The 57,332-nt window shown below is 69.0% G+C and carries 54 protein-coding genes (2 of these 54 only partly in view); 20 read left to right on the top strand and 34 right to left on the bottom strand.

Going from position 1 to position 57,332, the window contains the following annotated elements:
- Positions 1-850: the end of a leucine--tRNA ligase gene (gene leuS / locus ABFX45_RS00840; RefSeq protein ID WP_346126875.1), read on the top strand. The gene continues 1,928 nt to the left of window position 1, outside the view; the window shows 850 of its 2,778 coding nt (coding positions 1,929-2,778); the start codon falls outside the window, past its left edge; its stop codon occupies positions 848-850.
- A 45-nt stretch (positions 851-895) separates the two neighbouring features.
- On the opposite strand, the gene ABFX45_RS00835 is transcribed toward leuS, so the two are convergent.
- Positions 896-1,300, bottom strand: coding sequence for a hypothetical protein (locus tag ABFX45_RS00835; RefSeq protein ID WP_346126873.1), 405 nt, complete (start codon positions 1,298-1,300; stop codon positions 896-898).
- 737 nt (positions 1,301-2,037) lie between these two features.
- On the bottom strand, positions 2,038-2,763 hold the full coding sequence (locus tag ABFX45_RS00830; RefSeq protein ID WP_109630046.1) for a TetR/AcrR family transcriptional regulator: 726 nt from the start codon (positions 2,761-2,763) through the stop codon (positions 2,038-2,040).
- Positions 2,764-2,874: 111 nt separating this feature from the next.
- Here ABFX45_RS00830 and ABFX45_RS00825 point away from each other — a divergent pair, with 111 nt between their 5' ends.
- Positions 2,875-4,992 carry an MMPL family transporter gene (locus ABFX45_RS00825; protein WP_346126870.1) on the top strand — a complete coding sequence of 706 codons (2,118 nt, stop codon included), beginning with the start codon at positions 2,875-2,877 and terminating at the stop codon, positions 4,990-4,992.
- On the opposite strand, the gene ABFX45_RS00820 is transcribed toward ABFX45_RS00825, so the two are convergent.
- Together ABFX45_RS00820 and ABFX45_RS00815 are read right to left on the bottom strand one after the other, a co-directional pair.
- Positions 4,929-6,002: a beta-propeller fold lactonase family protein gene (locus ABFX45_RS00820; protein ID WP_109630036.1), complete on the bottom strand. Its 1,074-nt coding sequence runs from the start codon at positions 6,000-6,002 to the stop codon at positions 4,929-4,931. The two genes, ABFX45_RS00825 and ABFX45_RS00820, sit on opposite strands and share 64 nt — an antisense overlap.
- A 122-nt stretch (positions 6,003-6,124) precedes the next feature.
- Positions 6,125-7,996: a DUF2339 domain-containing protein gene (locus ABFX45_RS00815; RefSeq protein WP_346126868.1), complete on the bottom strand. Its 1,872-nt coding sequence runs from the start codon at positions 7,994-7,996 to the stop codon at positions 6,125-6,127.
- Between the two features lie 103 nt (positions 7,997-8,099).
- Here ABFX45_RS00815 and ABFX45_RS00810 point away from each other — a divergent pair, with 103 nt between their 5' ends.
- Genes ABFX45_RS00810 through ABFX45_RS00790 form a run of 5 tightly spaced genes read left to right on the top strand, consistent with a single transcriptional unit; the run spans position 8,100 to position 13,210 of the window.
- The gene (locus ABFX45_RS00810; protein WP_346127316.1) at positions 8,100-9,065 is read left to right on the top strand and encodes a LacI family DNA-binding transcriptional regulator; all 966 of its coding nucleotides are present in this window, start codon (positions 8,100-8,102) and stop codon (positions 9,063-9,065) included.
- A complete protein-coding gene (locus ABFX45_RS00805; protein ID WP_346126866.1) occupies positions 9,062-10,471 on the top strand; it encodes a sugar ABC transporter ATP-binding protein in 1,410 nt (469 codons plus the stop codon). Before ABFX45_RS00810 ends, ABFX45_RS00805 begins: the two co-directional genes overlap by 4 nt.
- The gene (locus ABFX45_RS00800) at positions 10,468-11,388 is read left to right on the top strand and encodes an ABC transporter permease (protein ID WP_346126864.1); all 921 of its coding nucleotides are present in this window, start codon (positions 10,468-10,470) and stop codon (positions 11,386-11,388) included. The genes ABFX45_RS00805 and ABFX45_RS00800 overlap by 4 nt, the downstream gene beginning before the upstream one ends.
- Before the next feature lie 29 nt (positions 11,389-11,417).
- Entirely contained in the window at positions 11,418-12,335 is a 918-nt protein-coding gene (locus ABFX45_RS00795) for a substrate-binding domain-containing protein (protein ID WP_109630017.1), read from the top strand.
- Positions 12,332-13,210, top strand: a complete 879-nt coding sequence (locus ABFX45_RS00790) for a ribokinase (RefSeq protein WP_346126862.1) — start codon at positions 12,332-12,334, stop codon at positions 13,208-13,210. Before ABFX45_RS00795 ends, ABFX45_RS00790 begins: the two co-directional genes overlap by 4 nt.
- On the opposite strand, the gene ABFX45_RS00785 is transcribed toward ABFX45_RS00790, so the two are convergent.
- Both ABFX45_RS00785 and ABFX45_RS00780 read right to left on the bottom strand, forming a co-directional pair.
- Complete coding sequence (locus tag ABFX45_RS00785) at positions 13,188-13,865, bottom strand: hypothetical protein (RefSeq protein ID WP_109630008.1); 678 nt, start codon at positions 13,863-13,865, stop codon at positions 13,188-13,190. The genes ABFX45_RS00790 and ABFX45_RS00785 overlap by 23 nt on opposite strands.
- The gene (locus ABFX45_RS00780) at positions 13,862-15,076 is read right to left on the bottom strand and encodes a right-handed parallel beta-helix repeat-containing protein (protein WP_346126859.1); all 1,215 of its coding nucleotides are present in this window, start codon (positions 15,074-15,076) and stop codon (positions 13,862-13,864) included. Before ABFX45_RS00780 ends, ABFX45_RS00785 begins: the two co-directional genes overlap by 4 nt.
- 47 nt (positions 15,077-15,123) lie before the next feature.
- Here ABFX45_RS00780 and ABFX45_RS00775 point away from each other — a divergent pair, with 47 nt between their 5' ends.
- The 3 genes from ABFX45_RS00775 to ABFX45_RS00765 are packed head-to-tail and all read left to right on the top strand — an operon-like array spanning position 15,124 to position 18,628.
- Complete coding sequence (locus tag ABFX45_RS00775) at positions 15,124-15,969, top strand: Dyp-type peroxidase (protein ID WP_346126857.1); 846 nt, start codon at positions 15,124-15,126, stop codon at positions 15,967-15,969.
- Positions 15,970-16,017: 48 nt separating this feature from the next.
- Positions 16,018-17,649, top strand: a complete 1,632-nt coding sequence (gene ptsP / locus ABFX45_RS00770) for a phosphoenolpyruvate--protein phosphotransferase (protein ID WP_109630001.1) — start codon at positions 16,018-16,020, stop codon at positions 17,647-17,649.
- A 10-nt stretch (positions 17,650-17,659) separates the two neighbouring features.
- Positions 17,660-18,628, top strand: a complete 969-nt coding sequence (locus ABFX45_RS00765) for a phosphotransferase family protein (RefSeq protein WP_346126854.1) — start codon at positions 17,660-17,662, stop codon at positions 18,626-18,628.
- A 7-nt stretch (positions 18,629-18,635) separates the two neighbouring features.
- Here the strand turns inward: ABFX45_RS00765 and ABFX45_RS00760 are convergent, their stop codons facing one another.
- The 10 genes from ABFX45_RS00760 to macS form a co-directional block, all read right to left on the bottom strand.
- The gene (locus ABFX45_RS00760) at positions 18,636-19,508 is read right to left on the bottom strand and encodes a LysR family transcriptional regulator (protein ID WP_109629996.1); all 873 of its coding nucleotides are present in this window, start codon (positions 19,506-19,508) and stop codon (positions 18,636-18,638) included.
- Positions 19,505-20,566: an alpha/beta hydrolase gene (locus ABFX45_RS00755; RefSeq protein ID WP_346126852.1), complete on the bottom strand. Its 1,062-nt coding sequence runs from the start codon at positions 20,564-20,566 to the stop codon at positions 19,505-19,507. The genes ABFX45_RS00760 and ABFX45_RS00755 overlap by 4 nt, the downstream gene beginning before the upstream one ends.
- 71 nt (positions 20,567-20,637) lie before the next feature.
- A complete protein-coding gene (locus ABFX45_RS00750; protein WP_346126850.1) occupies positions 20,638-21,612 on the bottom strand; it encodes a hypothetical protein in 975 nt (324 codons plus the stop codon).
- Positions 21,597-22,070: an RNA polymerase sigma factor gene (locus tag ABFX45_RS00745; protein WP_346126848.1), complete on the bottom strand. Its 474-nt coding sequence runs from the start codon at positions 22,068-22,070 to the stop codon at positions 21,597-21,599. Before ABFX45_RS00745 ends, ABFX45_RS00750 begins: the two co-directional genes overlap by 16 nt.
- 67 nt (positions 22,071-22,137) lie before the next feature.
- The gene (locus tag ABFX45_RS00740; protein ID WP_109629981.1) at positions 22,138-23,316 is read right to left on the bottom strand and encodes a glycine C-acetyltransferase; all 1,179 of its coding nucleotides are present in this window, start codon (positions 23,314-23,316) and stop codon (positions 22,138-22,140) included.
- Positions 23,316-24,347, bottom strand: coding sequence for an L-threonine 3-dehydrogenase (gene tdh, locus ABFX45_RS00735; protein ID WP_109629977.1), 1,032 nt, complete (start codon positions 24,345-24,347; stop codon positions 23,316-23,318). The genes ABFX45_RS00740 and tdh overlap by 1 nt, the downstream gene beginning before the upstream one ends.
- A gap of 36 nt (positions 24,348-24,383) precedes the next feature.
- Entirely contained in the window at positions 24,384-25,835 is a 1,452-nt protein-coding gene (locus ABFX45_RS00730) for an SDR family oxidoreductase (protein WP_346126845.1), read from the bottom strand.
- A 36-nt stretch (positions 25,836-25,871) separates the two neighbouring features.
- The gene (locus tag ABFX45_RS00725; protein WP_325051013.1) at positions 25,872-26,381 is read right to left on the bottom strand and encodes a DUF1707 SHOCT-like domain-containing protein; all 510 of its coding nucleotides are present in this window, start codon (positions 26,379-26,381) and stop codon (positions 25,872-25,874) included.
- A 20-nt stretch (positions 26,382-26,401) separates the two neighbouring features.
- Positions 26,402-27,064 (bottom strand): response regulator, encoded by a 663-nt coding sequence (locus ABFX45_RS00720; protein WP_109629966.1) that lies wholly within the window; start codon positions 27,062-27,064, stop codon positions 26,402-26,404.
- A complete protein-coding gene (gene macS, locus ABFX45_RS00715) occupies positions 27,061-28,221 on the bottom strand; it encodes a MacS family sensor histidine kinase (protein ID WP_233439121.1) in 1,161 nt (386 codons plus the stop codon). Before macS ends, ABFX45_RS00720 begins: the two co-directional genes overlap by 4 nt.
- Positions 28,222-28,362: 141 nt before the next feature.
- Here macS and ABFX45_RS00710 point away from each other — a divergent pair, with 141 nt between their 5' ends.
- Complete coding sequence (locus tag ABFX45_RS00710) at positions 28,363-29,559, top strand: GGDEF domain-containing protein (protein WP_109629962.1); 1,197 nt, start codon at positions 28,363-28,365, stop codon at positions 29,557-29,559.
- 75 nt (positions 29,560-29,634) lie between these two features.
- Here ABFX45_RS00710 and ABFX45_RS00705 read toward each other — a convergent pair whose 3' ends face one another.
- Complete coding sequence (locus ABFX45_RS00705; RefSeq protein ID WP_109629958.1) at positions 29,635-30,786, bottom strand: AI-2E family transporter; 1,152 nt, start codon at positions 30,784-30,786, stop codon at positions 29,635-29,637.
- A gap of 78 nt (positions 30,787-30,864) precedes the next feature.
- Between ABFX45_RS00705 and ABFX45_RS00700 the strand changes: the two genes are divergently transcribed.
- The 3 genes from ABFX45_RS00700 to ABFX45_RS00690 all read left to right on the top strand — a co-directional run bounded on the left by ABFX45_RS00700 (position 30,865) and on the right by ABFX45_RS00690 (position 37,147).
- Positions 30,865-33,042 (top strand): translocation/assembly module TamB domain-containing protein, encoded by a 2,178-nt coding sequence (locus ABFX45_RS00700; RefSeq protein ID WP_109629955.1) that lies wholly within the window; start codon positions 30,865-30,867, stop codon positions 33,040-33,042.
- A gap of 150 nt (positions 33,043-33,192) precedes the next feature.
- Positions 33,193-33,948: a hypothetical protein gene (locus tag ABFX45_RS00695; protein WP_109629950.1), complete on the top strand. Its 756-nt coding sequence runs from the start codon at positions 33,193-33,195 to the stop codon at positions 33,946-33,948.
- 187 nt (positions 33,949-34,135) lie between these two features.
- Complete coding sequence (locus ABFX45_RS00690; protein ID WP_346126840.1) at positions 34,136-37,147, top strand: chaplin family protein; 3,012 nt, start codon at positions 34,136-34,138, stop codon at positions 37,145-37,147.
- A 97-nt stretch (positions 37,148-37,244) separates the two neighbouring features.
- On the opposite strand, the gene ABFX45_RS00685 is transcribed toward ABFX45_RS00690, so the two are convergent.
- The 6 genes from ABFX45_RS00685 to ABFX45_RS00660 are packed head-to-tail and all read right to left on the bottom strand — an operon-like array spanning position 37,245 to position 40,067.
- Entirely contained in the window at positions 37,245-37,601 is a 357-nt protein-coding gene (locus ABFX45_RS00685) for a nucleotidyl cyclase domain-containing protein (protein WP_109629942.1), read from the bottom strand.
- Positions 37,602-37,610: 9 nt separating this feature from the next.
- Positions 37,611-38,204 carry a DUF998 domain-containing protein gene (locus tag ABFX45_RS00680; RefSeq protein ID WP_346126837.1) on the bottom strand — a complete coding sequence of 198 codons (594 nt, stop codon included), beginning with the start codon at positions 38,202-38,204 and terminating at the stop codon, positions 37,611-37,613.
- Positions 38,201-38,632: a Clp protease N-terminal domain-containing protein gene (locus ABFX45_RS00675; protein ID WP_346126835.1), complete on the bottom strand. Its 432-nt coding sequence runs from the start codon at positions 38,630-38,632 to the stop codon at positions 38,201-38,203. The genes ABFX45_RS00680 and ABFX45_RS00675 overlap by 4 nt, the downstream gene beginning before the upstream one ends.
- Before the next feature lie 5 nt (positions 38,633-38,637).
- The gene (locus ABFX45_RS00670; protein ID WP_211337179.1) at positions 38,638-38,850 is read right to left on the bottom strand and encodes a helix-turn-helix domain-containing protein; all 213 of its coding nucleotides are present in this window, start codon (positions 38,848-38,850) and stop codon (positions 38,638-38,640) included.
- Between the two features lie 39 nt (positions 38,851-38,889).
- Positions 38,890-39,606 (bottom strand): MBL fold metallo-hydrolase, encoded by a 717-nt coding sequence (locus ABFX45_RS00665; RefSeq protein WP_346126833.1) that lies wholly within the window; start codon positions 39,604-39,606, stop codon positions 38,890-38,892.
- The gene (locus tag ABFX45_RS00660; RefSeq protein ID WP_346126831.1) at positions 39,597-40,067 is read right to left on the bottom strand and encodes a GNAT family N-acetyltransferase; all 471 of its coding nucleotides are present in this window, start codon (positions 40,065-40,067) and stop codon (positions 39,597-39,599) included. The genes ABFX45_RS00665 and ABFX45_RS00660 overlap by 10 nt, the downstream gene beginning before the upstream one ends.
- A 47-nt stretch (positions 40,068-40,114) precedes the next feature.
- On the opposite strand from ABFX45_RS00660, the gene ABFX45_RS00655 reads away from it, so the two are divergent.
- Complete coding sequence (locus ABFX45_RS00655) at positions 40,115-40,873, top strand: PIG-L deacetylase family protein (protein ID WP_109629922.1); 759 nt, start codon at positions 40,115-40,117, stop codon at positions 40,871-40,873.
- A gap of 211 nt (positions 40,874-41,084) precedes the next feature.
- Here the strand turns inward: ABFX45_RS00655 and dnaB are convergent, their stop codons facing one another.
- The 6 genes from dnaB to ABFX45_RS00625 all read right to left on the bottom strand — a co-directional run bounded on the left by dnaB (position 41,085) and on the right by ABFX45_RS00625 (position 46,304).
- Positions 41,085-43,043: a replicative DNA helicase gene (gene dnaB, locus ABFX45_RS00650; protein WP_407656867.1), complete on the bottom strand. Its 1,959-nt coding sequence runs from the start codon at positions 43,041-43,043 to the stop codon at positions 41,085-41,087.
- Positions 43,044-43,652: 609 nt separating this feature from the next.
- The gene (gene rplI / locus ABFX45_RS00645; protein ID WP_109629914.1) at positions 43,653-44,111 is read right to left on the bottom strand and encodes a 50S ribosomal protein L9; all 459 of its coding nucleotides are present in this window, start codon (positions 44,109-44,111) and stop codon (positions 43,653-43,655) included.
- Positions 44,112-44,128: 17 nt separating this feature from the next.
- On the bottom strand, positions 44,129-44,368 hold the full coding sequence (gene rpsR, locus ABFX45_RS00640) for a 30S ribosomal protein S18 (RefSeq protein WP_030480165.1): 240 nt from the start codon (positions 44,366-44,368) through the stop codon (positions 44,129-44,131).
- A 57-nt stretch (positions 44,369-44,425) separates the two neighbouring features.
- Complete coding sequence (locus tag ABFX45_RS00635) at positions 44,426-44,929, bottom strand: single-stranded DNA-binding protein (RefSeq protein ID WP_109629911.1); 504 nt, start codon at positions 44,927-44,929, stop codon at positions 44,426-44,428.
- 29 nt (positions 44,930-44,958) lie between these two features.
- On the bottom strand, positions 44,959-45,267 hold the full coding sequence (gene rpsF / locus ABFX45_RS00630) for a 30S ribosomal protein S6 (protein ID WP_081901884.1): 309 nt from the start codon (positions 45,265-45,267) through the stop codon (positions 44,959-44,961).
- 101 nt (positions 45,268-45,368) lie between these two features.
- Complete coding sequence (locus ABFX45_RS00625) at positions 45,369-46,304, bottom strand: hypothetical protein (protein WP_346126826.1); 936 nt, start codon at positions 46,302-46,304, stop codon at positions 45,369-45,371.
- Between the two features lie 135 nt (positions 46,305-46,439).
- Between ABFX45_RS00625 and ABFX45_RS00620 the strand changes: the two genes are divergently transcribed.
- From ABFX45_RS00620 to ABFX45_RS00610, 3 genes are read left to right on the top strand one after another with little or no spacing between them, the layout of a single operon-like run.
- Entirely contained in the window at positions 46,440-47,210 is a 771-nt protein-coding gene (locus tag ABFX45_RS00620; protein WP_346126825.1) for a deoxyribonuclease IV, read from the top strand.
- Between the two features lie 23 nt (positions 47,211-47,233).
- Complete coding sequence (locus tag ABFX45_RS00615; protein ID WP_346126823.1) at positions 47,234-48,610, top strand: glycosyltransferase family 87 protein; 1,377 nt, start codon at positions 47,234-47,236, stop codon at positions 48,608-48,610.
- Positions 48,611-48,629: 19 nt separating this feature from the next.
- Complete coding sequence (locus ABFX45_RS00610) at positions 48,630-49,637, top strand: GDSL-type esterase/lipase family protein (RefSeq protein WP_346126821.1); 1,008 nt, start codon at positions 48,630-48,632, stop codon at positions 49,635-49,637.
- Here the strand turns inward: ABFX45_RS00610 and ABFX45_RS00605 are convergent.
- The 4 genes from ABFX45_RS00605 to ABFX45_RS00590 all read right to left on the bottom strand — a co-directional run bounded on the left by ABFX45_RS00605 (position 49,549) and on the right by ABFX45_RS00590 (position 54,874).
- Positions 49,549-51,141 (bottom strand): glycosyltransferase family 87 protein, encoded by a 1,593-nt coding sequence (locus ABFX45_RS00605; RefSeq protein WP_346126819.1) that lies wholly within the window; start codon positions 51,139-51,141, stop codon positions 49,549-49,551. The genes ABFX45_RS00610 and ABFX45_RS00605 overlap by 89 nt on opposite strands.
- 64 nt (positions 51,142-51,205) lie before the next feature.
- A complete protein-coding gene (locus tag ABFX45_RS00600) occupies positions 51,206-51,529 on the bottom strand; it encodes a hypothetical protein (protein ID WP_346126816.1) in 324 nt (107 codons plus the stop codon).
- A 73-nt stretch (positions 51,530-51,602) separates the two neighbouring features.
- Positions 51,603-54,080: a transglycosylase domain-containing protein gene (locus tag ABFX45_RS00595; RefSeq protein ID WP_346126814.1), complete on the bottom strand. Its 2,478-nt coding sequence runs from the start codon at positions 54,078-54,080 to the stop codon at positions 51,603-51,605.
- Positions 54,081-54,475: 395 nt separating this feature from the next.
- A complete protein-coding gene (locus ABFX45_RS00590) occupies positions 54,476-54,874 on the bottom strand; it encodes a DUF5318 domain-containing protein (protein WP_170154698.1) in 399 nt (132 codons plus the stop codon).
- A gap of 164 nt (positions 54,875-55,038) precedes the next feature.
- Here ABFX45_RS00590 and ABFX45_RS00585 point away from each other — a divergent pair, with 164 nt between their 5' ends.
- Positions 55,039-55,575, top strand: a complete 537-nt coding sequence (locus tag ABFX45_RS00585) for a PadR family transcriptional regulator (RefSeq protein ID WP_109629886.1) — start codon at positions 55,039-55,041, stop codon at positions 55,573-55,575.
- Between the two features lie 30 nt (positions 55,576-55,605).
- Positions 55,606-56,691, top strand: a complete 1,086-nt coding sequence (locus ABFX45_RS00580; RefSeq protein WP_346126811.1) for an inositol-3-phosphate synthase — start codon at positions 55,606-55,608, stop codon at positions 56,689-56,691.
- A gap of 44 nt (positions 56,692-56,735) precedes the next feature.
- Here ABFX45_RS00580 and ABFX45_RS00575 read toward each other — a convergent pair whose 3' ends face one another.
- Positions 56,736-57,332, bottom strand: partial view of an SDR family NAD(P)-dependent oxidoreductase gene (locus ABFX45_RS00575; protein WP_346126809.1) — the 3' portion only. It continues 138 nt past the right edge of the window; 597 of the gene's 735 nt are visible here — the last part of the coding sequence; the start codon falls outside the window, past its right edge — the gene reads right to left on this strand; its stop codon occupies positions 56,736-56,738.

Below are 57,332 nucleotides of genomic sequence, written 5' to 3'. Positions count from 1 at the left end.
GACCGGTGACGAGCCGTACCGCCGCCTGTTCAACCAGGGCTACATCCAGGCGTACGCGTACACCGACGACCGCGGCGTCTACGTGCCCGCGGCCGAGGTCGTCGAGGAGAACGGCAAGTTCTTCTACAACGGCCAGGAGGTCAACCGCGAGTACGGCAAGATGGGCAAGAGCCTGAACAACGTCGTCACGCCGGACCAGATGTGCGAGACCTACGGCGCTGACACCTTCCGGTTCTACGAGATGTCCATGGGCCCGATGGACGTCTCCCGCCCGTGGGCGACCAAGGACGTCGTAGGCGCACAACGGTTCCTGCAGCGTCTGTGGCGCAACCTGGTCAACGAGGCCGACGGCTCCCTGCGCGTCACCGACGAGGAGCCTTCGGTCGAGGCACTGCGGTTGCTGCACAAGACCATCGCCGGCGTCCACGACGACTACGCCAACCTGCGCTACAACACGGCGGGCGCGAAGCTGATCGAGCTGAACAACTACGTCACCAAGCACTACGCGTCCGGCACGCCGCGGGCGCTGGCCGAGCCGCTGGTGCTGATGCTGGCTCCGCAGGCCCCGCACGTGGCCGAGGAGCTGTGGGCGAAGCTGGGCAAGACCGACTCGCTGGCGCACGGGCCGTTCCCGGTCGCAGACGAGCAGTACCTGGTCGAGGACACCGTCGAGTACCCGATCCAGGTCAACGGCAAGGTCCGCTCGCGGGTCGTCGTCGCGGCGTCCGCGTCGCAGGACGAGATCAAGGCGGCGGCGCTGGCCGAGGAGAAGATCGCCGAGCTGGTCGCGGGTGGCGAGCCGCGCAAGGTGATCGTCGTCCCCGGTCGCCTGGTGAACGTCGTTCTGTAGCAACGGAAGGGCCGGCGCGGCTACGGCTGCGCCGGCTCTCTCGTGCTATGCCGTGGTGCTTGCGACCCGCAACGCGCCTTCGGCGAGCACGTTTCCTGCCTTCAGCGCGCCGGTGACATCGGGTACGTCGAGCCAGTCGCACCGCAGGTCTTCCCAGCCGGAAATCTGCTCGGCGATCGTCAGCGCGCGCGTGTCGTCGGCACGCAGGAGTGCTTCGGCGAGTCGCAGGTACTCCCCTGGTCGCCGACCGGCGTGCTCGGTCGCCATCGCGGCGACGTCCTCGACGATCTGCTGTCCGTGCTGCGGGTGGAGCGCGGCCAGGCAGGCGAGCACGTACCGGATGGCAGGGGGCTCGGTGTTCCACCGCGTCAGGCGTGCGGGCAGTCGCTCGCCGACGGCGAGGTGCACCTCCTGTGTCCAGGGCGCAGCGTTGGGGAGCAGGCCTCGCACGGCAGCGCGTTCGGCATCGCCCAGGAGGCTGGCCGGCCGGCAATCAGCCGCGACGACCAGCCATGTGCAGAGCTCGAGCCGTCGTAACGCGGGCAGTCCGCCAGTGAGGATCAACCGGCTGACGAACGGCAGCGCCGGACCGGTCGCGGAGTAGCAGGTGCCCTGGTGGAGCAGGTCGTCGCTGAAGAGCTCGTCGAGGATGTCGGCCCAGCGGTCGTCGTTCTGCGCGAGTGCCCGGATCAGCTCGGGGATGTCATCGGCCGGGCCGTGGGCGTGACTGAGCCGGGACCAGTCGACATCGTCGAGCCGGTCAGGTCGACGTTCGCATCGGAGCCGGGATCCGGGGTCAGCTCAAGGGCGTGCGGGTGTGACGAGGACGGTGGGGACAGGCGGACGCGTGCCGGGGTTGGTGCGCACGATCGGTGCGTTCTGGTGGGTGAGCATGCCGGGGTCACAACGGATGCCCCCGTTCCGGTATCCGCCGTGCGCACGCGCCACAACAGCGGCGGCCTTGCCCACCGCGTCGATGGTGTGGTGTCCCTGAGCGCTGACCGGATACGGCCCTCGTCGAGCGCACTGACGATCCAGCCCTCAGGTCCGCCCGGACGAGCGGCAACCATCGCGAAGCCGTGTTCGGCCAGTGCCTTGGCGAGCGCCGCGGCGCTCGTCCTGTCTGGTACCGCGAAGTCGTGCGTACCTGCTACTGCCGACCAGCCTGCCATTTCCGTCCCCTCGACTCAGCGAACCGCCGAGTCGTCCTCCTGGAATCCGATGTCCGACAGCATCTGGTCCAGCATGCTGTCGAACATCGGCTCCGGGTTGCTCACCGCGAACGGGAACCTCCCGAACACCTCCAGCGCCACGTGCCCGTACAGCCGCACCCACGACTGCACGACGTGGTAGATCTTGCCCAGGTTGAGCACGTCGTCCTCGACCGTGACGCCGTGCACCGACACCGCGTCCATCAGTACCTGTTGGAACCTGGCCAGGTCCTCGTGCAGCACCTCGGGCACCTCGTCGTCCGCGTGCTTGACGACCAGGTTCGAGGCGATCAGCCGTCCGGCCAGCTGCAGGAACACCGCGCCGAACTGGTCGGCGCCCAGCGGATCCCGTGGCGAGGCGAAGACGAGCGCGAACTCCTGCGGGTGGGCCAGTGCCCAGCGCCGGAAGCCCCGGCACACCGCCCTGACCTGGCATCCCACCTGTCCTGACGTGTCCGCGGCGAGGTCTGCGTACAGGACGGCGGCCATGTCGGCGCAGATGTCGTCGCAGAGCTGCCGCAACAGCGCGTCGTGGGAGTCGTAGTAGCGGTACAGGGCTGGCGCGGTGATGCCCAGCTCGCGTGCGATCGCACGCAGGGTCACTGCGTCGCGGCCGCGTTCCACCAAAAGGGCGCGGGCCGCCTGCCGAATCTCACGCTCGGTTTCTGCGCGGAGCCGTTCTCGGCGAGTGGCCTCGGTCATATGTCACTCCATCGGGTTGTAGACCTCGTCCACCGCCCGTACGGTTTTGGTGAACGGTGTTTACAAGAGTTCACGGGATTAACAGCACGGTAACCCAGGAGGCCGTCGTCGATGTTCGCGAAGTGGGGATCTGTCGCATATCGCCGCCGGTGGGTGGTGTTGATCGCGACCGTACTGCTCGCCGTGGTCGGCGGCGTGTGGGGCATCGGCGTGTTCGACAAGCTCAGCCAGGGTGGTTACGAGGCTCCTTCCAGCGAGGCGGCGCGGGCCGACAAGGTAGCCGAGGAGGCGTTCGGGCGGCAGAACGGTGATGTGATCGTCATTTATCGGGGCGATTTCGCGAACCAGCTCGAGCTCAAGAAGATCGCCGACCACATCAGCGGCTTTCCCAAGGACGACGTGCTCAAGACCGTCGGGCCGGTGCCGTCCGACGACAAGCGGCAGGCCCTGGTCGCCATCACGCTGACCAGCGGGGACTCGAACGAGCAGATCAAGCAGTTCGAGGACATCCAGAAGCAGCTCGCGGTGGACGGCTTCAGCCAGCAGGTCGGTGGGCTCGTGCCCACCCAGAAGGCCATCAACGACATGTCGCAGGCAGACCTGACGCGCGCGGAGATGTTCTCGCTGCCGCTGGTCCTGCTGCTGCTCGTGATCATCTTCGGCGGTCTGGTGGCGGCGTCGCTCCCCGTTGTCGTCGGCGGGCTCGCGATCATGGGCGCGCTCGGTGTGCTGCACGGTGTCGCGATCTTCACCGAGGTCAACTCGTTCGCGGTCAACGTCGCGTCGCTGCTCGGCCTGGGCATGGCGATCGACTACGGGCTGTTCATGGTCGGACGGTTCCGCGAGGAGCTCGCGGCTGGGCGGACGACCGAGCAGGCGGTGGGACGCACGGTCGCGAGCGCCGGCCGTACCGTCATGTTCAGCGCGACGCTGCTGGTCATCGCACTGGCCGGGCTGCTGCTCTTCCCGCACGGCTTCCTGAAGTCCCTCGCGTACGGCGGCATGTCGTCGGTCGCGATCGCCGCACTGGTCTCGCTGACGCTGCTGCCCGCGCTGCTCGGCGTGCTCGGTCACCGGGTCGACAAGCTCGCCATGCCGTGGCGCAAGAAGGAGCCCAGCGAGCGCGGCTGGCGCAGGCTGAGCGGCAAGGTCATGAAGCGCCCCGTCCTGGTCGCGGTGCCGATCATCGGTGTCCTGGTCGCGCTCGGCGCGCCGTTCCTCGGTGTTCAGTTCGGCCAGGTGACCGAGAAGGTGCTGCCGGAGGGCAACACCGTGCGCGTGGCCACCGAGAACATCAACCAGAACTTCTCCGCGCTCTCCAACACCGGCTTCAAGATCGTCGTCAAGGGTGGTGACCAGGCTGCGGTCCAGGACTACCTGGGCAGGGTCAAGGACATCAAGGGTGTCGGCGACGTCCAGCCGCTCGGCTCGGACAAGGGCGTCACCTCCGCTTCCGCCGGGCTGGAGCAGGACGCACTGAGCGACGAGTCGAAGCAGGCGCTCAAGGACGTCAGGGCGCTCGCCCCGCCGGCCGGCGCCGAGGTGCTGGTCGGCGGCAACACCGCCATGGTCAGCGACTCGCTGGACGCCATCGCGGACAAGCTGCCGTTGATGATCGCGCTGCTGGTCGGCGCGACGCTGATCCTGATGTTCCTGGCGTTCGGCTCGGTCCTGCTGCCGATCAAGGCCGTCGTCATGAGCGCGCTGTCGTTGTCCGCGACGTTCGGCGTGCTGGTCTGGGTCTTCCAGGAGGGCCACGGTGCCGACCTGCTCGGCATCACACCGGGTCCGCTCGAGTCAGGCATCGTCGTGCTGATGGCCGCCATCGTGTTCGGCCTTTCTACGGACTACGAGGTCTTCCTGCTCTCGCGCATGGTCGAGGCACGTGGTCAGGGCGCCACGACCGAAGAGGCGGTGACCATCGGCCTGGCCAAGACCGGCCGGGTGATCACCTCGGCGGCTCTGCTGCTGGTCGTGGTGACAGGTGCGTTCGCGTTCTCACAGGTAGCGATGATGCGGTTCGTCGGTGTCGGGATGATCCTCGCGCTGGTGCTCGACGCCACCGTGGTCCGGATGCTGCTCGTGCCGGCCGTGCTCAAGCTGCTCGGCAACGCCGCGTGGTGGTCACCCGGTCCGCTCAAGCGGATCCAGGAACGCCTCGCACTTCACGACGAGCCGGTGGACGACGACTTCGACGACGAGGTCCGCGAGCCCGCGGCGGTCGGCTGACCGGGAGGGAAGGCGATCATGGCCGCGTCGAACAGGCGCGGCCTCGTGTCCCGCAGCTCGCCCAGCTTCATCCGGTACGTGGCGAGCACCGCGTTCGAGCTGTCCAGCACCGTCGTCGTCGTGCCGGTCGCGAGGAAGACCCTCGGGTCCCCCGGCGCGATGGCGACGCTCGGTGCGTTGATGGGCAAGCGTTCGCGCAACGTCATGGTCGCCGCGTCGATGACCGCGACCGACTCTTCCTTCGTCAGCGCGAGGTACACGGTGGCGCCGTCCGGGGTGACGGCGAGACTGCCCGCTCCCCTGCCGACGCTCATCGTGCCGACGACCCGGTTCGTGGTCGTGTCGATCACCGACAGCGTGCCCGGCGTCTGCTCGCCCAGCCGCATGCTGCTCACGTAGAGGCGCTTGCCGTCCGGTGAGATCGCCAGGTGCTGCGGCATGCCGCCGACCTGCACCGTCGAGGTCTGGAACGCGGTCGCCGTGTCGACCAGGCCGACGGTGCCGTCCTGCGCGTTGGCGACGTAGAGGACCTGGTTGTTCGGGTGGACGGCGAGGCCCTGCGGCTGGCCGGGCACCTTGACCGCGGCGACCAGCCGGAAGTTCTCCGGGTCCACCACGGCCACGCCACCGCTGGCGGAGACGTACAGACGTTTGCCGTCCGGGCGCATCGCCGCATGCGTGAGCTGGACCTGGGTGAAGAGCCGGTCGACGACCGCGCCGGTGTTCGGGTCGACTTCGGTGATCGCGCCCGTCCACCCGTTGACCACGTAGACGCGCTGCCCGTCCGGCGACACGGCGACACCCGTCGCGCGACCCGCCGTGTCGGCGTGCGCGAGCACCGTGCCGGTTCTGGTGTCGACGACCTGGACGAGACCGGTTTTGCCCACCACGTACGCACGCGGAACCGCTGCTGCTGAGGTGGTCGTGTAGTCGTGCCGTTGCTCGACACCCATCGCCGCGATGGCCGCTGAGAGCGCTAGAACCGCGGCCACGAGGCGTGGCTTTGCCATACGCCCGATGGGACCACTTCTGGGTGCTTTCGATCTACTTCTGTCACCCGTCAGAGGGAAATCTTTGCCCGGTCGTAGTACGACCGTCGCCCGCGACGGCGGCGCGGGCGACAGCCGTGTACCTAGTAAGACGGAGGAGCAGCTGGTTTGGATTCATATGAATCCGGGTTTTTCGCGCTCGCCACCAGTTTGGCGTAGCGGGTGCCGGCCGTCAGCAGCACCAGGCCGGCGCCGAGGAACGCCAGCACGCGGGCGACACCGTCGAGCGCGGCCAGGTCGAACGTCACCAGCTTGACCACCGCCGCGCCGACCAGGATCAGCCCGGAGATCCGCAGCGCCTTGTTGTTGATTCCCCTGACCAGCAAGAACAACGCGGCGACCGTCCACGACACGGTGACCACCGAGTGTCCGAAGAGGAATCCGCTCTCGTCCGGCGACACCAGCAGCGCCGCGCACAACACCGCACCCGCCGCGCCGTAGAGCAGCACGAGCCCGGCGATGATCCACGGGAACGGGTGCTTCGCCGGCTCGCGCAGCACCTGCATCTTCAACGCGGCCCACGGTGCGGTGGCCGCGAAGACACCCAGCACCACCGCCGTGACGAGGCCCGCCGCGTAGTCGCCGGAGCCGGCGATGACGTACCGCGGTTCCTCCAGCAGCCACGTGATCGGCACGGCCTGGCTGACCGTCATCAGGAATCCGACGGCGCCGAACACGATCGACCCCACCAGTGCGCTCTTCTTGTTGAGCCGCGCCGCGAGGAACGCCAGCAGCACCGCCTCGGCCAGCACGATCGCCGTGCGGACGTTGCCGTCGAGCGCGATCACCGTCGTCTGGAACAACGCGAGCATGCCCGTCGCACCGGCCGCCGTCGTGAACGAGCGCGGCAGGTCCGGCACCATCCAGATCGCCAGCAGCACCGCGGCGCCCGCACCCGCCAGCACGGAGTTGGCCGGGTCGCTCAGGAGCGTGGTGGCGAACATCGCCGGCAGCGCGGAGCCCGCCACCAGCGCGACCGCGACGATGTCGTCCGGCCGCTTCCGGGTGGTCAGCAGCGCGACCACGATGCCGACCACGGTCGTGGCGGCGGCGACCCCGACAACGGTCCACTCGTAGTCGCGAGGGATGGCGTTCGCCGTGGTGAGCAGCGAGGCGATGATCGGCGGGAAGCCGCCGGCGATGGCGAGTCCAGGCCAGTTGCGCTGGATCTGCACCGGCGTGCTGGCCATCTTCAGCACCAGCAGGAACCCGACCAGCAGGACCGTGAAGCCCTCGGTCAAGACCGGCGAGCAGATGGCGCACGCTGCGACGACGCCGACCGCGAGCGTTTGCGAGTCCCAGCGCAGCGCGAGCACGACACCGGTCGCCGCGACGCCGAGCCCGACGACGAGGCCCACCGGCGGTGGCAGGTACTCGTACAGGCTCGTGGCGGCGATGACGTCGAGGTACAGGCCCGCGAAACCGGTCGCGGCCAGCGCGAACGCCCCCGTGCGGCCGGTGGGATTGCGGTGCAGCCAGATGCCGATGCCCACGAGCGCGCCGCTGAAGACCGCGCCGCCGATGACGCGCGGCATCGGGCCGAGCCAGCCCCGCTGGATGGCGAGGACCAGCAGCAGGACGAAGCCGAGCACGGTGATCGCGCCACCGACCCAGGCCAGCAGCTTCGAGCCTGCGCCGTCCTTGCCGAGCTTCTCGAACAGGGACTCGCGCGGTTGCGGAGCGGGCCACTGCTGCGGTGGCTGCGGCCACTGCTGCTGCGGCACCGGCGGCGGCACCGGCATGGCGCCCTGCTGCGACCACGGGTCGGGCGGCAGCGGCACCGAGACCGGTGCCTGAGGAGTCGGCGGCGGCGCGACGACCTCGGCCACGGCAGTGGCGGCAGAGGCCACGGAGGCCGACCGCATCTCCGAGCTGATCGTCACCAGCCGCTGCCCGATGGCCGCGAGCTCCAGCGCGAGGCGCTGCTCGTACCCGAGGCGGTCATGTCCGTTCATGGCATCAGGGTGAGGCAGGACACGGCCGGTGACATCCGTACACCTACTCATCCGGCTTGACTGGACAGCCGTGTAATCGATTAACTTCTCGTCCGTGACGACCATGAAGGACGTCGCGCAGCACGCAGGCGTCTCCACGGCCACCGTGTCGCGCGTGCTCAACGGCCATGCCGCGCCGACCCCCGAGACCCGCGAGCGGGTGCTCGCCGCGATCGAGGAACTCGGCTACCGGCCCAACGCCCTCGCGCGATCCCTCAGGACCACCAGCACCCAGACCCTGGGTCTGGTCATCAGCGACCTGCTGAACCCGTTCTTCGCCGAGATCGCCAGAGCGGTCGAGGACGAAGCCCGGTCACACGGCTACTGCGTCGTGATCGGGAACGCCGACGAGAGCGCCGAGCAGGAGGCCACCTACGTGCGCACCCTGCTCGACCGCCGGGTGGACGGCCTCCTGCTGTGCCCCGCGACCGACGACCCGAGCCTGGTTCGCGAAGTGAGCGCAGGCGGCGTACCGCTCGTCCTGCTCGACCGGACGGTAAGGGGCGCCACATGCCCCGTCGTCCGCGCCGACGGCAGCGAGGCATTGACCGCGCTCGCCCGGCGGCTCGTCGGCGCCGGCCACTCCCGCATCGGCGTGATCGCGGGCCCGCCGGACACCTCCACCGGGAGAGAACGCAGCGACGTGTTCACCGGAGCGCTCGGTGGCGCGGCGCAGATCGTGCACGGCGACTTCCGGCAGGAGAGCGGCAGCCAGGCCGCCGCGAAGCTGATCGACGACGGCGTCACCGCGCTGGTCGCGATGGACAACCTCATGGGCCTCGGCGCACTGGGCGAGATCAAGGCCCGCGGCTTGCGGATTCCGCACGACATCGCGATCGCGGTGTTCGACGACCAGCCGTGGTTCCCGCTGCTCGACCCGCCGATCACGGTCATCGCCCAGCCGACCGTTGAGATGGGCCGCGCGGCCGCCCGCAGCCTGCTGGCGCTGATCGATGGTCAGCAACCCGACGACGTCCGCCTCTCCGCGAAGCTCGTGCTGCGCGGTTCGTGCGGGGAGGCCGAGCTGTGAAAGCGCTCATCACCGCCCGCGGCATCACCAAGCAGTTCGGTGCCACCAGGGCGTTGGACGGCGTCGACCTCGACATCAACGCCGGAGAGGTGCACGTCCTGCTCGGCGAGAACGGCGCCGGCAAGTCCACCCTGGTCAAGGTCCTCGCGGGCATCCACAGCCACGACGAGGGCACGATCGAGGGCGAGGCCAGCCTCGCCGTCATCCACCAGGAGCTCGCGCTCGTCCCGGAGCTGAGCGTCGCGGAGAACCTGTTCCTCAACCGGTTGCCCAGGAAGTTCGGCTTCGTCGACCGCGCCGAGATGCGCCGCCGTGCACCCGAGCTGCTCGACCGGGTCGCTCTGAACGTCGACCCGAACGCCAAGGTCAAGGACCTGGGCATCGCCCAGCAGCAGATGATCGAGATCGCCCGCGCGCTCGACAAGGACGCCGGCGTGCTGATCCTCGACGAGCCGACCGCGGTCCTCACCGACACCGAGACCGACCGGCTGCTGCAGATCATGGCTCAGCTGCGCGACAACGGCGTCGGCCTCGTCTTCATCACCCACCACCTGGACGAGATCCAGCGCATCGCCGACCGCATCACGGTCCTGCGCGACGGGCGCAGCGTCGGAGTCCTCGGCCCGCGCGCCACCACCCAGCACATGATCGAGCTGATGGTCGGCCGCCCGATCGAGGAGCAGTACCCGCGCGCCCGGCAGCGTCGCGGCAAGCCGCTCCTGCGCATCTCGAACTTCACCAGGCGAGGCGTCTTCCGCGACATCAACATCGAGGTCCACGCGGGTGAGGTCGTCGGCATCGCCGGCCTGGTCGGCGCCGGACGCACCGAGGTCGCACGGGCGGCGTTCGGCGTGGACGACTACGACTACGGCAGTGTCGAGGTCGACGGGAAGCCGTTGCCCCGCAACAACGTCCAGGCCGCGATCAAGGCAGGCCTCGGCCTCGTCCCCGAGGACCGCAAGGGCCAGGGCCTCGTGCTCACCGCGACCGTCGGCCAGAACCTCGAACTGGCGACGCTGGCGAACCGCGACGAGAAGCGCCTGCACGACATCGCGGGCAAGCTCCGGATCAAGGGCCGCGTCGAGCAGCCGGTGAAGGAGCTCTCCGGCGGCAACCAGCAGAAGGTCGTCATCGGCAAGTGGCTGCTGGCCGACCCCAAGGTGCTGATCCTCGACGAGCCAACGCGCGGCGTCGACGTCGGCGCCAAGGTCGAGATCTACGAGCTCATCAACCGCATGACCGCGCAGGGCCGGGCCGTGCTGCTCGTGTCCAGCGACCTGCCCGAGGTGATCGGGATGAGTGACCGCGTCGTCGTGATGGCACACGGCCGGGTGGCCGGTGAGCTGCCGAAGGACGCGACCCAAGACCAGGTGATGGCACTCGCCGTGCAGGAGATCTCCGCATGACCACGATCAGCAGCAATCGCCGTACGCCCCAAAAATTCATCGCTGAGAACGGAGCGTTGGCCGGGCTTCTGCTGCTCGCGCTGGTGATCGCGATCATGCAGCCGACGTTCCTCTCCGCGCAGAACCTGGTCAACGTCGGCGTCCAGGCCGCGGTCATCGCGATCATGGCGTTCGGCATGACGTTCGTGGTCGTCGCCGGTGGCATCGACCTGTCCGTCGGCAGCATCGCCGCACTGGCCGCCATGGTCGGCGCACTCACGGCCGGCCCGGTCGGCCTCGTCGTCGGCGCTCTGTGCGGTCTCGTCAACGGCGCGTTGATCAGCTACGGCAAGCTGCCGCCGTTCATCGCGACGCTGGCCATGCTCAGCGTCGCGCGCGGTCTCACGCTGGTGATCTCCGAAGGTCAGCCGCACGAGACCGACGCCGTGGTGACGTTCCTCGGCTCGAACCTCGCGCCGATGGTGCCGTTGCCGCTGCTGCTGATGCTGCTGTTCTTCGGCATCACCGGCCTGATCCTCACCCGCACGAACCTCGGCCGCCGCATGTACGCGATCGGCGGCAACGAGGAAGCCGCGAAGCTCAGCGGCATCGACGTGCGCAAGCAGAAGCTCTGGATCTACGCCCTCTCCGGCCTGTTCGCCGCCGCCGCGGGCCTCGTGCTCGCGGGACGGCTCGGGTCCGCCGGTCCGCAGGCAGCGACCGGCTACGAGCTCGACGCCATCGCCGCGGTTGTCATCGGTGGTGCGTCGCTGTCCGGTGGCGTTGGCCGCGCCACCGGGACGTTGGTCGGCGCACTTGTGCTCGCCGTCCTGCGCAACGGCCTCAACCTGCTGCAAGTGCCGCCGTTCTGGCAGCAGGTCGTCATCGGCGCGGTGATCGCTCTTGCCGCGTTGCTCGACTCACTTCGCCGTCGCTGAGATATCCCGAACACGTAAGGAAGACACCAATGAAGGTGACCCGACGGATCGCGCTGACCCTCGGCGCCGCCGCTCTGCTGGCGACCGGGTGCAGCGGTACTGGGGCGTCCGGAGGTAGCGGCATCACGATCGGCCTCGCGGTGTCCACTTTGAACAACCCGTTCTTCGTGGAACTGCAGCAGGGTGCGCAGGCGATGGCGGACCAGCTCGGCGCCAAGCTGACCGTGATGGACGCGCAGAACGACGCGACGAACCAGGTCAACCAGGTGCAGACGCTGGTGACCCAGGGCGTCAAGGCGATCATCCTGAACCCGGTCGACTCCAAGCAGTCGGCGCCGGCCGCCAAGGCCGCCGAGATGGCGAACATCCCGCTGATCTCGGTCGACCGCTCGGTCGAGGGCAAGGTCGCCGCCGAGGTCGCCTCGAACAACGTGTCGGGCGGCAGCCTCGCGGCCATCGAGCTCGGCCGCGCCACCTCCGGCGAGGTCGCGCACCTGCGGGGCATCTCCGGCGCGTCGGCGTCGCGTGACCGCGGCCAGGGCTTCGAGCAGGGTCTGAACAGCGGAAACATCAAGGTCGTCGCCACCGCCGTCGCGGACTTCGACCGCGCCAAGGGCCTCAACGAGACCACGAACCTGCTGCAGGGTCACCCGAACATCAAGGGCATCTTCGCCGAGAACGACGAGATGGCGCTCGGTGCGATCAAGGCCCTCGGCGCCCGTGCGGGCAAGGACGTCATGGTCGTCGGCTTCGACGGCACGCCGGACGGCCTGAAGGCGATCCAGGACGGCACGCTCGTCGCGACCATCGCGCAGCAGCCGAAGCAGCTCGGCTCCAAGGCCGTCGAGCAGGCGGTCAAGGCCGCCAAGGGCGAGCCCGTTCAGCAGGTCGTGGACGTCGAGGTGAAGGTCATCACGAAGCAGAACGTGGCAGAGTTCATCAAGTGACGAATCCTCTGCTTGTCCTCGGGTCCGCCAACGCCGACCTCGTGGTCGAGGTCGGCAGGCGGCCCGCCGGCGGTGAGACCGTGCTCGGCGGCGACACCGTAGTGCTGCCCGGCGGCAAAGGCGCGAACACCGCCGTTGCCGCCGCTCGCGTCGGTGCTTCCGTCGCGCTGATCGGTGCTGTCGGTGGCGACGGGTACGGCTCGCTGCTGCGCGAGTCGCTGGAGTCGTCCGGTGTCGACACGAAACTGGTGAAGACCTCCGCGCGGCCGACCGGCATCGCCTACATCACCGTGACTCCGGACGGTGAGAACTCCATCGTCGTCTCGCCCGGTGCCAACGCCGACGTCTCATCGTCCGATGTGGACGCCGTGTCGTTCGACGGTGCGCAGGTTCTGACGTGCTCGCTGGAAGTGCCGCTGGAGACGGTGGTCCACGCGATCGGCGTGGCCTCGAAGGCCGGTGTGTGGACCGTGCTGAACCTGTCGCCGGTCGCCGAGCTGCCCGCGGAGACGTTGCGGCAGCTCACCGTGCTGATCGTGAACGAGCACGAGGCCGCGCAGCTCGCCCCCGGCTTCGACGGCCTGCTGCAGCTCGGTCCGAAGTCCGCGGTCGTCACGCTCGGCGCGCGCGGTGCCGCCGTGGTGACAGAGGAAGGCATCACCGAAGTGCCGTCGATCGAGGTCGCCGAGGTCGTGGACACGACCGGCGCCGGTGACGCGTTCGCGGGCGCGCTGTCCGCCCGGCTCGCTGAGGGCGACACGCTCGTCGACGCCGCGAAGTACGCCGCGAAGGTCGCCGCCCTGTCCGTCACGAAGGCCGGTGCGCAGCCGTCCTATCCGACGGCCGCCGAGGTCAGCTCGCCAGCGATGGGATGACCTTCACCGGCTCACCCGATCCGGTGAAGTCGAAGACGGCGAGCTCCTGCTGGTTGCCCAGCTTGGCTTCCAGCCGGCGGAGCTTGCCATCCGCGTCGAGCCAGTAGCGCAGCCGTGCGTCCGCCGCGTTCTTCTGCTTCGGTCCCTCGAAGACGTCCACGGCCGTGTCGCCGATCTTGTCCGATCGCAGCCAGCGCGCCGAGCTCTGCAGCAGCAGCTGGGCGTTCTCCGGCCGGTCCGAGCCGAGGTTCACCAGCAGCCTGAGCGCGCCGTCCAGTTCGGAGCCGCGTTCCCGCAGTTCTCTCACCTGCCAGTCGATCGCCGGCACCGGGTCGACCGGCTTGGTGGACGGCGTCGTCCCGAACGCCATGCGGCCGAGGTTCCACTGCACCAGGCCCTTGGAGAACTCGTCGTCGCGGCCGTCCGTGCGCATGCCCGCGTAGCCGAGGTGGTTCACGAAGTCGACCCGGCCGTCCAGCACGAGCTTTCCGCCGGGCGACGGGACGGACGCGGTGAACGTGCTGACGCCGGTCGTGTAGTTGGAGAACCGGACCAGTGCCAGGCGTTCCGCCTCGGGGATCGAGAGCGGCCGCGGGTGTGGCGCCGTGCTGCAGGCGGTCATCAGGAGCGCGAGGGCGAGGACGGTCTTCTTCACGACCGCACCGTCGCCCGGTCGACGAACAGGTCCTCGGTCGGCACGCCGTACTTCTCGACGTTCGGTACCTTGTCCGGCAACGGGCCGCTAGGCATGTCCGGCTGGTTCGGCGGCGCGGCGACCTGGTTGAACGGGATTCCGCGCGGCGCGGCGGGTTTCGGCAACGGGGCGCCGACACCGCCGTAGCAGTGGCCGTCGTCGAAGCAGTTGTTCCTGCCGGGCGCCCGTTGCGTGGCCACGTACAGCACGTCCTGGCCGTTGCGGGTCAGCACGTTGTCGTCGAACCGGTTGTCCAGCGGCGCCAGGTCCTCACTGGACCCGATCGCGACGCCGGTCCCGGGGTTGCCGGTGATCAGGTTGCGGGACACCAGGTTCTTCGTGCCGCCCGCGATGCCCATGCCGAGCCCGAACGCGCCGTCGGCCTGCGCGGGTGAGAGCGCCTCGGCGTTCTCCGACACGAGGTTGCCGACGAACGTGGCGTCCTCCTGGGGCACGAACGCCTCCTGGTAGTCGGCGTTCGAGGTCATGCCGACGCGGTTGCCGCTGAACCTGTTGCCCAGCACGTACATCTGGCCGGACGCGTTCGTGCCCTCGTAACCGACGGCGTTGCGCTCGGCCACGTTGTCGCGCACGACGATGTCGCACGGCTTGCACTGCCCGACGTAGAAGCCGGAGTCGGCGCTGCCGCTCGCGTAGCTCTGCTCGATCACGCCGTGCTGGGCGTCGAACGCGTAGATGCCGTACAGCGCGTTGTTGCTGGCCGTCACGTACGAGACGCGGAAGCCCTGCAGCGGCGGGAACTTCTGCGTGTCCAGCTTGGTGTAGCCGTTGCTGCCGCGGCCCATCCCGCCGTTCTCACTCAATCCGGTGATGAGGACGCCGTTCAGCGTGTGGTTGCGGACCGTCAGGTTCTGCACCGAGACGTCCGGTGCGGTGACCACGATCCCGTTGGCGCGCTTGACCTCCCCGTCGATGATCACGCTGCTGCGCTGGGTTCCCCTGATCGTGAGGCCCTTGGTTCTGACCTGCACGGACTCCTTGTAGACGCCGGGTGCGACGACGATGGTGGCGCCTTCCTGTGCTGCGTCCACCGCAGCCTGGATGGTGTTCAGCTGCGCCGGGACGTTGATCTCGGGGCCGAGCTTCGGTTGCGCCGCCGGTGAGCACCCGGCGACCAGGAGCAGTGCAACAAACGTGTACGGAGCGCGCACAGCCGGTCACCGTACTGCGCCGTTCAGCCTAGTGCCACACTGGCCCTGTGGGTCAACTATCGCGCCGCTGTCTGCTGTACGGTGCTGCTGCTATTGGACTACTGGGTGGCTGTGGCACGCCCGAACGACAGCCAGGTGTCGTCACGCCGCAGCAGCTGCACGCCGACATCTCCGTGTGGGACGCGCACGCATTGCCGTCTGTGCAGGTCAGCTCGTCGGTCACGGTGACGTGGGGGCACGGGATCGACGGGCTGCCGGAGTTCCCCGGTGACGCGGTCCGGCCGCAGGACCTGGGCGGGAAGCTGTTCCTGCAGATCTGCGGGGACGACGCCGGCGCTGTGCGGGACGCGGCCGCCCGGCTGCGGCCGGAGGGTCGGTTGCGCTGGCGTGAGCAGGGGTTCTGCAACTCCGACCGCACCAACGTGCTGGGGTTCAGGGACGGCATCGTCGTGCCGAAGACCCCGGCGGAGTTCGAGCAGGAGGTCTGGCGGCCGGACGGGTCGACCATCGCGGTCGTGCGCCGGATCAAGCTCGACGTCGCCGGGTTCGCCGCTCTGCCGGTGGGTGAGCAGGAGCGGATCTTCGGGCGGCGGAAGCGCGACGCGGTGCCGTTGTCCGGCGGCGACGAGGTCGATTTGTCGGCAAAGACCCCCGACGGCGAGTACGTCATCCCGGCCGACGCGCACGTCCGGCGGGCACACCCGTTGACGGCGGGTGCGGGCCTGATGCTGCGGCGCTCCTACAACTACGCCGAGGGTCTGCTCTTCATCTCCTACCAGCGCGAGCTGAAGACGTTTGTGAACACGATGTATCGGATGACCGAGGGCGACGCACTTTTGCGTTACGCCACGACGACCAGCTCAGCGGCCTTCCGCATCCCGCCCTTGAATTAGTCACACTGAGCTGTCGTCGGTTCCCGGTGGAAGGGTATGGTCTAGACCATGTCGAGCGCGCGGCTGAGCGGTGTCGGTGTCAGCAGCGGCCGGGCTTCCGGCCCAGTGGTCAGGGTCGCCGAGACCCTGCCAGAACCTCCGCTGGGTCCGCGACCTGCGGATACGAAGGAAGAGGCGTCCCGCATCCGCCCGGCGACCGAGGTCGTGGCGCAGCGCCTGATGGAGCGCGCGAAGACCGTCGAGGGCGAGGCCCGCGCCGTGCTGGAAACGACGGCGGCGATGGCGGGCGACCCGTCCCTGATCAAGTCCGCCGAGAAGCTCGTCGTCGAGGAGTCGCTGCCGGCGGCCCGCGCGGTGCACCAGGCCGCGCAGAAGTTCGTCACGGCCCTGCAGGCGGCCGGTGGCTACATGGCCGAACGCGCCCGCGACGTCCAGGACGTCCGCGACCGGGTGGTCGCCGAGCTCCTGGGCCTGCCCGCACCCGGCGTCCCCGACCTCGTGGCGCCGTCGGTGCTCGTGGCGCGCGACCTCGCGCCGGCCGACACCGCGGGCCTCGACCCGTCGAAGGTCCTCGCGCTGGTCACCGAGGAGGGTGGCCCCACCTCGCACACCGCGATCCTGGCTCGTTCGCTGGGCATCCCGGCTGTCGTCGCGTGCCGTGGCGTGCTCGCTCTGGAGGTCCCCGCTCTGGAGGTCGACGGCGACACCGGTCAGGTCCGCGAGTCGGACGGCAAGGTCCGAGCCGCGGGTGCGGGCAGGAAGGCCTCGTGGAACGGCGTGGGTGTGCTGAAGGACGGCCACCGCGTGAAGGTCCTCGGCAACGTGGGTTCTCCCGCGGACGCCGCCGCTGCAGCCGCCGCCGGAGCAGAGGGTGTGGGCCTCTTCCGCACCGAGTTCTGCTTCCTCGACGCCGCGGAGGAGCCGACCGTTGCTGAGCAGACTGCTGCATATGAGGCTGTGCTGGCGCCGTTCAAGGGCAAGCCGGTTGTGGTGCGCACCCTCGACGCGGGTGCGGACAAGCCGCTGGCGTTTCTGAGCCCGGACCCCGAGCCCAACCCGGCGCTGGGCGTCCGCGGCCTGCGTGTCGCCTTCGACCGTCCGGACGTGCTGGACCGCCAGCTCGAAGCCATCGCCGCCGCGGCCGCGTCGTCCGGCGCCGAGGTCTCGGTCATGGCCCCGATGGTCGCCACCGCCGCCGAGGCCTCGTGGTTCGTCGCGCGTGCCCGTCAGGCGGGGATCCAGCGGGCCGGCGTGATGGTCGAGGTACCGTCCGCCGCCCTGTCGGCGCGGGAGATCCTGCAGGTCGTCGACTTCATCTCCATCGGCACCAACGACCTGGCCCAGTACGTCTTCGCCGCCGACCGCCAGCTCGGTGGCGTGGCCGCGCTGAACGACCCGTGGCAGCCGGCGTTGCTGCGCCTGATCGCGCAGGTCGGTGAGGCGGCCACGGCCGCAGGCAAGCCGATCGGCGTGTGCGGTGAGGCCGCGGCAGACCCGTTGCTCGCGTGCGTGTTGATCGGCATGGGCGTGACGTCGCTGTCGATGAACCACACGGCGCTGGCCGACGTGGGCGCCAAGCTCGCCACCTCGAGCATGGACATCTGCCAGCTCGCCGCCCGTGGCGCGCTGGCTGCGGGCGACCCGGCGACGGCGAAGCTCGCGGCACGCGCACCGCACTAACCTGGGGCTGGTGCAGAGTCAGACCAAGCGCCGCCTGTCTCCAGGAGAACTCGACGCCCTGATGTCCGGCTCTGCCGGCATCGGGTGCCGGGTGGAAGCCGAGCTGACCGACGGCTGGTTCAACACGGCCTACCGCGTCCGGCTGGACGACGGCCGGGCCGCCGTCGTCAAGCTCGCACCACCGGCCGAGGTCCCGGTCCTGCGGTACGAGCGCGGCATCATGGCGACGGAGGCCATGGTCTACCGGCGGCTCGCGACCCTGCCGGGCGTACCGGCACCCGAACTCCTCCACGCGGGCGAGGACTTCCTCGCCGTCTCCGTCCTCGAGGGCACCACGTGGGACAAGGCGGGCGACCTGCCGGAGGCCACCCAGCGGGCGTTGCGGCGCGAACTCGGCGCGATCACCGCGCGTCTGCACACCCTGACCTCGGAGGACGGGCGGTTCGGCTACCCGGCCGAGGAGGCGGCGCTGTCCGCTCCGGACTGGCGGACGGCCTTCACCGCCATGGTGGACGCGCTGCTGGAAGACGCCGCACGATGGCAGTCCGAACTGGGCGTGACACCCGGTGAGATCCGGACCCTGGTCGCCGACGGCGGTTACGCCCTCGACGAGGTCACCAAGCCCGCCCTGATCCACTTCGACCTCTGGCCGGGCAACATCTTCATCGACGGGTCCCGCATCGTCGGGCTCATCGACCACGAGCGGGCGTTCTGGGGTGACCCGGCGGCCGAACTGGTCTCGCTGGTGTTCGGCGGCGACACCGGCCCGGACAGCGACCTGGTCCGCGGCTACACCGAAGCCGGCGGCGTTCTCGACTTCACGCCCGCCTTCCAGCACCGCCTGGCCCTGTACCAGCTCTACCTGAGCCTGCTGCTCATCATCGAGTTCGGGCCCCGCGGCTACGACAACGCGGAACACCTCGCGTTCTGCCGCAGCTATCTCGCCGACAACCTCGCCCGGTTACGGGCGCTGCGGTAGGCGTTGGTCAGAGGTGCGCAGTACACAGCTCATCAATCACGACGCGAATCAACGGATGGTCTTCTGACCCTCTGCGCACAGCCGCCACCACTCGCCGCAATGGCGCCACACCGGCCACCACCTGACGCACGGCTGCCATGCGCACCCCACCGACGGCGTTCCGCGGCGCCAACGCCACCCCGCCCCCGGCCGCCACCAACGCCTCGATGGCCCGGAAGTCGTCAGACGTGTGGCGGATCCGCGGCGCGAACCCGGCTTGCGCACACGCCATCTCCACGACGTCCCGCAGCGGGTTCCCCGGCAGCGTCACGACCCAGTCCTCGTCGGCCAGCGCCGCCAGTTCGACCGGCCCGCCCCCGAGCGGGTGGTCCGGCGGCAGCACCACGTCGAAAGGCTCGGTGTAGAGCGGAAACGTGGTGAAGCGGTCCGTCGAGCGGTGTTCCTCGGTGATCGCCACGTCGATCTCGCCGTCCAGCAACAACCGAACACTCTCGTGTCCCTCGGCATCCCGCACGGACAGCTCGATCGACCGTTCCTTCAACGTCGCCAGCGCGGGAGCGACCACCTGCGTGATCGCCGACGCGAACGCGGCCACCGCCACCCGTCCGGCGGTTCCGGAGGTGAGAGCGTCCAAAGTGGCCTGTGCGCGTTCCAGTTCTGCCGCAACGACATGTGCGTGTGCGACGAGCAACTCACCGGCGGGCGTGAGCGAGACCCGTCGTCCTTTCCGGAGCAGCAACGGATGTCCTGCCTCGGACTCCAGTGCCGCGAGCTGCTGCGACACCGCTGACGGCGTGAGATGCAATGCGGAAGCTGCAGCCGTCACGGTGCCGTGGTCGGCGAGTGCGCGCAGCACGCGGAGCCGTCGTGGGTCGATCACCCGCTCATGATGGCCGCCGCAGCCATGCAACGCAGTTCCGCCGCGACTTTCAGCATCGCGCGCCGAGCGTGCCGGTCGCAGGACAGGAACGAAGCGAACCCGTGCACCAACCCGTCGCAGTGCAGGTGTGTCACCGGCACCGCGGCGGCCCTCAGCCGTTCCACGTACTCGGTTCCCTCGTCCCGCAGCGGGTCGAAGCCCGCCGTGACCACACAGGTCCGCGGCAGCCCGCCGAAACCGGGAGCGCGCAACGGTGAGGCGTACGGCTCGAACAGCCGCTCGAGATCCGGTGAGTAGCAGGACCGGTACCAGTCGATCATGTCGGTCTCGATGAAGTAACCGCGCCCGAAGAGCTGACGCGCCGGATGCTCCCCCATCCCGTCGACGGCCGGGTAGAGCATCAGGTTGAAGGCCGGCACCGCGACCCCGTCATCGACACACCGTTGCGCCACAACGGCCGAGAGCGCTCCGCCTGCGCTGTCACCCCCGACGCCCACCGTGCCGCAGGCAACGCCGAAGTGGTTCAAGTTCGCGACGACGTGCAGGTACGCGGCATAAGCGTCGTCGACCGCGGCCGGATACGGGTGTTCCGGCGCGAGTGCGTACTCGACGGACACGATCCGCACGCCGCCATGCCGGCTGAGGAAGCGGCAGATGCCGTCGTGGCTGGCCACACTGCCGACCACGAAACCGCCGCCGTGGAAGAACACCAGCAGGGGAAGCGGACCGGAGGCGTCGGCAGGGCTGTACACCCGCGCCGGAACCGGTCCCCGTGCGCCGACCACGACGGTGTCGCGCACCTGCACGTCACGCGTGACGCCGGCGTGCATCACGGAAGACACGATGTCGTAGTCCCTGCGCGCCGCCTCCAGATCCGGAACCGCCTGAGGTTCTTTCCTCGGCACGAACCGTTCCAGCGCGATCAGCAGCTGAGCCGTGGGACTCAGCTGCGCACCCTCGACCTCGACGGGTGCGCCGAGGATCGCGCGGATGACCGGGTCGGGCAGGCTCAACGCGGCCCTTGCAGCGAGGGTGGCCATGCGGAGCGACAGTCTCACGAGCGGCAAGCTATAGGCGGCACGAGCACGACGATCGGGTAGCAGCAAGACTTTCCGCAGATCTCGGAAGCTCACCGCTTCACGATGGGGGGCACCGGCTCGCCGATCGCGTTCACGTCGGGCGGGCCTGTCGCGCCGTCGGCCAGGCCGAGGTGGAGGTACTCCTCGGACCAGATCGGTGTGCCCGCGGGGAGCCCGTGCCTGGAGGTGGTCAGCACCTGCTGGTGGACGATCGGTTGCGCGGTCCGCTCGTCGACGACCAGTTGTTCCTCCACGGTGCCGAACTGCGACTCCACAGGTGCCAGTGCCACGCCCACTCCCACCCGGCCGTCCGGCAGGGTCACCCTGCCGAGGTCCCTCGCCGAGGTCCTGAGCAGTGCGAGCAGCGCCTGTCGCTGGTCGTCGCGCAGCGGGGCGATCGCGAGCCGCATCATCTGGCCGGGTTCCCGAGGAGGCCTGACCCCGGAGCCCGAGGCGCTGACGTCCGTGAAGAGGTTGCCGATCTCCTCGTAGGGGATGGTCCCGAACGTCGAGATGTCGTCTTTCCACGCACCCGGCCGCATCTGGCCGACGCGCAAGTTGTGGTTCATGCCCACGATCGGCACCACCATCGGTGCACCGGCCGTCACCCACCGGGCGTCGTCGTTTGCCGACTTCGGGGCGACCAGGCCGCTCAGCTGGCTGACCTTCACGTGCCGGCCCGGCGCGAACCACTCGTCGGTGTCGGAAACCATCCGCATGACGTACGGGTTCGCCGGGTCACCGACGAGCAGCAACGAGGTGTTCCGCGTCAGCACGTGCCACCACGGCTGCGGATCGGCGAACTGCCTGGTGCGGTCGGACGGCAGGATCGCGAGCACGAGCAACACCACCGCGGCGAACGCGACCAGCACCGGCCCGAACCGTCGCGTGAAGGAAGGCGCCCACGCCCAGTCGCGTGGACTGGGCAGTGAGGTGATCCGGGCGAGGTCTCGTTCCATGCGCTCCGGGTCGACGTCCGGTGTGGACGGACGGGTCCGGGCGAGGTCCTTCAGCAAGTCCCCCATGACTCCCTCACTCGGTCGGTGGTCGATGAGGAGAGAGAACGCCGCAGTCGTCGCCGTGCGCGATGCGGCCGCACGAAGAACGTCGCGGTGGAGCAGCCCAGGACCTGCGCCGCCTCGGCCGCGGACAGCCCGTGCCACGCGATGAGCGTGAGCACCTCCTGGTCCGCCGGTGCCAACCCGGTGAGAGCCTCACGCAGCTCGACCACCGCGTAGTCGTCCCCGGCCGGAGCGTCGACGAGCTCGGCGTGCCGCGCCTGCCTGCGGGCCTCGCGCACCAGGTTGCGGGCGATGCCGAGCAGCCACGGCAACGCGTTGGCGGGCATCTGGTCGAGTTTGCGCCAGGCGATCGTGAAGGTCTCGCTGGTGATGTCCTCCGCGAGCCGCGCACCCGCGTGACTCGCCGCATAGGTGAGCACGCGTGGGTAGCACTCGCGGTACACCGCGCAGAAGTCCTCCACGATCGCCCCTCCCTCTTCACGAGGTAGTGCGCGAATCGTCAGGATTCTTACAGCACTCTGTCCCGGATCACATCTTCGCTCGTGCGGCGACGAACGCGTCGACCGCCCGGTTCACGTCCTCCGTGGTGTGCGCGGCCGACATCTGCGTGCGAATGCGCGCCTTGCCGTGCGGCACCACCGGGTACGAGAAGCCGATCACGTAGATGCCCTGCTCCAGCAGCAGGTCGGCCAGCCTGGCCGCCTCGGCCGCGTCACCGATCATCACCGGGATGATCGGGTGCTCACCGGGCAGCAGGTCGAAGCCCTCCTCGGTCATGCGCCGGCGGAAGAGCTCGGTGTTCGACCGCAGCTGGGTGAGCAGCTCGGACGAGCTGGAGAGCATGTCCAGCGCGGCGATCGCGGCCGCGGTGATCGACGGCGCGAGCGAGTTCGAGAACAGGTACGGGCGTGAGCGCTGCCGCAGCAGTTCGACGATCTCCGCGCGACCGGACGTGTAGCCGCCGGACGCACCGCCCAGCGCCTTGCCTAGCGTGCCGGTCACGATGTCGACGCGGTCCTGCACGCCGAAGAGCTCCGGGGTGCCGCGGCCGGTCGGGCCGGTGAAGCCGACGGCGTGCGAGTCGTCGACCATGACCAGCGCGTTGTACCGCTCGGCCAGGTCGCAGATCTCGTCCAGCGGCGCGAGGTAGCCGTCCATCGAGAAGACGCCGTCGGTCGCGATCAGCCGGTAGCGGGCGTCGGCGGAGTCCTTGAGCTGGCGCTCCAGGTCGTCCATGTCGCGGTTCTTGTAGCGGTAGCGGCGAGCCTTGGACAGCCGCACGCCGTCGATGATCGACGCGTGGTTCAGCTCGTCGGAGATGATCGCGTCCTCGGCGCCGAGCAGCGTCTCGAACAGGCCGCCGTTCGCGTCGAAGCACGAGCTGTAGAGGATCGTGTCGTCGGTCGCGAGGAACTCGGAGATCTTGCGCTCCAGTTCCTTGTGCGGCTCCTGGGTGCCGCAGATGAACCGCACGGACGCCATGCCGAAGCCCCACTCGTCGAGCGCGGTCTTCGCGGCCTCGATCAGGCGCGGGTGGTCGGCGAGACCGAGGTAGTTGTTGGCGCAGAAGTTCAGCACCTCGTCGCCCTGCCCGACCCGGACGGCGGCGTTCTGCGGGGTGCCGATCACGCGCTCGGCCTTGTAGAGCCCGGCCTCCCTGATCTCGTCGATCGTCTTGCGGAGGTCGTTCTTCAGCTCGCCGTACATCAGGCTCCCGTCCAGTCGAGGATGACCTTGCCGCACTTGCCTTCGCGCGCGGTGGCGAACGCCTCCGCGTGCTGCGTGTGGTCGTACCGGTGCGTGATGACCGGTGCGAGGTCGAGGCCGCGCTGCAGCAGCACGGTCATCGAGTACCAGGTCTCGAACATCTCGCGGCCGTAGATCCCCTTGATGTGCAGCATCTTCAGCACGACGCTGCTCCAGTCGACGGGGAACTCCTCCGCGGGCAGCCCCAGCATCGCGATGCGACCGCCGTGCGCCATGTTCGCGATCATGTCCCGCAGAGCCGTGGGCTTGCCGGACATCTCCATGCCGACGTCGAAGCCCTCGGCCATGCCGAGCTCCCGCTGAGCGTCTTCGATCGTCTTCTCGGCGACGTTCACCGCGAGGTCGACGCCGACCTTGCGCGCGAGGTCCAGCCGGTGCTCGGACACGTCGGTGATCACGACGTTGCGCGCACCCGCGTGCTTCGCGACGGCGGCGGCCATGATCCCGATCGGCCCGGCGCCCGTGATGATCACGTCCTCGCCGATGACGGGAAAGCTCAACGCGGTGTGCACGGCGTTGCCGAACGGGTCGAAGATCGCGGCCACATCCAGGTCGACCGCCGTGCGGTGCACCCACGCGTTCTGCTCGGGCAACACGACGTACTGCGCGAACGCCCCGTTGGAATGCACGCCGAGACCACGCGTGTTGGCGCACAGGTGCCGGCGCCCCGCCTTGCAGTTGCGGCACGTCCCGCACACGAGGTGGCCCTCGCCGCTGACCAGGTCACCGATCTTGACGCCGGTGACCGAGGCGCCCGTTTCCACGACCTCGCCGACGAACTCGTGCCCGAGGACCAGCGGCGCATTGATGTTCTGGGCCGCCCAGTCGTCCCACGAGTCGATGTGCAGGTCGGTACCGCAGATGCCGGTCCGCAGCACTCTCACGACCACGTCGGCCGGCCCCGGCGTGGGGTCCGGAACGTCGGTCAGTTCGAGGCCAGGCCCAGCGGCGACCTTGACGAGAGCCTTCATGCGGGAAGTCTCACCCTTTGCTGCTTGTGCAGTCCATCAGGACTTTCTGAAGTTCTTGTGCAGCTCAGCTTCATTGGCGATGTTGCGCACCATGCTGCCGAACACCACGCCGTGGAACGGCCAGACCACCGCCCAGTAGAGGTGTCCGGCAAGCCCTTTGGGCACGAACACGGCGCGTTGGCGGTAAGTGGACCCGCCCCGCTCACCCTCCGCCACTCGAAGTTCCAGCCAGGCCTTGCCCGGCACCTTCATCTCCGCGCGCAACCGAAGCAGCCGGCCGCGTTCGACCTCCTCGACCCGCCAGAAGTCGAGCGCCTCGCCCACGTGCAACCGGTGTGGATCACGCCTGCCTCGTCTCAGCCCGACCCCGCCGACGAGTCGATCGAGCCACCCCCTGATCGCCCAGGCCAGCGGAAACGAGTACCAGCCGCGTTCGCCGCCGATGCCCTCGACGACTTCCCACAGTCGTTCGGGCGTCGCTTCGGTCCGTCGCTCGCGTTCGTCGGTGTAGACGGAGCCGCCGGACCAGTCTGGGTCGGTCGGGAGAGGTTCGCTCGGGGCGCCCGGCGTGGAGGCTCCCGACCAGCGGGTCTCGACGTCGGCGTCACGGCTCTTGGTCAGCGCGAGCTCGACCGCCTTGTCGTAGCCGACGTTCTCACCGGGCAGCAGTTCACGGATGTCGTTCTCGCGGCACACCACCTCGTGCACCAACGACTCGATCAACGGCTTCGCGATCGACCGCGGGACGGGCGTGACGAGGTTGACCCAGTGCGAGGACAGACCCGGCGTCAGCACGGGCACGGGCAGGACGCGACGCTTGGGCAGCCCGGCCACCCGCGCGTACCGCAGCATCATCTCCAGGTACGTGAGCACGTCCGGCCCGCCGACGTCGAACGTCCGGTTCGCGTCGAGGCTCGTCGCGCCGACCAGGTACCGCAGCACGTCCCTGACCGCGATCGGCTGGATCCGGTTGTGCACCCACCGCGGCGTGACCATGACCGGCAGCCGTTCGGTCAGGTACCGCAGCATCTCGAACGACGCCGACCCGGACCCGATGATCACCGCCGCCTGCAGCACCACCGCGGGCACAGGCGACCGCAGGAAGACCTCGCCGACCTCCTTGCGGGAGGCCAGGTGCGGGGAGAGCGGCACGCCTTCGGGATGCAGCCCGCCCAGGTAGACGATCCGGCGCACGCCCGCACGCGCGGCTGCGCGAGCCGTGTTCTCAGCTGCCTCCCGGTCGGCGCCCGCGAAGTCCTTCGAGTGCAACGAGTGCACGAGGTAGTGCACGACCTCGACGTCCCGCATGGCCTCGCCGAGATCGTCGAGCACGTCACCGCGCACGATCTCGACGTCGGTGGCCCACGGGACGTCGCGCAGCTTCTCCGGCGAGCGCACCAGGCAGCGCACCTGGTGCCCTTCGGCCAGCAGCCTGGGCACGAGCCGTCCGCCGAGGTACCCGGTCGCGCCGGTCACGAGACACCGCATGCCCCGATCCTGCGCGCCACGACGGGTGAGTGCAGATCAGCGCTTGCGCTTGATCACCACTGATCCGCCGCGGACGTACCCGCGCACGTGGAAGTGCGGGTTGCCGACACCGTTGCGGACCTTGTCCTTGATCTCGCCCGCCTGGATCTCGACGGCGTCGATGTTCACGGAGGCGGTGGGCGGCAGCACGAGCTTCACCGACCCCACGGACACGTCCAGCTCGACGTCGACCAGCGGGGGCACGTCCGCCTCGGTGAAGTCGAGGTTCGTCGAGCCGAGCGTGTTGCGGATGACCAGTTCGCGCGGCACGACCCAGTGACCCTTGCGCACCGTGGTGCCGAACGAGTTCTTCAGCTCGGTGCGGGCATGGGCGCCCTCACTGTTGACCATGCCGGGCAGGTCGGCCAGCACGGCGTTCAGATCCGCCCTGGTCACCGCGGCGAGAGCGGTGTCCGTGCGCGTCGTGAACTCGTCGAGAGTGATCATGCCGCGGCCCACCGCCTTGTTCAGCAGGCTGACGACGTGCTCACGTTCCGCGTCGGACACGCGTAAGTCTCTCGGGTCTGTCATTTCTCTGCCTCCGGTTCGCTGTCGAGACCGTGCTCGATGGCATAACGCGCCAGCTCCACCCGGTTGTGCAGTTGCAGTTTGCGCAGGGTCGACTGCACGTGGTTCTCGACCGTGCGGTGGGAGATCACCAGGCGGTTCGCGATCTGACGTGCGGTCAGACCCTTCGCCACGAGTCGCAGCACCTCGGTCTCCCGGTCGGTGAGCTGCGGCTTCTCGTCGGAGTCGTCCGGCGCGGCGGCCATCCGCCGGTACTCGCCGAGTACCAGCCCGGCCAGCCCCGCGGTGAACACGGCGTCGCCGGCCGCGGTGCGGGTCACGGCCTCGACCAGCTCGTCCGCGGACGCCGACTTCACGAGGTAGCCGGACGCGCCCGCCTTCACGGCCTGCAGCACGTCGTCGTGCTCGCCGGACGCGGACAGGACGAGCACGCGCGTGTCCGGCAGCTCGCCGGTGATCAGCAGGGTGGCGTCGACGCCGGAGAGCTCGCCGAGGTTGAGGTCCATCAGCACCACGTTGGGCCGCACCGCCTTCGCGATGCGCACTGCCGAGGCGGCGTCACCCGCGGTCGCGACGATCTCGAAGCCCCGCTCCGCCAGATCCCGTGCGACGCCTTCGCGCCACATCGGGTGGTCGTCCACGACCATCACCGTGACCGTCATCTTGCCGCCCCCTTCCTGAACACCCGAACCTCCCATTCCGTGCCCTCCCCCGGCCCGGTCTGGAGTTCCAGCGTGCCGCCCAGCGCTTCCACCCGGCCCTTGATCGACTTTTCGATGCCCATCCTGCCTTCCGCGGCAGCGGACGCGATCCGGCCTTCCGGGATGCCAGGACCATCGTCCCTGACGCTCAGCACGATTTCCTCTCCGAGGTCCTCGAGCAGCACCCACGCCCGAGCGTCCTCACCCGCGTGCTTGTCCACGTTGGACAGTGCTTCGCGGACCAGCGAGGTGAGCTCGACCGCGGTCGTCGCGGTGAGCATGACCTGAGTGGCCGGAGTGGACACCTGGATCTTCGGTGTGGCGAGGAGCTGCAGGCCGGGACGCAGGTCGATCTCTCCATCCACAGTGGAGTCGGTGGGTGCGGCGGCCACCAGGTTGCGGAGCGCCACCTCTTGTTCGCCCGCGAGCTTGGCCAGTTCCGCGGCCTCACCACCGACTTCCAGTCCACGCTTGCGGACGCGGGCGAGCACCTGCAGGACACTGTCGTGGATCGAGCGCGCGAGCCGTTCGCGTTCCGCCGTCGCCGCTTCCGTGCGCAACGCCTGGGCCAGCCGCACCGCCGAACGCCGTGCCGTCGCCGACGCCATGCCGACGACCATGCCGGCACCCGCCAGCAGCACCACGTCGCGCAGCAGGTCGAGACTCGGCACGCCCTTGGACAGATAGGTGAAGAGGCCGACCGTCATGCCGCCCGCGAAACCGGCGAACGACCCGCCGAGCGCGCCCAGCGCCACCGCGGGCACGCACGCCCAGATCGTGGTGATCAGCGGCACGTTCAGGGTCAGCAGCTGGTGGTCGGACATGATCAACGGCGACAGCGACATGAGCCCGCAGGTCAGCGCGAGGTCGATCAGCACGACCGGCCACCGCCTGCCCCAGGTGGTGCTGTAGGCGCGGCTGGTGAAAACGGACCACAGCGCCATCACTCCGAGCGTCGTCCACGCGAGCCAGGGGCGGATGTAACCGGATTGGTTCGCGATCACGTTCGCCGCCGCGAAGAGAAATGTGACTATGCGTAGCGCAATCGTCCCGCGCCACAGCGGTGTGGCCGGGTCGTCGATCACCTTCGTCACACGTTCGGCAGGCAGATTGGGCACTCTGTGCTCCTTTCGGACACCATCCTGCCGCGTGAACGTGCGCTGGCTAACCCCCAGGTGGCCGTCTTCTGCCGAACGGAGGAATGTGCGACGCTCTCCGGGTTCGGGGCAGCGCTCCCGGTTGGGGGGAGGGCAATACAGGTGCGGGACTGGCCGGTGTGGACTTTGCGGCGGCCCGCGCTCTGTTACTGGTTGATCATCGACCTGGCCGCTCTGGTCCTCGTCACCTACGTGATCATCTCCACGCCCACCCCGTCACCGTCCGAAATCGGCCGTTTCGCCGCCATCGCCGGCACCGCGGGCGCCGTGATCATCGCCAGTTCGATCTACAGCCACCGCCTGGGTGAGACCGAGCGCAACCCGTGGGCAGCGCACCTCTCCTACCTGACGGCGGGCATCCTCGCGCTGCCCCCGAACCTGATGGTCCTGCTGCTCTTCGGCCCCGCGCTGCACTGCCTGCTGGCGCAACGCCCGGAGATGTACCGCTGGTTGTTCACGCTCAGCGCCACGACCCTCGCCGTCTTCGCCACCCGCTACCTGCTCGGCTGGGCGGACTCGCACGCGAGCCTGCTGATCATGGTCTTGGGAGCCACCGTGCTCCTGGCCCTGCGCGCGGCCCTGATCTCGGTCGGCCTGAAGCTCCGCCGCCCGGCCGCGACCTTCGAGGAGAACGTCGGCGAACCCATCGACGTGGTCCTCGGCATCGTCGCGGTGTCCATCGGTGGCCTCATGGGCTGCGTCGCGGAGTCCAACGCCGTCCACGCACTGATCGCGGGCCCGCCCCTGCTCCTGCTGGAACGCGCAGCCCAGCTCCCGCAGTGGCGCCGCTCGGCCCAGCGCGACGCCAAGACCGGCCTCGCCAACGCCGTGCACTGGGACAGTCGCGCCCGCTACGAGCTGACCAAGGCCTCGGCCCGCGCCCGTCCGATGGCCGTGATGCTGCTCGACCTCGACCACTTCAAGAAGGTCAACGACGAGGTGGGCCACCTCGCCGGCGACGCCGCTCTCGCCGCCATCTCGTTGTTGCTGCGCGGCACCGTTCGCCGTGGTGATCTCGTAGGCCGGTTCGGCGGCGAGGAGTTCGTCGTCCTGCTGCCCGAGGCCACGCCGGACGAGGCCGAGTCGGTGGCGGAACGGGTGCGCAAGGCCGTGGCAGCGCTTCGCGTGCCGACGATGGCGACGGACGGGAAGCCGCACGAGCTGCGCGGGCTGACCGTGTCGATCGGTGTCGCCACCACGACGCGGTTCGGCTACGAGCTGCCGGACCTGTTGGTGGCGGCCGATGCCGCGTTGCTCGCGGCCAAGGCGTACGGCCGCAACCTGGTCTCGATGGCCTAGTGCCGCGACAGCCAACCTTCACCGCGTCTTCACCGCTGACCGCCGAACACGGGGCAAAGGCCGCCTGCCACGGCACTAGAGCTCTTCGACCCGCTCGCTCTTGTCGTCCTTCGGCGCGGTGTCCTGCGGGTTGAGCACGTCCACCTTCTCCGGGTCCTCCTGCGCGTCCGCGTCCGACACCAGCGACCGGATCCCGGAGTTCAGCACCGCCAGCAACGGCACCGCGAGCAGCGCACCGGCGATGCCACCCACGACCAACCCGACGGCGATGGCGATCACCACCGCCAACGGGTGCAGCTTCACCGCGCGCCCCAGCAACAGCGGCTGCAGCACGTGCGACTCCAGCTGCATCACACCGATGAGCACCGCGAGGACCACCAGCGCGGCGATCGGCCCGTTGGTCACCAACGCGATCAAAACCGCCACGGCGCCCGTGAAGACCGCACCGATGATCGGGATGAACGCACCGAGGAACACCAACGCCGACAGCGGCACCACCAGCGGGACACCGATGATCGCCAGACCGATACCGACACCAACGGCGTCGACGACCGCGACCGCTGCCGTGGCACGCACATAAGAAACGAGAGAGCTGAACCCGCGGCGGCCGGCCACGTCGACACGCTTGCGCACGTCGCGAGGCACCGCACGGGTCACGAACCGCCAGATCCCGTCACCGTCGTGCAAGAAGAAGATGAGCGTGAACAGGGCGAGCAACAGCCCGGTCAGCACCTCGCCCAGCGTCGCGGCGGTGGTCAGCGCACCGGACGTGATCTCGGCCTGGTTCTCCTTGATCGTCTTCACGATCTCGTCGATGTAGTTCTGCAGCTGCGCGTCCGACAGGTGCGCCGGCCCGTCCTTCAGCCACTTCTGGATCGTGTCGAGCGAAGCGCCCACCTGCGTCTGCAGCTCGGGCAGACCGCGGGAGAACTCACTGATCACGAACGTCAGCACACCGCCGAGCACGCCGATACCGATGATCATCATCACGGTCGTCGCCACGCCGCGCGGCACCCGCCACTCGACGAGCTTCGCCACGCCGGGCGAGAGCAGGGCGGCGAGCAGGAGCGCGATTGCGACGGGGATCACGATCGAAGCGAGGAAGCCCAGCACGTACGCGACCACGTACAACGCGGCCACCACAACGACGAACCGCCAGCTCAACGCGGCACTTACCCGCAGCAGCAGTGGAACGCGGCTGCTGATCTCCGACTCCGGTGCGCTCACGTGCCTCACGTTAACTGTTCGGACCCTGGCGGACGCGGAACCTGATAGGGATGATCCGTTCGTCAGGGGAGGACGAAAGTGATCAAGCCGGAAGACTTGACCGAGATCGAACGCCAGGTCGCCGGATCCTATGCGGGCGGCACCGAGATCGACCTGACCGGACAGAGCGTCCGCGGCGAGGTGCTCACCGGGTTGCTGACCGGCATGTACCGCGTACCGCGCAAGGGATTGCCCGCGCTCCGACTGCGAAACGCGCGGATCACCGGCAGCTTCGAGCTCGAAGGCACCCGTGTGACGCGGGTCATCGACCTCACCCACTGCACGTTCGAGGAACCGCTGGACCTCCGGATGGCGAGGCTCATCGGGCTCCGGCTCCGCGGCACCCGCGTCCCCGGCCTGCAGGGCCGCAACCTCCGCGTCTTCAGCGACCTGGTCCTCGAAGCCGGCTTCACCTGCACCGGCACGGTCGACCTCACCGACGCCGCCGTCGACGGCACCCTCCGGCTGGCCGGCGCGGTGCTGAGGAGCGAGACGTCCCACGCTTTCCTCGGTGCTCGTCTCCGGGTGAGCGGATCCGTCCAGGCCATCGCGATGCGCGCCAACGGCGAGGTCCGGCTGAGGGGCGCGACGATCGGCGGCAGCGTCCACCTGGGCGGCGCGCGGCTGATCAACACAGGCAGGGACGCGCTGGAGGCGTCCGGCATCGTCGTCGCGGGCAACATCTTCTGCAACGCCGAGGGTGGCAGGTTCACCGCGGACGGCCGGGTGCTGTTCGACGGCGCGCGGGTCGGCGGGAACCTCGAGTTCACCGGCGCCAGGCTGAACTCCACCCACCGCGTCGAGAACCAGGTGCTGGTGCTGCCGCACGGACTGGCCGACGAGGCGGCGACGCTGGTGGGCGACCGCATCCGGGTCGAGGGCAACGTCGAACTGGACGACGGCTTCACCAGCACCGGCACGGTCCGGCTGCCCAACGCGATCATCGGCGGCTACCTCCGGCTGTCCGGCGCGGTGATCGGGCCGCGCGACGTCGCAGAGGAGCTCGCAGGTGACGTCACCAACCGCATTCCCGTCGCACTGCACGCGGACGGCATGCAGGTCCGCGGCGACGTCGAGGCCCGCAGCGCGGTCAACGGCGCGGGCATCCGATCACTGCCGTTGCAGACCTACGGCCAGGTGCGGCTGTCGAACGCGCAGATCCAGGGCAGCGCCAGCATGTCCGGGGTGTCGCTGCACGGGCCCGGCATCGACGTCCTGTTCGCCGACCGCCTGCAGATCGGCGGCACGCTCTTCCTGCGCGAGCTCAGGGCCAAGGGCTCGATCCGCCTGCAGAACGCGAACATCGGCTCCACGCTGGACCTCTCCGGCGCCGAGCTGACCCTGCCCCGGTTGCGCGCCAACAAGACGCAGAAGCCGTCGCTCGACGCCCGCGCCATCACGATCGGCAAGGACCTGCTGTGCAGCCGCGGGTTCACCGCGGTCGGCGGTGTGCGGATCCGGCTGGGCGAGGTCGGCAAGATGGCGACGTTCAGCGACTCGCACCTCGGCTCGAGCACCGCGGACATCGCGCTCAACGCGTACGGCCTCACCGTGCACCAGTTCCGCCTGCACATCCCCGCCGGCCAGCAGCCCAAGGGCAAGGTCGTGCTGAGCCGGTTGAAGGCGGTGTCGGTCACCGACGGACCGGGTCTGTGGGATGCGGAAGGCGGCGTGGCCGTCGACGACTTCGAGTTCGCCGGCATCACCGCTGATCCCGACGTGCCGGTGGAGACCCGGCTGAGGTGGCTGCTCAAGGTGCAGCCGGACTTCGCTCCAGGACCGTACGAGCAGCTCGCCGCCGTCTACCAGCAGGGTGGCGAGGAAGAGCTCGCGCAGAAGGTCCAGCTGGAGAAGCAACGCCGCCGCTACTCCGAGCTCGGCAAGGCCGGGCGGGTCTGGGGCGCGGTGCAGCGGTGGACAGTCGGTTACGGCTACCGGCCGTGGCTCGCGATCTGCTGGCTCGGCGTGTTCTGGCTGGGCGGCGCGCTCTGGTTCAACTGGCACCCGATGGTCAGGCTCAACAAGGACGAGGACCCGGTGTGGAACGCCTGGCTCCTCGCCCTGGACCTGCTGATCCCGATCATCGACTTCGGCCACGACGGGAAGTGGCAGTTCACGGGCGCGTCACAGTGGATCTCGTCCCTGCTCGTCGCCGTGGGCTGGGTGCTGGCCTCGACCGCGGCGGCCGGCGCGGCTCGCGTGCTGAAACGGGTTTGATCTTGGGCGGTGCGTTCACACGATGTAGTTAACCGAGTGCTCTGGGCGTGCATTCGGGGTGCCGGGACTGGCAGAGTCGCCGACGTCGACTTGATCACGTTGATCGTCGGCGAATCCCTTGAGCGCCACCGAGTAGCGAGGTTTCCTGCGTTGTTCTCCGCCGATCTGCGAGCGAAGACGGGAGCGAACGGCATCCGCCGGTTCGCCACCCGAGCGCTGCTCGCTGTCGGTGGTGCGATCGCGGGTACGGCCGTTGCCTGGGCGCTGACCACGTCTTCCGCGCACGCTGCGGAAGACGTGCAGCAGTTCGACGCCGTCACCAAGATCGTCTCTGTGGACGAGAAGCTGCCGGTCGTCGTCCCCGCTGCCGCCGCAGTGCACAAGATCGACGAAACGCTGCGCGCCGAGCAGCAGAAGGCTCGCGCCGCCCTGCCGGACGTGCAGGTCCAGACGACGGTCGAAAAGATCGCCGAGCGGATCCTGCCGCAGGTCACCAGGATCGGTCAGTCCCACGCCCCCGCCACGGCGCGGTCGATGGACGTGACGTTCCCGGAGATCCCGGCTCCCCCCGCCGATGCCGGACAGTCGCCGGCCCCGGTGGTCTCGCAGTTCACCGGTCCCTCCGGTGCCACGTGGACGGATCTGCTGGAGTCGGGCGACTTCGTCGTGCCCGTCGAGCAGCGTCCGTCCCTGCCCAGCAACCCGTTCCCGAAGCTGCCCGTCCCGGCCCCCGCGCCGGTGCAGTGCACTTCGTGCTCCGACGGTTCTGGTTCCGCGAACGGCGGCAAGTCCGCTGCTCTGGCTGCGTCCGGCACCCACGGCACCTCGGTGACGCGCGCTCTCGCGCCGTCCACCGACGAGGTGACCGTCACGCCGGGCAAGCAGCCCGGTATCAACCCCGACTGATTCCAGCGCGCGGTCCGCGGCAGCAACCTCCCCGGCTGTCCGGAAGTCGACCGTCGCGCTTTTCTTGCGCTCCTTCCGGTCGCTCACCGCGTGCGCCTCCCCCGGTGATGACGCGCCTTCCCCAAGCGCGTCCGGCCCCACCCCCAGAACCCCCGTCGTCGAGACGGGACATTTGGAAGGAGACCCAATGCAGACCTGGGCAAAGCGCGGAATCCAGTCCGCGTTTGTCACTGGTGGTTTGCTGATGCTCGGTACGGGCATCGCTTCTGCCCAGGAGAACGTCAACCCCGACTCAGCACCGTCGCCCGTTGACGTGGGCGTTTCGGTTCCGGTGAAGGTGGACCAGAACAACCTGGGCACCCCCGCCAAGAACCTGAACGTTCCCAAGATCGACCGCACGATCAGCACGGACCGCGTCACCAGCGCGGTGCCAGTCCGCACGGCTGCGCCCGTCGCCCACCCGCTGATCAAGCAGGCCACCGACCGCGTGCAGCTGGCTGCCGCGCAGGGCCTGCTCCGCGGCAACACGGTCCAGGCACACGTCGATGTGCCGATCCACATCTGCGGCAACGCGATCGCGGTCCTCGGCAACGCCGAGGCGGCCGGCGACTGCGACCAGGTGACGCACCGCGACGGCAGCATCGTCACCGACGGCGAAGGCCAGGCTCTCGCCGGCAACGTCGTCGCCGTCAACCACATCCTGCCGATCCAGCTCACCGGCAACGCGATCGCGGCGGGCGGCAACGCCGTCACGGCGACCGACGCTTCGCAGGTGTCGACGACCGGCGGCCCCATCACCACGAACGGTGACAAGGGCGCGGTCTCCGGCAACGTCGTGGCCGAGCAGGGCGCGACGCCGATTCAGATCACCGGCAACGGTGTGGGCGCGGTCGGCATCGCCGAGGCCAACTCCACCGCCGACACGTTCGCCTCCTCCGAGGGCGACGTCGCCACCAGCGGCAAGGACAGCTCGATCTCCGGCAACGCCGTGCCGATCCCGCTGGCTCCGCTGTTCGAGGTGAACGGCAACGCGGTCGCCGGTGCGGCCAACGCCGCCACCCAGTCGACGCAGACCGGTACCGCGTACGCCGGTGGCAACACGGCGACCGACGGCGACCCCGCCACGCTCGCAGGCAACATCGTCGAGCCCGCGCTCGCCGGCCCGATCACGGTCGACGACAACGCGGTCGCCGGTGGTGGCAACGCCACGGCGATCAGCGACACGACCAACGAGTCGATCGCGGGTGGCCAGAAGAACACCAACGGTGCGGGCTCCACGGGGTCCGGCAACATCGCCGACGCGCCGATCTCGCTGCCCACCGCCGTGGGTGGCAACGGTGCCGCGGTCATCGGCAACGCGCTGACCGACCACACGAACGACGCGACGTCGACCGCGGGTGGCCCCGGCTACACCCTGGGCGACAACTCGGTCCTGTCCGGCAACATCGTCGACGCTCCCCCGGCCACGGCCGTGGACGTGTGCGGCAACGGTGCCGCCGGCGCCGGCCAGGCGGCTGGCACCTGCGAGAACGACGTCAAGTCGGGTACCTCGGGCTACGTGGGCACGACCGGCAACGACTCGGTCGTCTCCGGCAACGTGGTGCAGACCCCGCTGGCCGCTCCGGCCGAGGCCTACGGCCTGGCCGGCGCGGCCGCCGGTTCCGCCACGGGTTCGGCGGACGAGACCAAGGACGTCCGCTCCGGCGGTCAGCCGAACACGGTCGACGACAAGGGCACGGTCTCGAGCAACGTCGTGACCGCCCCCACCGCGGCCGCGGCGCAGGTCTTCGCGGTCACCGCCGGTCTCGTGGGCAACACCGAGTCCGACACCTCGAACGACACGTCGGTCACCGCCGGCGGGGCCCCGAAGGCCACCGGCAAGAAGAGCTCGGTGTCCGGCAACATCGTCCAGGCCCCGACCTCGACGCCGGCCCAGGTCTTCGGCGACGGCGTCACCCTGGTCGGCAACAACTCGACCAACGGTGACAACGCCACCGACATGAAGGCGGGCGGCCCCGCCCACACCGACGGTGACGCGGGCTCGATCGCGGGCAACGTCGTGTCGGCTCCGGTCGCGTCCGCCACGCAGGTCCCGGGCTGGGCGGTCGGCGGCGGCGGCAACGTCGACTCCACCGTCACCAACGACCTCGACTCGGTCGCTGGCGGCGACGTCGACAGCAGCGCTGACGGCGGTTCGGTGTCCGGCAACCTCATCGGTGCGCAGGCCACCCCGTTCGTCCCGGCGCCCGGCAACTCGGTCTCCGCGGCGGGCATCACCAACTCCGACACGGTCACCGACACCAACACCGTGGCGGGTGGCGACAGCACCTCCACCGCCGAGGACGCCTCGGTCTCCGGCAACCTGATCCACGTCCCCGCGAACGCCATCGTCGGCTTCTACGCGAACGCGATCGCGGCTGCGGGCCAGGCCAACACGGTCACCGACAAGGTCTCGCACACCCAGGCCGGTGGCGACATGGAGACGGACGGCAGCGGCCCGCTGACCGCCCGCGAGATGACCGTCCCCGTCGAGGCGGCTGCCAAGGTCGCGCGCATTCCCGTCGAGGTCCTCGGCCAGGCGACCACCGCGGGCACGAGCGACGACACGCAGCTCACCGGCGAGGACCAGGGCACCCTGCGTGCCACCCAGCTCAAGGGCCTCGAGCTGCCCAAGGGCGTGGACAGCCTGCTCAAGGCCAACGAGGTTCCGGCGTTCCACGGCATCGACCAGCTGCCGGTGAACAGCCTGCCGAGCGTTGACGGCCTGTCCGCGATGGCCGGCCAGCTGCCCACCCCGGCGCTGCCCGGTGTCGCTCAGGAGCGCACCGAGCTGCCGACCGGCCTCGGTGGCGTGGCGAACCTGAACCCGAACGTCCAGGGTCTGCCCCTGGGCCAGGTGCTGGAGGCCGCCAAGGGCCTGCTCCCCGGTGCCGCCGCCGAGCGTTCGCTGCCGTCCCTCCCGGTGACCGCCCCGGCCCTGCCGGTGCCGGTGCAGCTGCCCGCTCTGCCGACCGAGCGCTCGCTGCCCGCTCTGCCGCTGGACGGCCCGGCCTCCCTCTCGGGTATCAACCTGAACCCGACCCAGGGCCTGGCCCCGAAGGCCGAGGAGCGCTCGCTCCCGCAGCTGCCGCTGGACACCCCGGCGCTGGCCATGATCGACCCGGCCAACCTGTTCCAGACGGTGACCGGCTCGCTGTAACACCCCGCAGTTGTAACACCCTCCTCCGGTAAGAAGCTGAGCCCCGGCGACACGACGGTGTCGCCGGGGCTCGGTGCCGTCCGGGGGATTTTCGCGTTCAGCGGTTCTCTGCGGTGGCGATCATGTCGTCCGGAGCGGCGTCACCGTCGCTCGTCACCCAGTGGATCTGCGGGCTGTCCCCGACGAGTTGCCTGATCAGCGACGAGATCGGCGAGCCGTCGCCGAAGTCGTGTTCGGCGAGCACGGCCAGGACCGCGTCGCCGTAGCGGGCGACGGTGAAGTCCGGGCGCAGGCCCGCCCGCAGTGCGCGGGCCGCGTCCAGCAGGGAGTCCGGACTCGTGATCAGGACGAGGGTCACGAGGGTGCCGCGCGTGCGGGCGCGGATCAGCGACTGCTCAAGGCGGTCGAGCAGCAGTGCGTGTCCGGGCAGGCCTGTGAGCGGGTCGTGCAGCACAGACCGTGTCTAGCCGAGGTCACGCCGGTTGACCAGCATTGCCGCGCCGAAGACAGTCAGCCAGGTGAAGCCGATGGCGACGGTGAGGCGTTGGAAGAGCCCGCCGAACTCCACCAGGCCCGGTGTCTGGGCGAAGGCGGCGCTGCTCAGGAGGAACATCGCGATGAACGCCACGCCCGACGTGATCGAGAAGCACGGGCGGAAGCGGCGAGCGAGAACGAAGCAGGCGAGCGGCCAGCCCACGAACGTCGGTATGGCGAACAGGTCGTGCACCAGGCCGTGCCAGGTGTACTCGGACAGGGCAGGGCTTCCCGGCGGATAGCCGCTGACCGGGTCGGTCGTGAAGATGCCGGAGCCGATCAGGCCGATGCCGACGGCGCCGATGAGCAGCGATCCCCAGAACCCGATGCGGGTGCCGATGGCGAACGCCACCACGAGCGTGCCGGCCACGATGAAGTTCGCGGTCTGGACCCAGCTCGCCAGCTGCAGCGAGCTGACCGGGTGGCGCAGGGGCGAGTAGTCCGGGACCAGGGCGCCGTTGATCAGGAACGTCAGGACGAAGAGCGGGCCCGCGATCACGCCGCAGAGCGCCAGGCGGTTCATGACAGACGGGCGCGCACGGCGGCCGTGTCGACGCCGAGGTGAGCCAGCAGGTCGGCGGCCGGGTCCGGCCGGTCGTTGGCGAGCAGAGCCAGGACGAACTGTTCGGCGGTCGGATGGACGGCCCTGCTTCGCGGGGTCGGTTTGATCGCGCGGAGCAGGGTGGCGCGGGCGGCCGTGGTCAGGGGCGGGCGTTTGGTCGCGGCGGGCACGACGGTCGCGGCGAACTCGCCGGTGTCGATGCCGATCGCGGTGAGCGCGGCTCGGTCGAGGCCTTCCAGGCCTGCACGGGCGGTGGCCAGATCGACGCCGAGTGCGGTGACGGCGGCCGGCTCGTGCAGCAGGCCGAGGAGCAGGTGTTCGGTGGAGAGGCGGCGGTCGCCCCTGCGTTGGGCCTCGGCCTGCGCGGCCATGATCACGCGAGTGCGCACCTGTTTCACGTCGTCCCCCTGTACTTGGCGTGCACGGACTGACGGGACATGCCCAGCGCGTCACCGATCTGTTCCCACGACCAGCCCTGTTCCCTGGCGCGGGCCACGGAGACCGCCTCGACGTGTTCGGCGAGGCGGCGCAGTGCCCCGACGGCGCGCAGGCTGGTCGCGGGATCGACGGAGTTGATCTGACGCGTGAGCTCGTCCACGTTTGTCAGGCTAGGCTGACAAACGTGCGTCGTCAACGTGGACTGACGTCAGCCAAGTGCGTAAACGTCACCTTCGGAGGCGGCGAAGATCTCTCCGGTGAACTCTGCGCGCGCTGCGGCCACGGCCGCGAACCGGTCGTTGCCCGGCCAGAAGTGCGTGAGCATCAGACGACGGGCCCCGGCCTGCCGCGCCCACGCTCCCGCTGCCGCCGACGTCATCAGCAGGCCGGAGGTGTCGCCGGGCCGGTCGGTCGCCTCGACGATGAACAGGTCCGCGTCCCCTCCCAGCGCGGACAACGCCGGCGAAGGACCGGTGTCACCGGTGTAGGCGAGGACACGGGACGACTCCAGCCGGACGCCCGCGTTCGGGACGAAGTGCGGCAGGTCGACCCCGGTCAGCCTGAACGGTCCGACATCCCACGAGCCCGGCAGCTCGAAGACGTCGAAGACCTCGTCCAGTGGCACGTCCGGTTCGAGACCCTGCACGGTGCCGAGCACCCCCGGCGGGCAGTACAACGGCAACCGCCCACGCCGTCCGTAGTGCTGCATCCGGAACAAGCCGTGCAGGTCAGCGCAGTGATCGGGATGCTCGTGCGTGATCACCACAGCATCCGGCCCCTCCGGCCACAGCTCCAGCAACCGGGGCAGCGTGCCGTAGCCCAGGTCCAGGACGACCCGGAAGCCGGACTCCTCGACGGCGAACCCGCTGCACGCCCGCCCCGGCTCCGGGTAGGCGCCGCAGCTGCCGAGAACCGTCAGCCGCACGACTTGCTCAACAGGATCCCACGCGGCCCGAACCCCGACGCCGAGTAGAAGCCGACGGCGTCCTCGTTGGTGGCGAAGATGCCCGCGAACACGACCGAAGCGCCGTGAGCCGCAGCCACCTCTTCCGCCTCCTGGACCAGCGCCGCACCGACGCCCTGTCCGCGAAAGCCGTCCAGCACCACGGTGTGGACGTCGGCTCCGCGGCGCGGCACCAGGATCTGGTGGTCGGGCGGCGGTGGCAGCAACACCACCTCCGCCATGCCGACCACCTCGCCCGCCACCTCGGCGACCGAGATCAGCGCAGAGCCGACGACCTCCTCGAAGTGCCGCTGCACAGCGGCGGCATCGGGAACGCGAAAGACGTCGGGGTCGAGCTGGACGTGGCGTTCGGCGTTGGCCAGGCGCAGCCGGACGAGGGCGGGCACATCCCCGCGCTCGGCCGGTCGGAGGTGAGGGCTCACCTCACTCATGATCCACGCGAAGCCCGGAAAGCCGGAAGGATGGCCGCATGACCCTGCCTGCCCTCCCCGAGGAGTCCTTCCAGCGCGTGCTCTGCGTCGTCGCACACCCGGACGACATGGAGTACGGCGTGTCCGCGGCCGTCGCCCGCTGGACCGCCCGCGGCATCGAGGTCGGCTATCTCCTGCTCACCCGCGGCGAGGCCGGCATGCCGAACCCGCCGGAGGAAACGGCACGCCTGCGCGTGGCCGAGCAGCAGGCCGCCTGCGCCGTCGTGGGCGTCAAGCACCTGACCGTCCTCGAACACCCGGACGGCGTCCTCGTCCATGGCCTCGACCTGCGCCGCGACATCTGCCGTGAGATCCGCCGGTTCAAACCGGACGTCGTGCTCGGCACCGGCTATGAGATCGAAACGCCGTTCGGCTTCGACCAGGCCGACCACCGCGCCGCCGGCCTCGCAACGCTCGACGCGCTGCGCGACGCGGGCAACCGCTGGATCTTCCCGGAGCAGATCGACGACGAGGGCCTCGAACCGCACTCCGCGCGCTGGTACATCGTTCCCGGACTCCCCGGTCACGGCGCGACCCACGGCGTCGACGTCACGGGCGAACCGCTGCGCCGCGGCATCGCCTCGCTGGAGGCGCACGCGGAGTACCTGGCCGCGCTCCCGGACCACCCGGCGCCGGCTGACTTCATCCCGAAGTTCGCGGCGATGAGCGGCAAGGCGATGGGCGTCGAGCACGCCGTTCTGTTCCGCGCTCACGACCTGCAGGCTCCGCCGGAGTTCTTCACGGAAGAGGCGGACTGAAGCCGCAGAGGATCGGTCGGGGCATCCGCCGGACCGGTACTGCGACGAGGCCGTTTCGGGCAAGGTGTAGTGCTCGACCGCGCTGGCTGTCGACCAGCACGGCGGCTGCCAGGTGCTCACCACGCTGGGCGACGAACAGCACAACAAGCACCTGCACTGGCACGTCGCTGTCGGCGACGGGGTCGCCAGGTTCGTGCCACGCGCCTGAGCGCTAGGCCTGGGCCAGGTCGGTGAAGCGGCTGTAGTGCAGCTGGTGCGCCACGGTGATGGTCGCGGTCGGGCCGGCACGGTGCTTGGCGATGATCAGGTCGGCCTCGCCCGCGCGCGGGTCGTCGCGTTCCCACGCGTCCGGGCGGTTGATCAGGATGACCATGTCGGCGTCCTGTTCGAGGGAGCCGGACTCGCGGAGGTCGGACAGCATCGGGCGCTTGTCGGTTCGTTGCTCGGGGCCGCGGTTCAGCTGGGAGATCGCGATGACCGGGACGTGGAGCTCCTTGGCGATCAGCTTCAGCGAGCGGGAGAACTCCGAGACTTCCTGCTGGCGGGACTCGGACTTCTTGCCTGAGCTCATCAGCTGGAGGTAGTCGACGACCATCAGCTTCAGGTCGTGGCGCTGCTTGAGGCGGCGGGCCTTGGCGCGGATCTCCATCATGGTCAGGTTCGGGCTGTCGTCGACGAACAGCGGCGCCTCGCTGATCTCGCTCATGCGGCGGGCCAGGCGGGTCCAGTCGTCGTCGCTCATCTTGCCGCCTCGCATGTCGCCGAGGCGGATGCGGGCCTCGGCGGAGAGCATGCGCATGACGATCTCAGTGCGGCTCATCTCCAGGCTGAAGATGGCGCTGGTCAGGCCGTGCTTCACCGAGCACGAGCGGGCGAAGTCGAGGCCCAGCGTCGAGTTGTGGGTCGGGATCATCGTCTTGCCCGCGAGGTAGAGGTGGTCGTGGTTGTCGACCTCCACGCACCGTACCGGCACGGACGCGACGGGGCGTACCGCGACGATCTCCACCTGGTCGTGCCGGCCCAGGCCCGCGATCAGCTCGTCGACGTCGCGGCGCAGGCGGGCGAACCGGCCGTCGATCTGCAGTGCCGCCAGCAGTTCCTCGCGCTGCTTGCGGGAGGCCCGCAGGTACGCGGCGGGGATGTGCGGGTCGTCGGCCAGGTCCAGGTCCTTGGCCACGCGCAGCTCTTCGTCGGTCAGCTCCAGGTCGCCCAGGCCGGACAGGAAACGACCGAGCGCGCGCGGGGACAGCGGCAACGAGGCGGTGGGCAGCTCCCACGCCGCCGACATGCGCACGAACACGCGGCACACGCCGACGCGCTGGAACAGCTGCGCGGTGGTGCGGATCGCCCAGAAGCCGCCGGTCTCGCTGCACGACTCCGTGAGCCACTGGTGCTCGGCGTCGGCCACGATCACCGCGCCGTCGGAGAACTCGACCTCGAAGCACGGGCGGCCGGTCATCACCTCGGTCGCGGCGACGACGCGCGTCGGGCGGCCGTCCGCGCCCATCAGGAAGTCGCCGACCGAGACCGAACCCATGGTGGTCCAGCCCGAGGGCGTGGGCAGCGGGGTGTCGAGGGCCAGCGCCTTGCCGACACCGGGACGGGCGGCGACGATGATCATCTGGCCGCCGTGCAGGCCGTTCGTCAGCTCGTCGAGGTCGGCGAAGCCGGTCGGGATGCCCTGCGAGATGCCGCCGCGCGACGCGATCGCGTCGATCTCGTCCATCGTCGGCTGGAGCAGGTCTTCCAGCGCCACGTAGTCCTCGGTCGTGCGGCGGTCGGTGACCTCGTAGATCGCCGCCTGTGCGCGGTCGACCACCTCGTCGACGTCCGCGCCCTCGGCACCGTTGTAGCCGAGCTGCACGATGCGCGTTCCCGCCTCCACCAGACGGCGCAGCACCGCCTTCTCGGCCACGATCTCGGCGTAGTAGCCGGCGTTCGCGGCCGTCGGCACCGTCGCGATCAACGTGTGCAGGTACGGGGCGCCACCCACGCGCAGCAGTTCGCCGCGGCGCTCGAGCTCGGCGGAGATGGTGATCGGGTCGGCGGGCTCGCCGCGGCCGTACAGGTCGAGGATGCAGTCGTAGATCGCCTGGTGTGCCGGGCGGTAGAAGTCGTTGGGCGCGAGGGCCTCGATGACGTCCGCGATGGCGTCCTTGGACAGCAGCATGCCGCCCAGCACCGACTGCTCGGCTGCGAGGTCCTGCGGCGGCTGACGCTCGAATCCGGGTTCCGCCATACCCCGGTCGTCCACCAGCGCCACTGCCAAATCACCCCTGCGAAGAGTCGAGAGCCGGTGTCTGTCCCCTAGTTGTACAGCGCGACACCGACAATTCCGGGCGGCCACGCTGTGCGATGGTGATCGCCCGAGTCGCGACGCTAGAGGGACCCGTCCGGAGCAAGCAAACCAGCGTGTGGATCGCCCTGTGGACAACTGGGGGACAACCTGTGGATGGTTGCCCACAGGGGTGGAGCCGCTGGGGACAACCTGTTGACAACCGGTGGGGTGACGGAAATAACCGCAGCTCAGACGCTGTGAACAACATGTGGAAAAAGTTGTGCGCCACAGCCTCGGCGTGTCGCGAGAATCCGCCTCTTCGGCGTGTCGCGACCAGGCCGGGCACATCGGTTATCCACAGGACGTGGACAGGGCGGTGCTGGGCCGAACGAGCGAAAGCGCCACCTACTCGGAGCATTCCGGGTAGGTGGCGCCTCAGCAATCGCAACCAGCGTGAAATGCCCCCGAGGGGGTTACGACACGCGGTTCGCGTTGCGGGAGTTACTCGGCAGCGGTAACGACGAGCGGCAGCGCGACGGTGACCTCGGGGTGGAGGCGAACCGTCACCGAGTGCTTGCCGGTGGTCTTGATGTGACCCGGCAGCTCGATGGCGCGCTTGTCCAGGACGAGACCGCCCGCGGTCTTCTTCACAGCCGCCGCGACGTCGGCGGTGGTGATCGAACCGAACAGCTTGTTCGAGCCGGCCGCAGCCTTCGCGGTCAGCGTCACGCCACCCAGGCCCTCGAGTTTGGCCTTGAGCTCCTTGGCGTGGTCCAGGTCGCGCACGCGACGGGTGTCCTGCGCGCGCTGGATGACCTGGATCTGCTTCTGCGCACCGCGGGTCGCGACGATCGCGAGACCGCGCGGGAGCAGGTAGTTGCGGCCGTAGCCGTCCTTGACCTCGACGATGTCGCCGGGAGCGCCAAGGCCGGAAACGTCAGCGGTGAGGATGAGCTTCATCGTTGAGTCCCCTTTCCTTAGCGAGCGGTCGAGGTGTAGGGCAGCAGGGCCATCTCACGGGCGTTCTTCACGGCAACAGCGACGTCGCGCTGGTGCTGCGAGCAGTTGCCGGTGACACGGCGGGCACGGATCTTGCCGCGGTCGGAGATGAACTTCCGAAGCAGCGTCGTGTCCTTGTAGTCGATCAGGCTCGCGCTCTTGTCCTTGCAGAAGGCGCAAACCTTCTTCTTGGGCTTGCGCACAGGCGGCTTGGCCATGTGTCTCTAACTCCTGGAATACGCAGTGATCAGGTTCTGGATGACCGGTGCAGCGGTCTAGAAGGGGGGCTCGTCGGCGAAGCCGCCACCCGAGCCGGCCGGCGGGGCGGAACCCCACGGGTCGTCAGCGGGGGCGCCACCGCCACGAGACTGCGAGGGACCGCCGCCGAAGCCGCCGCCACCGCCGCCGTCTCCACGGCTGACCTTGTTGACCTTCGCGGTCGCGTAGCGCAGCGAGGGGCCGATCTCGTCGACCTCAAGCTCCACGACGGTGCGCTTCTCGCCTTCCTTCGTCTCGAAGGAACGCTGGCGCAGCCGTCCGGAGACGAGCACGCGCGAACCGCGGGTGAGCGACTCGGCCACGTTCTCGGCGACCTGCCGCCACACGTTGCACCGCAGGAACAGCGCTTCGCCGTCCTTCCACTCGCCGGACTGGCGGTCGAAGGTGCGGGGCGTGGAGGCGACCGTGAAGGACGCCACCGCGGCACCGCTCTGGGTGAAGCGGAGTTCCGGGTCGGCGGTCAGGTTCCCGACCACCGTGATCGTCGTCTCACCAGCCATGTCTTGGGAGCTCCCCTGATTGAGGTTCGTCAGGCCTTGACGGCCGACTTGGCGGGCTCGCGGCGCAGGACCTTCGTCCGGAGCACCGTCTCCTGCAGACCGAGCTGGCGGTCCAGTTCCTTCACCGCGTCGGGAGTCGAGGTCAGGTCGAGCACCGCGTAGATACCCTCGGTGTTCTTGTTGATCTCAAAGCTCAGCCGGCGCTTGCCCCACACCTCGACCTTCTCAACGTTGCCGCCCGTGGTGCGGATGACGTTGAGGAACGTGTCGAGAGACGGCGCGATCGTGCGCTCGTCAAGGCTGGGGTCGAGGATGACCATCACTTCGTAATGACGCATGAGGACCACTCACCTCCTGTGGACTCGCGGCCACGGGCTCTCCGTGGCAGGAGGGTCGTCGCGTCAGCAACTGAAGAAGGGTAACAGAGCGCGTCCGGCGACTACGCAGGGGTGCGGCGGAGCACCCAGGTCCGCACCAGCGCGCCCGTCACGCAGGCCAGCATCAGCACCGCGAGCAGCACCGGGACGCCGACGCCACCCGGTCCGCCGAGCCGGGGCAGCGCGGTCGCGCGACCGGCGGCCTGGACCGGGTCGCCGTCGAGGCCGTTTCTGTTGGAGGCGCGGGGAACCTGCGAGCCGTACCGCACGCCGGGCGACGGCGAGTAGAGGCCGGGCATCGCGAACGGCAGCGAGCCGTAGCTGAACAGAGGCACGCGGCCGAAGTTCGTGCCGAGCGGGTAGAGGGAGAAGTCGCGGTTGTTCGGGGCGCCCTGCGGCGTTCCCGGTGTGCCGGGACTCACACCCGGCTGACCGGGCGGCGTGCCCGGCTGCGGCTGGGGCTGGGGCTGCCCGGCGGGCGGCTTCGGGGCCTGGATGCCACCGACCGCCTGCTGCGAGGCGTCCGCGATCGCCTTGCTGCCGTCCTGGACCGGCGCCGCGACCTGGTTCACCCCCGTCACGACGACCTGGCAACCGCTGGTCAGCGTCGCGCGAACGGTCTTGTCGAGCGTCCCGATGATCGGTCCGAGCAGCGGGAGCTTCACCAGCTCGGCCATCACGGCGTTCGCGATCGTGGCACCGCTGATGGTCGTCGTACCGGTCTGCACCGCACCGATCGGCATGGGCTTGACCTGCGAGAACGACTGCTTGAACGGCTCGACGAGCGGCGGGCCGAGCAACGGCACAGCGCGCACGAGGTCGGTCACCGGCTGGAGCACCGCGTTGGGACTGAGCGAGACCGGAGTTCCCGGCGTGCCCTGCACGCTCGTGGCACAACTGCCCACGACGATGGGCTCGGCTGCGGTGGCCGGAACCACGCCCACGGAGGCGGAGGTCAGCGCCAGCAGCGTCGCGGCGGTGACGCTCAGCAGTCGCATGTGAACTCCTTTCCTACTCTGTAGTAGTAACGACCGTAGGTCCTGGTCGTGACGCAGGCCATCCCCAGTTTTCGCAATTACTCCTATCGGCGGCGGCTGCGATGTCGTTATGGACGACGACTACCCTCCTAGTCCATGCGCATCGGGGCCCATGTTCGCGACGACGACCCGGTCGGCGCCGCGGCCGAACGCGGGGCCGAGGTCGTCCAGTTCTTCCTGTCCGATCCGCAGGGCTGGAAGAAGCCGAAGCCGCACCCGCAGACGGAGGCACTGCTCGCCTCCGATCTGGAGGTGTTCATCCACGCCCCGTACATGATCAACATTGCGTCGCTGAACAACAAGATCCGGATTCCGTCCAGGAAGAACGTGATCCAGCACGCCGAGGCCGCCGCGACGGTGGGCGCGAAGGGCCTGATCGTGCACGGCGGCCACGTCACCAAGGGCGAGGACCCGGCGGACGGCTTCGCGAACTGGCGCAAGTTCTTCGAGCGGCAGGTCGCCGAGGGCGGCTTCGCGGTCCCGATCCTGATCGAGAACACCGCGGGCGGCGACAACGCCATGGCCCGCACCTTCGACTCCCTCAAGATGCTGTGGGACGCGGTCGGCGAGTTCGGCGCGGGCTTCTGCCTCGACACCTGCCACGCGTTCGCCGCGGGTGAGGACCTCGTCGGCATCGTCGATCGGGTGAAAGCGATCACCGGTCGCATCGACCTGGTGCACCTCAACAGCTCACGCGACGAGTTCGGTTCCTCGCGCGATCGGCACGACAACATCAAGACTGGCACCATCGACGCCGATCAGCTCGTGGCCGTCGCCGCGAGCGCAGGATGCCCGGTCGTGGTGGAGACACCGGACGAGGGCCAGGCCGCCGACATCGCGTACCTGCGCGATCACGCCGGCCGGTGAAGACCGTGCACGAGGTGGTGAGCGTGACGCCCGAGCGTGACGACGCGGGGCGTTTCGCGAACCGCTTCGGCAGGCCGGCCGCCGCCGTGCTCGTGCTGCTGTGCGGGCTCACGCTGCTGCTGGGCTTCATCAACAAGGACCGCTGCACCGGTCCCGCGTTCGACCAGTGGGGCCGCACGCAGCCCGACTACGACGAGCGCAACAAGCAAGAGGTCTGCTACTCCGACATCCAGCACCTCTGGATCGGGCGCGACATCGACCGGCACGTCTTCCCGTACGTCGACGGCGGCATCAACGACAAGGGCATCCTCGTCGGCGGCTCCGTCGAGTACCCGGTGCTCACCGGCCTGGTGATCTGGGCGGGAGCGATCTTCGCGCACAACGACGCGGAGTACCTGCTCTTCTCCTCGCTGCTGATGGCGCCGTTCGGCCTGCTCACGGGCTGGATCCTGGGCAAGCTCGCCCGCTGGCGCGCGTTGCTGTGGGCGATCGGGCCACCGCTGATCCTCTACGCGTTCCACAACTGGGACCTGCCGGTCGTGCTGTGTTCGGCGGCCGCGGTCTACGTCGTGCACCGCTGGAACCGGCCACTGGTCGATCGGGCGACCATCGCATCCGTCCTGCTGGGCCTGGGGTTCGCGTTCAAGGTCTACCCGGCCGCCTTCGTGCTGCCGCTGATGCTCTTCGTCGCCACCGGTGGCTGGCGCGGCCGGGAACTGCCGGAGGGCAAGAAGGCCGACATCGCCGGCGCGATCAAGGTCGGGCTCGCCTCGATCATCACGGTCGTGCTGGTGAACCTGCCGTTCGCGGTCGCCGGCTACGACGGCTGGCTCGCGTCGTTCGAGTTCCAGCAGCTGCGCCGGGTCGACATCACCACGAACTCGATCTGGTACTGGGGCCTGCGGCCGTTCATCGGCGACGACGCGATGCAGTCGCTGGTCGGCGTCATCTCGCCGATCACGATCCTGATCTCGTTCGCGATCGCGGCCGGCTACGGCTGGCTGCGGTTCCGGCGCGAGGGCAGCTACCCGTGGATCGCGGTGTCGGGCGCGATGCTGTGCGGCTTCATGCTCCTGCACAAGGTCCACTCACCGCAGTACACGCTGTGGCTGGTGCCGTTCCTGGTCCTGCTGCGCGTCCGGCTGATGTGGGCGTTCGCGTACTTCGCGGTCGACCTGGCGATGGGCATCGGGATCTTCCGCTGGTTCTGGGCGATCGAGTTCGGTCAGCCCGCCGGGATCTACGACAGCTTCTCCGCACAGGCCGTCATGATCGGCGTGTGGGGCCGGGCAGCACTGCTCGTGGCGCTGTTCGTGGTGTTCCTCAAGGCTCGTGACGTCACCGAGGACGACCACGACGACACGAATTTCATCCGCGGAGCTGTAGCAGCGAAGAGCTGACTCGCCGCAGACTTCACGCGTGAGGGTGATCATCGTCCTGACGCTGCTGCTGGTCTGCGGCGCCTCCGGATCGCACGAGCGGTCGGAGGCGATCCGCTGGCTGCCCGTGTGGCAGGCCGTGCCGACGCTCTCCGCCTCCGTGCCGGACCAGAGCGTGCGCACGACGGTCGACCTCAGCGCGGGCGGCACGTCCGTCCGCATCCGCCTGTCGAACCTCATGGGCATCAGGCCGGTCCGCGTCGAGCAGGTCACCGTCACCGCGAACGGCGAGTCGCGGCAGCTGACGTTCGGACGCTCCCGCGGCGTCACGATCAGGCCGCGCGACGAGGTCTACAGCGACGCCGTGCAGCTGACCGTGACGACCACGCTGGAGATCAGCACGTACACCCCGGCCGGCACGCCCTGCCAGGCGCGCGCGTACCGCACGATCACGTCCGCGCGCTCGCACGTCTGCCTCGTGTCCGCGGTCGAGGTCGCGGGCTTCACGGCGCCGGGAGCAGCGGTGATGTTCGGAGACTCGATCACCGAGGGCGACTGGGAGGGCACCTGGCCGTCGCTGGTGAAGAGCGACCACGCCGTGCTGAACGCGGGCATCAGCGGCAACGGCGTCGTGTTCGGCGACGCCCCGATGATCACTCGCGTCTACCGCGACGTCGTCTACAGCGACGAGGTCCGCAAGGTCGTCCTGCTGGGCGGCATCAACGACATCCAGAACGGCGTCAGCGCGGAGAACGTCATCGCGGGCCTCCGCACCATCGTGCTGCGGTGCCGCAACGAGGGCGTGCAGGTGCTCGTCGGCACGCTCACCCCGTGGCGCGGCTGGGTGAACTGGACCGAGGAGCGGGAACGGCAGCGCCAGCGGACGAACGACTGGATCCGCGCCACCTTCCCCGACGCGATCGACTTCGACGCCGTCCTGCGCGACCCCGCCGGCCCGCTCAGACTGCGTCCGGAGTTCGACTCCGGTGATCACCTGCATCCGAACGGGGCCGCATACGGTGCAATGGCTCGCGTCGTGCGGGTGTGACGATCTGCCGGTCCGGTGCGTCGGCCAGGACGCCGGCCAGCGGGTCCTCGTCGCCCGACGCCCGGACGAGGTCGCGCTCCGGGTGGTAGATCTCCTTCAGGATGATCACGCACAGCCCGATGACCGCCGCGTCTCGCAGCAGCACGGCGCCGAGGAACCAGTCGATCGGCAGTCCCTTGTTGTCCGTGCCGAGGTAGAAGTACATCCGCGGCACCCACACGAGCGCGTCGAGCGCCATCCACGCCAGCAGCAGCTTCCAGCGCGGCAACGCGAGCACCGCCAGCGGCACCAGCCACAGCGAGTACTGCGGGCTCCACACCTTGTTCGTCAGCAGGAACGCCGCCACGACGAGGAACGCGAGCTGCGCGAGCCGCGGCCTGGTCGGCGCGCTCAGTGCGACGTAGGCGATGCCGGCACAACAGACGAGGAACAGCACCGAGCTGACGGTGTTGAGGACCGTCGGCGCCTGCCCCTGCGTCAGTCCGGGGTCGAAGCCCTGCCACCCCGTCCACTGCGTCAGAACGTTGTAGATCGTGTCAGGGTCGGCGTTGCGCTCGGTGTTGAGGCGGAAGAACTCCTTCCACCCCGTGTGCGAGGCCGGGTTCAACGCGACCGGCGCGTTGACGAGCGCCCACGCCCCGATGGCTGACGCAGTGGTGGTGAGTCCGGCCTTCACCCGGCCAGAACGCCAGCACAGCAGCAGCAACGGCCCGAGCAGGAACAACGGGTAGAGCTTCGCCGCGCCACCCAGGCCCAGCAGCACACCGGCGAGCACCGGTTTCTTCCGCGCCCACGCCAGCAGACCGGCCGTGGCGAACGCCGTCGCGATCGTGTCGAAGTTCGTGAACGCGTGGACGATGACCAACGGCGACACCGCGGCGATCGCGGCGTCCCACATTCTCCGCCGGGCGATGCGCGCAACGGAGAACACTGTCACGAGCCACGCCACGGCGAGCCAGAACGCCGTGACGTTGAAGTAGACGATCACCGTCATCGGCAGGCCCGGCACCAACGCCACCAGGCCCTGGGCCACGCGCGCGTTGAGCCACTGGAAGATGCCGGTGACGACCGGGTACTCCATGTACCGGACGTGCTCGGTCGGCTTGCCCTCGTCGTCCTTCCACGACGTGATGTACGGGAAGGATCCGCGCTGGTCGAGCCGTTCCGCGGTGTAGAGCGGCACGGTGTCCGAGTAGCAGAGCGCGGTGAACTGCCTGCTCCCCCGCCAGTCCAGCTGAATCTGGCCCTTTTCGTCGACGTACTGCTGGATGCACGGCGACTTCTGCACCCAGCCCGCCAGCAACGTCAGCACGGCGAGCAGCAGGATCACCCGCAGCGCCGTCCAGAAGTAGTTCCTGCCGACCTGCGCGTGCTCGCCGAGCGGACCGCCGAACGGTCTGCTCAGGGTGCGGGCGAGCGACTCGGTCCAGGTGGGGGCGACCCGATCCTCGTGAGTGAGCGAGTCGGTGTCCTCGGCGGGAAGCTCGGCAGGGCTGCTGGGCACGTCGCGGATGTTACGGCCAAGACCGTTTCGCCGTGGTCAACATCCCGGACCGACGGTGTGCACGTCATGTCTTCTCCCTGCGAACTCTCTGCACGACTGCGATGACGGTGAACACGACCGTTGACGCCAGGAGGGCGAAGAACATCGGGTTCACATAGGGCGGGACGAGGTCGTAGGACGACGGGTTGCAGGGATTCGAGAGCGGGAACAGCGACTCCCTGTGGTCGGGGTCGAACTCCCAGGGCTGGTTGTACCTGTGGCACACCTCTTCGATGTCGGGCACCGAGAGCGCGTTGAGGAAGCCCCACACGTACATGACTACGGCACCCAGCAGCGACCAGCCGATCACGCGGACCGTTTTGACAACATCGCCCTTTTCTCCGTTCATCCGCGTGAAAGCTCCGCACATGCGAAGAGGGCCTGGTGCACAACGCACCAGGCCCTCTCAGCTGTCTTGGGTACTACGTGTCCCCGGGATTTCGGCCATCACCCGGACCGGGTTTCGGCGTCGTCGTGGTCGGCTTCGGGACGCCCGTCGGGTTGGGGCACAGGAAGCCCTGACAGGGCTCCTCCGGCTCCGTCGGCCTGGTCTGGCTCGGCCTCGTCGGCTCGGTCGACCTCTGCGGCTCAGAGGAGGGCGGCTGGCTCGACGAAGGCGGGGCCGACTTCACCGGCGGGGTGAACTGGCCGATCGGCTTCGGCTTCGCGAACTTCTCCATCTGCGTCCCGGCCAGCGCCTTGTTCATGAACGTCTGCCAGATCTTGCCCGGCAGACCGGCACCCGAGATGTTGGCGCCGGACTTGTCCATGATCGGCTGGCTGCCCTCGTTGCGGCCGATCCACACCGACGCGGAGATCGACGGCGTGTAGCCCACCATCCAGGCCTTGGAGTTCAGGCCGATCCTGTTGCCCGGCGCCACGTTCGGGTCGAGCTCGTGCGTACCGGTCTTGCCGGCGCACTCCCGGTTCTGCGCACAGGCGATCGACGAGCGCTTCGGGATCTCCTTCAGCACCTCGGTGACGTTGTCGGCGATGTCCTGGCTCTTCGTCTGGTCAGGATCGAACGCCGAGAGCGGCTTGTCCACGTGCTGGTAGAGCACGCCGCCGTCCGGGCCGGTGATCTTCATGATGAAGAACGGCGCGCGGTAGACACCTCGTGCGGCGAACGTCGCGTACGCCGACGCCATGTCGAACGGCCGGACGCGAGCCTGGTCACCGCCCAGCGCGATACCGGCGTTCGGAGTGCCGCCGTCCTCACCGACCAGGAGCTTGCGCACGCCCTGGCCGTCGTTGAGGTTGACCTGCTGCGGGATGCCTGCCTGGTGCGCCGCGTTCACGGTCGGTTTGATGCCGACGTCGTTGAGGACCATGTCGTAGAACACGGTGTTCAACGACAGGATCATCGCTTCCTTGACGGGGCAGTCCTTCTGGCAGTTCGGGGCCGCGCTCGCGTTGCGGATCGTGACCTTGCTGTTGCCGTTGCCGAACTGGCGCGGGGACGAGCCGTCGTAGGTCGTGCCGATGCCCTTGCCGTCCTGCAAGGCGGCGACCAGGTCGAACGGCTTGAACGACGAGCCGGGTTCCTGCAGCGTGCCCTTGGCGTAGTCGAAGGAACCACGGCCGTCACGGCCGCCCCAGTACGCGCGGACCGCACCCGTGGCCGGGTCGATCGCCGTCAGCGACGTCTTCAACGCCTCCGGCTGACCGCCCTTGATCATGACCTCGTCCACGGCCTCCTCGGCCGCGGCCTGCATCTTCGGGTCGATCGTCGTCTGGATCGTGACGCCGGTCTTCTGCGCCTGCTCGAACGTGACGTCGGTCTTCTCCTCGTCGAGAGCCTGCTGAACCTGGTCGACGATCAGGCCGCGCGGGCCGTCGAGCGACTTCGGCTGGGTCTCGGCGAAGGGCAGCGGCTTCGGCCACTCCTGGGAGTCGTAGTAGGCCTGGTCGATCCAGTTCTTCTGGAGCATCTGGCCCATCACGTACTTCCACTGCTTCTGGGAGTGCTCCTTGTCCTCGGACCAGGACGGCGTCTGGATCATCGCGGCGATCAGCGCGGCCTCGGAAGGAGTGAGGTCCTTCATCTCCTTCTTGTAGTAGACCTGCGCCGCGGCCTTGAAGCCGTTCGCGCCGCGGCCGAAGTACACGGTGTTGAGGTACGCGGTGAGGATCGTGTTGTGGTCCGACTCGTTGCTCATCTTGTAGGCCTTGACGAGCTCGGTGAACTTACGAGTCAGCGTCGCTTCCTCGTTGCGCGTCGCCTTCTTGATGTACTGCTGCGTCAGACCGGAACCACCACTGTTGCCGCCGGTCGCCTGGATCCAGACCGCGCGAATGATCGCCCGGTAGTCGAAGCCGGGGTTGTCGTAGAAGTTCTTGTCCTCGGCCGCGAGCACCGCGTGCTTGACGTTGTCGGGAATCTCCTCGTACGTCAGCATCGTCCGGTTCTCACCGGGAGCGGTGATCTTGGTCATCTCGCTGCCGTCGGCGTACTGCAGCGTGATCGTCTTGTTCTGCTCCGCCGCGATCTGCTCCGGCTTCGGCCAGTCGACCAGCGGGTACGCGACGGCGACCGCGATCACAGGACCGAGGATCATCAGGCCGAGTGCGACGAAAGCGCCGATTCGGATGCGCTTCCAGATCTTCTTCTTACGCAGGCGGCGCTCCTCCTCTTCGGTGAGCTCCGGCTCGTCGTCGTCGTAGTAATCGTCGTCGTCCATGCCACCCGCGAGCAGGAACTCGTCCTCGGGCTCGCGGTGCGTCAGCAGGTCGGGCTCGCGCTGCGTCGGCCGGTTGACGGGCGGCAGCTGCGTGGTCCGTTCCTCGCCCGGACTGCGCGGAGGCACGGCGGGACGACCGGGACCGCCAGGGCCGCCCTGAGGGCCACCCGGACCGTTCGGGCCACCGGGGCGACGACCGCCGGGAGGAGGCGGTGCCATGGGCATGCCTCCTGGAGGTGTGGGGGGACGGCCGCCAGGACCGCCCTGAGGGCCGCCGGGACCGTTCACGGGCCCCGGTGGACGCCCCGGGCCGCCCTGGGGACCGCCTGGTCCGTTCGGGCGGCGTGGGGGCTGCTGCTGTGGGAAACCGCCGGGTGGCGTGCCACCCTGGGGAGGGCGCGCGAAACCGCCGGGCGGGGTGCCCGGTCGTGGCTGACTCGGGACATCGCGCCTCGTACCGCCGCCGTCCGGGTCATCGCCGGTCGGCCATTGCGGCTCGCCTCCGCGCTGCCTGTCATCATGCTGGTCGTTCACGTGAAAAGGCCTCCCAGACCGGCGTGCATCAGCACACGGTTCGGTGGTCGTACTTCATCCGGAGCAGTGTCACCTGTGGGTCATTCCGCCGCAGTCCTCCTGCGTGGCTTTTCCAGTCCACGCTTCCCCAGGACGTATGACTGCACCAGGTGGTTCCAACTGCACGTGCGACAGACTTCAACCACGTACACGGTGAACTCGTCGAAGAGGGTCGCCATCTTCACCAGTTCTTCAGGTGTCCGCGCAGAACCGGTCGCGTGCTTGAGCTCGTCGCCGTAAACCCACGACACGTGCGTGAGGGGTTCCTTCCGGCACACCGGGCATGGCACTTCGGTCGCCGTTCCGTGGAACTTCGCAGCTCGCAGCAGGTACGGGGACGCGTCGCAGACCTCCATGGTGCCCGTGCGGCCGGCGTAGACCTCCGCCAGCAGCGCACGCCGCTGCAGCGAATAGTCCACCACCTGCCGTTGGGTCAACACGTGACCAGAGTACGTGCCGCCCGCTCGCCACCGGTGGGCCGTTCAGGGCATCGCAAGCCGAGGCGATATGACGGTGTGCCACATCCCACACTGAAGAGGGGCGAACGATGTATCGCGGCGATATAATCACCTCACCTATCGGTGCAGGTGCGAGGAGGTGACTCGTGTTCGAGTTCGCGCTGCTCGGCCTGCTGCACGAGGCGCCCATGCACGGCTACGAGCTGCGCAAGCGCTTGCACGACCTGCTCGGAGCGTTTCGCGCGTTCTCCTACGGATCGCTGTACCCAACATTGCGGCGACTCCAACGTGCGGGCCTGATCGTGGAGGAGGGGCCGGAGGAGTCGGCTCTTTCTTGGGGACGTCGGGCTCGCAAGGTCTACAAGCTGACTCCGGAAGGCAAGGAGCGGTTCGCCGAACTCCTGGCCAACGCGGGGCCGCAGACCTGGGACGACGACTCGTTCGGAGTCCACCTGGCGTTCTTCTCACGCACGCCGGCCGACGTCAGGATGCGCATCCTGGAAGGTCGGCGACGGTGTGTCGAGGAACGCAGGGAGGGACTCCGCGAGCGGCTCACGCGCACGGGTGAGCAGATCGACCGCTACACCCGTGAGCTGCACAGGCAGGGCCTGGAAAGCACCGAGCGCGAAGTGCGGTGGCTCAACGAGCTCATCGCGCACGAAAAGTCCGAGCAGGACGAGTAGTACTCATCTTTGATCAAGGAGGACTCGGCAATGGGCGGAAATCGCCGCACCGTTCGAGTGGCCATCGTCGGGGTTGGCAACTGCGCGGCGTCGCTGGTGCAGGGCGTCCACTACTACAAGGACGCCGACCCGAGCACCCGCGTGCCCGGCCTGATGCACGTGCAGTTCGGTGACTACCACGTGCGTGATGTCGAGTTCGTCGCGGCGTTCGACGTCGATGCCAAGAAGGTCGGTGTCGACCTGGCAGAGGCCATCGTGGCCAGCGAGAACAACACGATCAAGATCGCGGACGTGCCGCCGCTGGGCGTCGTCGTGCAGCGTGGGCACACCCTCGACGGTCTCGGCCGGTTCTACCGCGAGACGATCGAGGAGTCGGACTTCGAGCCGGTCGACGTCGCCGCCGCGCTGCGCGAGGCCGAGGTCGACGTGCTCGTGTCGTACCTGCCGGTGGGCTCGGAAGAGGCCGACCGCTTCTACGCCCAGTGCGCCATCGACGCCGGTGTGGCGTTCGTCAACGCCCTGCCGGTCTTCATCGCGTCGGACCCGGAGTGGGCGGAGAAGTTCCGCGCGGCCGGCGTGCCGATCGTCGGTGACGACATCAAGTCCCAGGTCGGCGCCACCATCACGCACCGCGTGCTGGCCAAGCTCTTCGAGGACCGGGGCGTCCAGCTCGACCGCACCATGCAGCTGAACGTGGGCGGCAACATGGACTTCCTGAACATGAAGGAGCTGGAGCGCCTGGAGTCCAAGAAGGTCTCCAAGACGCAGTCCGTGACGTCGCAGCTCAGCCGCGACATCGGCAAGGACAACGTCCACATCGGCCCCTCGGACTACGTGGCGTGGCTCGACGACCGCAAGTGGGCCTACGTGCGCCTGGAGGGCCGCGCGTTCGGCGACGTGCCGCTGAACCTCGAGTACAAGCTCGAGGTCTGGGACTCCCCGAACTCCGCGGGCATCATCATCGACGCGGTCCGCGCGGCGAAGATCGCCCTGGACCGCGGCATCGGCGGCCCGATCCTCTCGGCGTCGTCCTACTTCATGAAGTCGCCGCCCGTGCAGTACTCGGATGCCGAGGCCCACGCGGCCGTCGAGGCCTTCATCCGCGGCGAGGACTGATCTGCGGGGGCCGCCCTCTCCGTCCGGGAGGGCGGCCCTTCTCGTCAGCGCTTCGAGAGCCGCAGCTTCTGCCAGCTCCCGTCCGCGGTCCACCCGCCGTCGACGGGCAGTGCCACACCGTTGATGTACCGCGCGTTGTCACTGGCCAGGAACCGCACGGCCTGTGCGATGTCGTCCGGCACCGCGAACCGCCCGGCCGGCACGTGGTCGGTGATGTCCTCGTCGACGTAGTAGCCACCGGCCTGCGACTCGACGTCCATCTCGGTCTTGACCCAGCCGGGGCACACGGCGTTGACCCTGACCCCGCGCCCACCCCACTCGACGGCAAGCGTCCGGGTCAGCCCGATCAGCCCGTGCTTGGTCGTGTTGTAGGCGGCCCGGTCCGCCACACCCTGCAGCCCGGCGACCGACGCGATGTTGACGACGCAGCCACTGCCCTGATCGAGCATCACCTTGCCCAGCGCCTGCGTGAGCAGGAACGGCCCGGTCAGGTTGACCGCCATGATCCGTTCCCACTGCTCGAGCGTCGTGTCCTCGAACGGCACGATGCCGGCGATTCCCGCGTTGTTGACCAGCACGTCCACCCGCTGATGGGTGCTCATCACGTGGTCGGTCAGGCGCTGGACGTCCGCGGCGCTCGC

It is taken from the genome of Lentzea roselyniae, from assembly GCF_039537795.1.
Lineage (GTDB): Bacteria > Actinomycetota > Actinomycetes > Mycobacteriales > Pseudonocardiaceae > Lentzea > Lentzea atacamensis.
This window is presented reverse-complemented; position numbering and strand designations above follow the sequence as displayed.

Coding starts and splice junctions, on each gene's coding strand:
- ABFX45_RS00635 (WP_109629911.1), bottom strand. CDS start 44,929: ATGGCTGGTGAGACGACGATCACGGTGGTCGGGAACCTGACCGCCGAC.
- ABFX45_RS00580 (WP_346126811.1), top strand. CDS start 55,606: ATGGGCGGAAATCGCCGCACCGTTCGAGTGGCCATCGTCGGGGTTGGC.
- rplI (WP_109629914.1), bottom strand. CDS start 44,111: ATGAAGCTCATCCTCACCGCTGACGTTTCCGGCCTTGGCGCTCCCGGC.
- ABFX45_RS00595 (WP_346126814.1), bottom strand. CDS start 54,080: ATGGCACCGCCTCCTCCCGGCGGTCGTCGCCCCGGTGGCCCGAACGGT.
- ABFX45_RS00825 (WP_346126870.1), top strand. CDS start 2,875: ATGTTCGCGAAGTGGGGATCTGTCGCATATCGCCGCCGGTGGGTGGTG.
- ABFX45_RS00600 (WP_346126816.1), bottom strand. CDS start 51,529: ATGAACGGAGAAAAGGGCGATGTTGTCAAAACGGTCCGCGTGATCGGC.
- rpsF (WP_081901884.1), bottom strand. CDS start 45,267: ATGCGTCATTACGAAGTGATGGTCATCCTCGACCCCAGCCTTGACGAG.
- ABFX45_RS00795 (WP_109630017.1), top strand. CDS start 11,418: ATGAAGGTGACCCGACGGATCGCGCTGACCCTCGGCGCCGCCGCTCTG.
- ptsP (WP_109630001.1), top strand. CDS start 16,018: ATGTCGAGCGCGCGGCTGAGCGGTGTCGGTGTCAGCAGCGGCCGGGCT.
- rpsR (WP_030480165.1), bottom strand. CDS start 44,368: ATGGCCAAGCCGCCTGTGCGCAAGCCCAAGAAGAAGGTTTGCGCCTTC.
- ABFX45_RS00800 (WP_346126864.1), top strand. CDS start 10,468: ATGACCACGATCAGCAGCAATCGCCGTACGCCCCAAAAATTCATCGCT.
- ABFX45_RS00620 (WP_346126825.1), top strand. CDS start 46,440: ATGCGCATCGGGGCCCATGTTCGCGACGACGACCCGGTCGGCGCCGCG.
- ABFX45_RS00815 (WP_346126868.1), bottom strand. CDS start 7,996: ATGAACGGACATGACCGCCTCGGGTACGAGCAGCGCCTCGCGCTGGAG.
- ABFX45_RS00690 (WP_346126840.1), top strand. CDS start 34,136: ATGCAGACCTGGGCAAAGCGCGGAATCCAGTCCGCGTTTGTCACTGGT.
- ABFX45_RS00820 (WP_109630036.1), bottom strand. CDS start 6,002: ATGGCAAAGCCACGCCTCGTGGCCGCGGTTCTAGCGCTCTCAGCGGCC.
- ABFX45_RS00810 (WP_346127316.1), top strand. CDS start 8,100: ATGAAGGACGTCGCGCAGCACGCAGGCGTCTCCACGGCCACCGTGTCG.
- ABFX45_RS00680 (WP_346126837.1), bottom strand. CDS start 38,204: ATGAACCGCCTGGCGCTCTGCGGCGTGATCGCGGGCCCGCTCTTCGTC.
- ABFX45_RS00740 (WP_109629981.1), bottom strand. CDS start 23,316: ATGTACGGCGAGCTGAAGAACGACCTCCGCAAGACGATCGACGAGATC.
- ABFX45_RS00720 (WP_109629966.1), bottom strand. CDS start 27,064: ATGACGGTCACGGTGATGGTCGTGGACGACCACCCGATGTGGCGCGAA.
- ABFX45_RS00625 (WP_346126826.1), bottom strand. CDS start 46,304: ATGCGACTGCTGAGCGTCACCGCCGCGACGCTGCTGGCGCTGACCTCC.
- ABFX45_RS00750 (WP_346126850.1), bottom strand. CDS start 21,612: ATGGGGGACTTGCTGAAGGACCTCGCCCGGACCCGTCCGTCCACACCG.
- dnaB (WP_407656867.1), bottom strand. CDS start 43,043: ATGCTGCTGTCCAAGGACGCCATCGCGGACGTCATCGAGGCCCTCGCG.
- ABFX45_RS00830 (WP_109630046.1), bottom strand. CDS start 2,763: ATGACCGAGGCCACTCGCCGAGAACGGCTCCGCGCAGAAACCGAGCGT.
- tdh (WP_109629977.1), bottom strand. CDS start 24,347: ATGAAGGCTCTCGTCAAGGTCGCCGCTGGGCCTGGCCTCGAACTGACC.
- ABFX45_RS00730 (WP_346126845.1), bottom strand. CDS start 25,835: ATGCGGTGTCTCGTGACCGGCGCGACCGGGTACCTCGGCGGACGGCTC.
- ABFX45_RS00655 (WP_109629922.1), top strand. CDS start 40,115: ATGACCCTGCCTGCCCTCCCCGAGGAGTCCTTCCAGCGCGTGCTCTGC.